Raw genomic sequence first — 57,671 nt, 5'->3', positions numbered from 1 at the left:
AGTCCCGCCGGCAGCGCGGAGGCGACCGAGGACATCGCCCGGGTGATCGGGGTGGCGGCGAGGCTGACCTCCCAGTGGAGGCCGACGTCGTCCGCTATATCCACCGTGAAGCGGTGGTCATCAAGCCACGCGACGTCGATCTGGTGGACCGAGGTGGACTCCAGGGCGCTGCCGAAGTAGCGCGGGCAGGACACAGCGGCGGGCACACTCGTGTACATGGTCCAGGACCCGGAGGGTCGGCGCACCCACACCGAGGTGTAGCCCGGCCCCACGGAAGTGACAGGAAACCTGCGCATGGCCAGCAGGTAGCCCGAGCTGAAGGCCTGGCCCATGAGGCCGTAACCGGAAAACCGCTCGTCTTCCCCGTCGGGCAGCCGGGATTCGTGTTCGGCGGAGGCGACGAGTGCCCTGATGGACTCCATGGCGCGCCCCTAACCCTGCCGGCGGTACGTGGCTTCGACCACCTGGTACGGGTCGTATCCCGGAACCAGGTTGTGCATGGTGATGCGTCCGCCGTTGCCGCTGCCGGGTTCGACGTGGATCTGCCAGCCCCAGTCGGGACCTTCCGGGGCGGGATACGTGCAGGCCAGCCGGACCACGCCGTCGTCGTCGATGGTCCCGGACAGGGTGAGCCACTGCGGCGCCGCATGGAAGGAGTCCACCCACACCGCCGTCGCGCCCGTTCCGGAAGCGTCGGAGTCCGACGGCGGCGCCTCGCCTGCCGCCGTCGCCTCGCCCGCCGCGTTGGCGTCACCCGCCGGGCCCGAGTCCGCCGGGCCCGAGTCCGCCGGGCCTGAGCCCAGGAGCAGCAGGCCGTTCTGCGGCTGGCCCTCGTGCGACCACGTGTACTCGATGGTCACGTAGTCCTTGGCAGTCACGGCGACCGTCGCGGCGGACACTGATTCCTGGTAGTCATCCGTGGGCATGAACCGGAAAAGGTTGTGGCCCTGCCAGCTTCCGGTGAAGGGCGCCAAAACTTCGACAATTTTCATACGGGCAGTCTGTCCCGGATCCGCCCGGACCGCTAGTGGCGCCGCGCCAGCGCGGCGCCCGCACCGCACGCCAAGGAACCCCAAAGCGACCGCCGAGGAACCGCCAACGAACCCCCTACCCCTCCGGCTCGACCTCAGACATATCGCCGACGCCGGGCGTGCCCTCGGCGAGCGCGTAGCGCTGCAGCACCGCGCCCTTCGGCGAGACGACCACCGGCTCGATGATGGTGAGGTTGGTCGGAACCACCCCGTCGGCGAAGACCTTCTTTCCCTTGCCGAGCAGGATCGGATACACCCAGAGCGTGAGCCGGTCGAAGAGCCGCTCGGCGAACAGGGTCTGCACGAAGTTGAGGCTGCCGATCACGTGGATGTTCTGGTGCCGGTCGCGCAGTTCGCTCACGCCCGCCGCCACATCCGGGCCGAGCAGTGTGGAGTCCGCCCACTCGAGGACCGGCGCCTGGCGCGAGGCAACGTACTTCGGGATGCTGTTGAACAGCCGCGCGATCTCACCGTTCTGGTGCGGCCAGTACGCGGCGAAAATATCGTAGGTCCGGCGCCCCAGCAGCAGCGCGTCCATCCCCGCCATCCCTGACTGGACCTGCCCGCCCACCACCTCGTCGATGAGGGGTGCCTGCCAGCCGCCAAATTCGAAGCCGCCTGCCGCGTCCTCCTCGGGGCCGCCGGGCGCCTGCGCCACGCCGTCGAGCGTCGTGAACAAGTCAATATGGATCAGTCCCATGCCGTGTTCCTCCTCTGCCGCCCGTCGTCGCCCCGGCGACGGGATCACTTCGAGGCTGGCACACGGGGCCCTGTGAGGCAACAGGTAAATGGACGCCCGCCGTCAGTAGTTCCGGCGGTGCTTGAGCCGTGGAATCGTGATGGCAAATACGACGGCGGCGGCGAACCCCAGGACGCCGGTGGCCCACACGCCGGCCCCCAGTGAGACGGCGGCGGTGACGCCGGAGAGGAGCACCGGACCGCCGGTGGCGCCGGCGTCGGCAATGAAGCGCCAGAGCCCCAGGAACTGGCCGCGGCCGCGGTCCGGGGAGAAGTCGGCGCCGAGGGTCATGATCAGGCCGGAGCTGATGCCGTTGCCGAACCCGATCAGCAGCGCCGCCAGGAGCAGGCCCACAAAGCTGCCCGTCAGCGGGATGAGCATCAGCGCGGTGCCCATGATCACCGTGGACGGGATGGCCACCCACTGCCTGCCTTTGCGGTCCATGAGCTTGCCGGCCGGGTAGAACACCAGCATGTCGATCGCCCCGGAGAGTCCGTAGATCAGCGAGGCGTGCGTGGCGTCCATGCCCAGGTTGTCGGCCCACAGCGGGATGACCACCTGCCGTGAGGCGCGCAGGGCGCTGAGCAGCAGGATGCCGGCGCCCACGGTGAGGAACACGCCCGCGTGGGACCTGGCGATGCCGCGCATGGTGGGCTCCGGGCCGCGGTGCGCGTCGCCCGAACCGCCCACAGCCGGCAGGTCCGGGATGGTGACGGACAGGACGGCGGCGGCTGCCATGGCCGCCACCCCCACCCAGTACGCGCCGCTGATGCCCGCAAACTGCATCACGCCGGCGCCCACGAACGGCCCGATGAAGATGCCGATCCTGCTCACGCCGCCCAGGGTGGACAGGGCGCGGGCGCGGAAGGCCACCGGCACCGCTTCGGTCAGGTATTTCTGCCTGGCCAGGCTGAAGACGCTAGCGGACATTCCGACGACGATCATCGCCACCGCGAGCAGCCACAGTCCGTGGGGAATCACCGAGGACAGCCCCGCCGCCGTCAGTGCCAGGGCACCCGCCGCGGCGGCGCCGACGATGGACCAGCGTTCGCCGAATTTGAGCGTGATCAGGGAGGCCGGCAGGTTGAAGAACCACGACCCCAGGCCGATCAGCGTGACAATCAGCGCGGCCACCGCCACGGACGCGCCAAGGTCGCGCGCGGAAAGCGCCACCACCGGCAGCACGGCTCCCTCACCGATGCAGAAGAGCAGCGCGGGTCCGAACGCGGGGACGGCAATGCTGCGGAGGCTGAAGGGTTTGGTGGCTTGTGCGGAGGTCATCCCTTTCATCCTATGCAGGCCCGGCCCGGACGGCCGCCGGCGTTGCCGTTCCAGCCTTTTTACAAGTTGCGACGGGCATCATCTGATCAGGATTGAGCAAGCCATGACCTGACGCTGAAAGGGAGGAAGGCTGACAGGCCTCAGGACAGCTTGATCTCCGGCATTGGGTGCCCATGCGGTGGTCCGCATGGGCATGCATTACTCACCATTGAGGAGAGGTCATGACAACTCGCAGGGAAGTTCTAAAGCTGGGCGGAACGCTAGGGGCATTCAGCCTCGTCGGGATGAAGGGGGCACCGCTCACCGTTCCCCCACCCACCACGCCGCCCATCACCACCAGCCAGCTGGCGCCTCAAAACACGCCGGTTCCGTACGCCGGCGTCTTCCGGCGGCCGCCCGTGCTGGAGCCGTTCGAAACAGGATTCGACGACGGCGACCCCGCCCGGCCGTATGCCAAGTACGCGCTGACCCAGAAGCTTGGCCAAACCCAGCTCGTCCCCGGCCTCACCACCACGCTCGCCGGCTACAACGGCATTTTCCCCGGCCCCACCATCCGTGCCATCCAGGGCACCCGGACGGAGGTGCGGATCCGCAATGACTTCCCCGCGCTGGGCCTGCTGCATCCCCTGGCCTTCCAGACCGTCACCCACCTGCACGGCTCGGCGTCGCTGCCGCAGTACGACGGCTACGCCAACGACGTCACTCCGCCTGGATACGTCAAGAACTACCACTATCCCAACTGGCAAACCGGCCGCACGCTCTGGTACCACGACCACAAGCACCACGTGACGGCCCAGAACGTGTACTCGGGTCTGGCCGGCTTCTACCCCCTCTCCGACAAGTTTGAACGTGACCAGCTGCCGCAGGGTGAGTTCGATGTGCCGCTGATGATCTCGGATGCGCTCTTCAACGCCGACGGCACCTTCGGCTACAACGACAACGACCACAAGGGCCTGTGGGGCGACATCATCATGGTCAACGGGGTGCCGTGGCCCACCATGAAAGTGAAGCCGCGCATCTACCGTTTCCGGGTCCTGGTGGCCTCGATTACCCGGTCCTACCGCCCCACGCTTTCCACGGGCGAGCCGGTCTATATCGTCGGCACGGACGGCGGCATGGTGCCCAAGGTCCAGGCTGTCCAGTCCTGGCGGCAGGGAACTGCCGAGCGCTACGAGATCCTCATCGACTTCCGGAAGTACAAGCCCGGGCAGACGATCCAGCTGAAGAACCTGAGCAACAAGAACAACGAGGATTTTGCCAATACGGACAAAATCATGCAGTTCGAAGTGGTCCGCAACTCCGGCTCGAGCAAGGGGACCATCTCCGCGATTCCCAAGACGCTCGACGACGGCGGGTCGCCGAATGCTGCGCGAGGAGGACTGTCCACTATGAGCCTGACACCGGACCTGGTGGTGGCCAAGCGGGAGCTGAGGGTGGAACGCGAAAACGGCGAATGGGTGGTCAGCGGCGTCACCTGGGCCGACGTGGAAGCGTCCGGATTTACCAAGCTGCTGGGCAACCCCCAGGCCTTTGATGTGGAGCAGTGGACCATCACCAACGCGTCCGGCGGCTGGTTCCATCCGGTGCACATCCATCTGATTGACGCAAAGATCATCGGCCGCAACACCAACGGCGGGCAGCCGTTCGCGTGGGAGACGGGGCCCAAGGATGTCTTCTACACCGGCGAGAACGAATCGGTCACCCTGCTCACCCAGTTCGACACCGGAGCCCACACAGGCGGGCGCTACATGGTGCACTGCCACAACCTGGTGCACGAGGACCACGACATGATGGTCCAGTTCTCCGTAGGTGACCTCCGGAACAACGATCCGATCACCTCGGACCCGGCCGTCCCGGACACCCTGCCGGCCAACTTCTTCGTCCCGAAATACCAGCCGGGCTTCCCGGCGGGCACCTGAGATGAAGGCGGCCGCTGTTGCCGTCTCGGTGGTGCTGGCTTCCTCGCTGCTGGCCGGCTGCACCGCCGGAGCTCCCGGCCCGCGCCCTTCAGACCCGTCCGGCGTCGTCCTGACGTCCGAGTCGGGCTCCGAGCTGGGGAACGGCCGGCCCCAGGTGAGCCACGACGGGCTCATGGTCCGCCGGCGCATTGCGGTGGCCGTCCACCCCGCCCCGGACGCGGACGTGGACAAGCTCCGCACGGCGCTCTTTTCCGCCGCCGACAGCCTTGGCCTGGCTGTGTCCCCGATATCACCGGATGTCCTGGGGGCCAGCGTGCTGCAGCATACGGTGCCTGAGCTCATTGTTGCCTTGCCGGCTGATGCCACCATCGCAGACGGCGGCGAGCTGGTTGACCTTGCCTTCGGCCACGACCAGGCGTTTCCGGGGCTGGAACATGTCCACGTGGCCCAGGTGCTGGCGCACGACCTCCGTTTCACCGTGAGCACGTCCACCCCCGGCACGGTGGCTGAGGCCATCACGCTGGAAGGAATCCTCGCCGATGCGCTGGGCAACTATGACACGCGGGTGGGCGACGGCGAGCTCGAATTCGCTTACACCGGACCGCTGCTGAGCGACAAGACGGTGGAGGCTGTCCGCCGCGGCATTGCCCGCGCCGCAGGGAATTCCGCCGACGACGTCAAAGTGGCTCCGCGGTCGGAAACGGGCACGGGCGTGGACATGGCCAAGGAACCGGCTGAGGCCGCCGCTGCCGAGGAACCGGTGCACGGCCACTAACCGCAAATCACGACGACGGGCCAGGCCGGCTGAGAGGGCATCTCAGCCGGCCTGGCCTTTCGTTGTGCCTGCCGGCGGGTTCCCCGCACTCGGGCGCTGCGCCGGCAGGGTCTGCGCCTGCAGGAGGCGCTGCCGGCAGAGCGGGTACCCGTAACTTCGAGCTGTGAGCAGCGCCTTGGCTCTCCCCTGCCCAGGAGCCCCACGCACAGCGAAGGGGGTGGCCGGTGGGCCACCCCCTTCACTTGCCAGCAACTGCTAGCTGCGCTGTGCCTTGGCTACCGCGCCACCACGTTGTTCGAACGGGCGGACTCCGGGCTGGTACCTGCCGCGTTGATGGCTACCACTATGAAGCGGTATTGGTTGTTGGTCAGCGTCATGTCCAGGGACCTGGCCGTCGCCGGCAGGACTGCGGAGTCTGTCCGTGAGACCACGGTGGCGTTGGCTGCGGCCGAGCTCATCCGCAGTGCCGTTACCTTGTAGCCCGTGATCGGGGAACCGCCGGTGGCGGCTGGCGGCGTCCAGTTGGCGATGGCCGTCACTGCTCCCCGGTTGGCCCCTTGCCTGGCGGTTCCGATCACCGGAGCGCCTGGCGCGGTTGGCGTGTTGACCGCATTCGACGGTGCAGAGCCTGCGCTGGCTCCGGAGGCGTTGACCGCCCGGACCACGAAGGTGTACTGGGTACCGTTGGTCAGCCCGGTGACCACCTGGCTGGTGGCCGCGTTGGTGAAGGTGATGGTCCTGACCACCGCGGTTCCCATGCGGACGTCGATCTGGGACCCGGTAATCGGTGACCCGCCGTCACTGGCCGGCGCCGTCCACGTCACGGTTGCCGAAGCGACCCCCACAGCGGCCGCCACATTGGTCGGTGCACCGGGAGGCGTAGCGGCCGGTGTGACCGCGTTGGATGCCGCGGACAGCGCCCCTGCGCCGAACTGGTTCACTGCGCGCACCTGGAAGGTGTACGAGGTGCCGTTGGTCAGTCCGGTGACCGTGGCGCTGGTGGCCGTGGCCGCAATGCCCGTGACCGTCCGGACTGCCGCGCCGCCGGTGGTTACGACGACCTCGAAGCCCGTTATCGGCGAGGACCCGGTGGCAGCCGGGGCCGTAAACGTCACTGTGGCGGAGGTGTTGCTTGCGGTCGCAGTGCCGATGGCCGGAGCGTTAGGCACCGCCAGGGTGACCACCTGGTCGGAGAACTGCAGCCGCTCGATGTTCCGCAGCGTGTCGATCCCGTCGCTGGCCCGCTGGCCGGCCACGTCGGCGCCAGTCTGGGTGACTGTCACCTTGGCCAGCTCGGTGGCCGTCGCCGGGGTGGCAACGATCGTGTAGTTGGACAGCGGCCCGGAGAACAGTGCCGTGTCGGTGCCGCCGGTACCCGTCAGGATCTCGCGCACTGCCACGATGTTGCCCGGGTTCACGGTTCCCGCGAACACTGCCTCCTGGAGGGTGGGACCGGTGAGGTTGCCGGCGCCGTCCCGCAGGTACTGCGTGGTCATTCCGGCCGCGCTGCCAATCTCGGAGGCCGGGTTGTTCGCGTCCGTGCGGACACTGAGGCGAACGCTGAAGTACCTGTCGCCGTCGATGATGTCATCGGCGCCACGTCCTTCGATCAGGTCGCTGCCGCCGCCGCCAAGGAGGATGTTGCCATCGCCCCAGACGTTGCTGCCGGGAACCAGCAGCGGGCAGCTCCTGGATGCCGATGCCGCGATGACCGTGTCAGCGGGAGTGCTGAGCGCGGGTACCAGCGGGTCGAGGCCGGCGATGCGGTCAAGGCCTGCCTGGTCCAGCACGTCGCATCCGATGAATCCGGCGCCGCCGACGGCGCTGGGAACCAGGTCGTCGCCGCGAAGGATGTCGTCGAGGTTCGCACCGGAGAGCGCCTCAAGTTCGTTGAACTTGTCGCGGACGCCCACCTGCAGGATGTCCAGCGGCGGGATCGGAAGATTCAGGTCAGCGTCCTGCGCCTGCGGATCCTGAAGGCCGATTTCCCAGTCGTACCCGGAGGCTCCGGCGACCTTCTCGATGCCGGGTCCTGCGAGGCCGACGTCGTCGCCGCCTTCCATGTCGTAGTCGTCGTCGCCGCCCTGGCCGATGAGGATGTCATGGCCCGGCTTCTGGGAATCGTCCAGGAAGAACAGGTTTCCGCTGTCCCCCTGGAGGAGGTCCGGCTGATCGCCGCCTTCCTGCCAGTCGTCGCCGCTGTCACCGAACACTGCGTCTTCTCCCTGGCCGGCGATGATGAAGTCGTCACCGGCACCGGCGAAGGTTTCGTTGATGTTGGCTCCGCCGTTCGAGAAGTCCTTGCCGTCGCCACCCATGAGGATGTCAAGGCCCGGACCGGCGTCGATCGCGTCGTTTCCGGGACCGCCCTTGGGTACGTCGTCGCCGGCGAGGTCGGTGATGATGTCATCACCTTCACCGCCGAGTGCGACGTCGGCGCCGTCACCGCCCTGGATGATGTCGTTGCCCAGGCCGCCCCAGAAGGTGTCGTTGTCGTTGCCTCCGTACATCCGGTCCACGCCGGCGGTGCCGTTGTAGACGCTCTGGCCGTTGATCCCGGAGGGGTCCACGGAGTTGATGGCCCGGTACTTGATGGTGCCGTCGGGCATCCGGATCAGGAGCGCTGTTTCGTTGCATTCCGACGCCGGGTCATCGGCCACCGTGTTGCCCGAGGCCGTGAAGCCGTCGGCGGTGCCCGCCAGGTTCTTGAGTTCGAACTTGCAGTCCGCCGTGGCGAATGCATCGGCCTTCAGGGTGTGCACGTTGGTGTTGCGCATCATCATTTCGGCGAATGAGTTGCCTTCCAGTTGCGCCCGCAGGTTCATGCCCGGGGTGCGCGCGAGGTAGTACAGGCGGTCGCCGTTTTGGAGGTCGGTGAGCTGGCTTTCAAACACGAAGTTGAACGTGCTGCCCAGCAGGCCGCCGAACAGGTTGGTCCGCTCCGCGAGTCCGCCAACCCAGAGGTCAACGGCGTCGAGTCCGGTGATGGACCTTGTGCCGTCGTTCGCCCAGGCACCGATGCTGTTCATGAACGCCGCGGCGTCACTCGGGCCGACTTCGCCGGCGAGGGTGTCGGGGCTGACGATCTTGCGGGCAGCGGTGCGGCGTGAATCGAGCGTGGCCGGTCCGTCGTCGGCCGTCCCCAGGGTTGCATCGGGGCCGGCATCCGTGAGGATCGTCGGGTGCTGCCCGTAGGCTGCCACGAAGTTGATCAGCGACTCCGGGTGCTTGAGGTTTTCGCCGAAATCGATCCAGTTGGTGTAGGGCTGCAGCTGGCCGTCGTTGGTGGCGGCGTGGAGCTCCCGGCGGAGGTTGTTCAGCGTCGGGATGCCTTCGGACCGGGCCCTGGTCATGTTGATCGTGGGCAGGTCCAGCGGGAGGCCCAGCAGGTTGTTGCGGAGGGTGTCGGTGACGAACTCGTCGAGCTCGTTGCCTACCTGGTCGGACATACCCATGATGATGCTGCCGGCTGCTTCCTCGGAGGTCAGCTGGCCGGCGGGGCCGCCGTTCGTGTAGGCCGGCGGGTTGAGGAACCCGTCGAGCAGCGAGATGTCGTTGTCGCTTCCGCGGATGTCATCGGCGGTGCCGAACACAGTGTCCGGGCCGGGCTGATCCTCGTTGCGGCGGGAGATGGTCTCCGTCAGCATCGAGTGGCCGAACCGGTACACGGCATGGGCGAATTCCGCCTTGATGGCCGGGTTGAGCTCGGTCTGGGTGAAGGCGAACGGCTGGAAGGGGTTGATCGCAGGCTGAACCTTGCGGGCAAACTCCTCGAAGACCAGGTGCTGGTACTCCATTTCCGTGATGAACCGTGCCGCCTGGAAGAGGCGCTCACCGTTCCAGCCTTCAGCACCCGCGGCCAGCTGCCACTCCTGCAGCGCAGCAGTGCCGCTCGCCGTCGTGTCGCCGGTCAGCACATTCTTAATGTCGCCCACCAGGCGGTCGTGCTCGGAGTGGAAGATCTGGTGGATGGCCGTGAGGCCGATGTTTTCGTTGACGCGGCCGTCGCCGGCGATGAAGTGTGCGTTGAGCATTTCGTCGTCGTACGTTCCCGCCGGCTGGTTGGCGAAGTCGGAGGAGGCAACGTTGTCGCCGTCCGGGACCGGGGCCACCGGGGGTGTGTCGGGGTTGCGGTCGGTGTCCACCGGCGTGGGATCCGCGTTGTGTGCAATATCTGTCAGGAACGGCGTGTCGAAGTGCAGTGCGTTGGCCGGAACCGGAACCGGGGAGGCGATGTTGCCTTCCACCAGGCCGGTGGCGGTCACGTACTGCGGCAGTCCGTTGGGGCCGGGAATGAACTTGCCGTAGGGGTCCGCGGCAATCATCGGGATGTTGGTCACGTCGGCGTCCACCAGCCGGAGGCCCAGCAGTGCTGCAGCCTGCGCCTTGGTGGTGGCCCAGGTGGCCATGCCGCCGGCGGTGGGACCCGCCGGGCCGCCCAGCAGCTTGCCCGTGGACACGGGCCTGCCGGCGTTGTTGTTCAGGTATTCGCGGAGGAATACCTGGTGTGAGGGGTGGGAGGTGTAGGTCTGGCTCTGGTCAACCCAGGGCGAGTCCGTGTTCACGGCGTCCTGGATGTCGTCGTCCGTGCCCAAGATGCCGTCCGCGCCCGGCTGGTTCTGGCCGCGGGTCAGCACCATGAAGCGCAGGTTCGGGTCCAGGTCGTCGCCGTTGCCCAGGATGTGGTCGGCACCCGCGATCAGCGGATCGTCGGCCTTCAGCGGCACGAACACCGTGCCTCCGCCCTTGACGGTCTGATCCACGCCGTGGTCGAAGAACTGTCCGAACAGCGTGAACATCGAGTTGTACGGTGGCGAAAGGCCCACGTCGGTGGTCACGTTCGGCATGAACAAGGTCTGGTGGGACGGAACGCAGCCTGCAGGGATGCCGGCAGCATCCGGGGTGGGATCCGTGGTGCACGGCACCACGCCCTCGGCGCCCTGGGTCCTGACCGGATTACCTGCCGCGGCCACGGCGGCGGGGTTGGTGGAGGTCTGGTCAACCACCAGGTTGCTGATCACACGGGGCTGGGAGTCGAAAACGACGCCGGACTTCTGCTCGTAGCTGGTCGGCGCCGGCGGTCCCCCGAGTGATCCGGACTCCGCGGGGCGGAATGATTTGGAGCCCAGCCGCGGGAAGATTTCGTCGGCTGCGCCGAAGGTTTCCTGGCCGGGCACGAGGTTGTTGCAGGAGCCGTCCACCGTGCGCAGCCCCTTGGAGACGAGGGGGCTGGCGATCTGGTTGGGGCCGGTGCCGATCATGGTGTCGCACGGGTGTTCCGGCGAGAGGGTTGCCGCGTGCGCTTCGGCGATCTTGATCTGCTGCAGGATGAACGCCAGGTCGGCGGGGCTCACCGTAAACCCTTGGCCGACGGGAGCCGTAACGGCGTGGGCGGCCACGGGAAGGCCCATGCCAACCGGCATGACGATTGCCGCTATGGCCGCGACCAGCCGGACCCGCGCCGGCCTGACTCGTACCGGGCGGGGGGCTGCGTGCCGCCCGCGTCTGGCGTAAAAACTGCTGTCTTCAGGGTTTGGGGGCGCGGACGCCTTAGCGTCGGACGGGCCCAGGGGCATCCAGTTGAAGGGTCTCATGACATGCCTGCCGTTAGAGGGATGGAATGAGGCCATGGTGAACCGGGCACCTAGGAAAAACCTTGTTGGGGCAGCCCCCGCCCTGCGGCAAAAGGAGTGTCAAACGGGTGCGCAGGAAGTGACGACGGGCAAATAAGTAACTTCGAGGGGCAAAAGACCAGTAGGGGCTACTCGTGTCCCCGGGGCGGTAAGTAGCGACGATGGACAAAAGCTTCCCGACTGAATCGCAGGTCTCTTTGATGTCTTCAGTGGATTTAGCCAAATCAGAACAAGCAACGCTGCCCGCACTGGCGGGGCCGGCAACATGCCGCCTCCAGGCCAACATCATCGGCCCGCTCCGGATCCGGCGCGGGGAAACAGTACTCGGATACGGGGAGCTCGGCGGCCCCAAGCCCCGGCAGATTCTCGAACTCCTGCTGCTGAACCTCGGCGCTCCCGTTTCCAAGGACCGCCTCATCGACATCCTCTGGGCCGGGCAGGCCCCGCCCGAGGCACTCCCCACCCTGGAGAGCTACGTGAGTGTGCTGCGGCGCCACCTGCAGCCCGGGATGGGCAAGGACGGCCCGCTGCGGACCGTGACCGGCGGCTACATGCTGGACCGGGCGCTGGTGGACCTGGACCTGGACCGCTTCGAATCCCTGGTACACGGCGCCGAATCCGCCACGCCCCAGCGCGCGATTGTGCTGCTCCAGGAGGCCCTGGGCTTGGCCTCGGCGCCCCTGATGGGCGATGAACTGGTGCCGTCCTGGGCGGAGGCGGAGCGGACACGCCACGCGGCGCGGGTTTTCCATGCCCGGGTGCTGGCGGCGGAGTCGGCCCTTGCCCTGGGAAAAACGCAGCTCGCCGCTACCTGGGCAAGGGAAGCAGTGGCTGATGATCCCCTCAGCGAGCAGGCCTGGACGGCCTTGGTCCTTGGGCTCGAGAAGAACGGCCAGCCCACGGAGGCGCTGCGTGCCTTCGATCAGTGCCGGCGGATCATGGACCGGGAAATGGGCTGCGCTCCGGGTCCTGTCTTGCGGTCCATCCACGCCAGGCTCCTGGAGGCCACGGCCGACGTCGCCCCGCCTGGCGCCGGTGGCGCCCCGGCCCCGCGAAGAATCCGCGTCATGACCATCAACCGCCACCGGACGTTCACCGAGCTCCTCGCCGGCGCACTGGACCGCGAACCGGACATGCTCAGCGTGGGTACCGCGGACTCGGCGCAAGCGGGTGTTGACCTGGTCCGCGAACTTGCTCCCGACGTCGTCATTCTTGACTACCGCCTGCGCGGCGAGGACGGCATTGCGGCAGCGCTGCAGATTCTGGCTGCCGCGCCCCACACCCGCATCGTCATGCTGGTCGGGGCGCCGACTCCGGAGGCGCAACGGCAGGCGGCAGCCGCGGGCATCTGCGCGTTCCTGCCCAAGGACGGCTCGCTTGCCACACTGCTGGAAGCCCTCAGGCAGACAAGCAATGTTCATGCACGCTGACTGGCGCCACGGCGCGCGTCCGCCGGATCAGTACGGCGCGCGGCCGCCGGAAGAGCACCATTCAGCCGAGCATTCCGAAGTTCGCGCCGCCGTGGTGAAGTTCCTCCTGATGGGCGTCCTCGCCCTGGTGCTGGTGGCACTCCCGGTGACGTTCTGGGTCCGCGCCGAGGCGGAAGACCATGCCCTGCACGAGGCGATCCTTGTCACGCAGCGGCTGGCGGACCACACCGCTGGCCCTTTCGTCACCGACAAGCTCCTGGCCGGTGACCCCGCCGCGGTTTCCGAGCTGGACCAGAAGGTGGGGCCGTGGCTGGATAAGGAGGGCGTGCTGCGGATCAAGATCTGGAGTCCGGACGGCAAGGTGGTGTATTCGGACCAAAGCGCCCTGATCGGCCAGGTTTTCGAACTCCGGGCTCCGGAGCGCCAACTGCTGGCAGGGGGTGACGCCACAGCCTCCCTGGGCCATCAGCAGGAATTCGAGAACCAGTTCGAATCGGCCCGCGGGGAACTGGTTGAGGTCTATGTCCGGTTCGAGGCCACCAACGGGACGCCGCTGATCTTCGAGGCCTATTACGACGACGAACCCCTGCGCGAGGAACAGCAAGAGGTCCTGTTCGGCATGTTTCCGCCGCTGGTGCTCTCCCTGTTCGCCCTCCAGCTGGCGCAGCTGCCCACCGCCATCCGGCTGGCCCGAAGGATCCAGGCGAACAGAACCACCGGCCACCGCCTGCTCAAGCATGCGGTGGAGGCCTCGGACCTGGAACGCCGGAGAATCGCCAGGGACCTCCATGACGACGTGATCCAGGACCTGTCCGGCCTGTCCTACGCCCTCGAATCCGAAGAGCTCCACGGCCAGGGCCACAATCCGCTGCTCACCGAGGCACGCTCCATCCTGCAGCGCAACGTCCGGAAACTGCGGGAAATAACAACCGAGCTGTACCCGCCCGACCTGGCTGAGTTCGGGTTGCCGGCAGCGCTGGCGAGGCTCGCCGGTCCGGTGCAGGACCGGGGCATCACGCTGCAGCTGGATCTCCCGACGGACATTGACCTGGACCGCGACCAGTCCGCCATGCTGTACCGGGTTGCCCGGGAATCCCTGGCCAACGTGGCCAAGCATTCGCACGCCACCAACGTCCGCGTCAGCTTGACGAACGACCCCGGCGGCGCCGAGATTTCCGTCGCCGACGACGGCATCGGCTTTGACCAGGCCCAGGGTTCGGCGGAAGGGCACAGCGGCCTGCGGATCCTGCGGGACACCTTCAATGCTGCGGGCGGGACACTGGAAGTCCGGACGGCACCGGGGGCCGGCACCACAGTCAAAGCCCGGCTTGAAAGTCCCGCTGCGGCCCTTCTTTAGCCGCGAATTTTCCCGCGAAATAATTGCTTTCGCACGGTGATTGTTTGGCCGCAATGTCTGTGGCATTCTTTGCATGTCGCTGCGCTTCCGGGGCCAGCGAAAACTGGGGGCTACCGGAGGTCTCATCGCTGCACCATTTTCCCCCGGCTCACATGTCTAAACGGGGAGAAATCAATTGCACCTATTCACCACAAGTCTGCGCTCGTTGCGGAATACCAGAACTGCAACAAAGGCCGCAGCCGCCCTCACCTGCACCGCACTGCTTTCGGCCACTTTCTTTGTGGGCGGCACGGCAGCCACCGCAGCGCCGGTGGCGCCGGGCACGGAAACGTCCAATGCCCAGGGCGAGCAGGTGGGAGCCCCTGCGGTCGCACCGGCACCCGCCCCTAAGGCGCTCGACGCCGGTCAGGCACCCGCCGCCGGCAGCGGCGCCGTCACCGAACGCGGTGCCATCACCGAGGGGGCAACGCCTGCCGGCGGGAGCATCGACAGGACAAACAGCCAGCAGATCACCGATGTCTTCAACGCCATCAATGCCTTCCGCGCCACCAAGGGCCTGAAGGCAGTGACGTTCAATGCCACGGTGTCGGAAATGGCCGAGGACTGGTCCGACACCATGGCCACCAGCGGCACGTTCGCGCACAACCCCGGCTTCCATTCGGATCCCCGGGTGGCGGGCCGTTGGACCATGGCGGCGGAAATCATCGCCGGCCGCCCTGATTACTCCGGAGCCGGCCTGGTGGATCAGTGGATCGCTTCAGCCCCGCACAATGCCATCATGAGCGACCCCGGCTTCACCACCATCGGCGTCGGCATCGCCCGCGTCCAGAATGAGGTGTACCTCCTGGGCACGGTCAACTTCTTCAACTTCGAGGTTGCCCCGGCCGGCAGCTACACCACGGCTGCGGACTTCCTGAACGGCGGATCCGAAATTTCCGGGCCGTTCGCGGATGTGCCCGCCGGAACCCAGTTCGCGGGCGAAATCAACTGGCTCGCCAGCAAGGGCATCAGCACGGGCTGGAACGTGAACGGCACCACCACGTACCGCCCGGTGACACCCGTCAACCGCGACGCGATGGCCGCGTTCATGTTCCGCCTGGCCCGCCTGGGAGGACAGCCCGACTACACCCCGCCGTACTACTCGTGGTTCGATGATGTTGCTCCCGGAACGCAGTTCTACAAGGAGATGAACTGGATGGCGGAGTACGGCATCTCCGGCGGCTGGGATGAAGGCAACGGCCAGTACACGTACCGTCCGCTGACCACCGTGAAGCGTGACGCCATGGCGGCGTTCCTCTACCGTCTGGCGGGCGAGCCCGCGTTCACTCCCCCGGCCACCTCACCATTCGCGGATGTGACCACCTCAACCCAGTTCTACAAGGAGATCACCTGGCTTGCCTCCGTGGGCATCTCCTCCGGCTGGGACGAAGGAAACGGAAGGTTCACCTACCGTCCGTTCAACTCCGTCAACCGCGATGCTATGGCGGCCTTCATGTACCGCCTGTACACCATGTAGGTCAGCCAGGCAGAACAAAGCAACGCAGAATGCAGAAGCCGGCCTCGGGGAGCAGTTCAGAAACCCGGGGCCGGCTTCTTTTGTTGTTCGCAGGGGCTACCTACCCGCACCCAGCAGGACTAGCTAGGTCGGCTGACTTTGCTACCCCTGGATGCCGATGCGAACCAGCGTTCGCCGGTCGATGAGGGTTCCGTCGCCTAGTTGGCCGCCGAGGTTGTTGCCCCACGCCCAGGCGTTGCTATCAGCGTCGATCGCGTAGCTGCTGCCATATCCGCCAGCGGCAACCTCGCGCATGTTCTGAAGGGCGGGCAGTTCGGCGGGCAGAAGCCTCGGCGGGTAGCTCGTTGGGTAGCCGGGGCCGGGTGAACTGCCCGTCCCAAACATTTGGCCATAGGTGTCATCGCCCCAGCCCCACACGGTTCCGTCACTTCGTTTCGCAAATACATTGCTGTAGCTTCCGGCTGAGAGTTGAACAGCGTTGGTGAGTCCGACTACCGGTACGGGCAGCATCCGCGCCGTGCGTGTCCCGTCACCAATCTGTCCCGCACCGTTGTCCCCCCAAGCGCGGACTGTTCCATCCTGTAGGAGCACGTATGCCGTTGCATACCCCGCAGAGACGGCGACGGCCCCTGCGATGTCACGGACGGGTGTGGGCACGAGACTACCTGCAGTGGTGCCATTCCCCAGTTGCCCGTTGCTGTTCGACCCCCAGGCCCAAACCGAACCATCCCGTTTTAGGGCATATGTGGTTTCGTACGCGCCCACCGCCATCGAGGTGACGTCGGCAATACTCTGAATCTTCGTTGGAGTTGAACGATTCAGCTGCGTGCCGTCGCCGAGCTCACCTTGCCGGTTGAACCCCCACGCCCACACGGTGCCGTCCGTTCCTAGGGCAAAGGCACTGACGGACCCTGCGTAAATGGCTGTGACGGCAGGTAAATCTCGCACGCGGACGGGCGCTAATCGCTGCACGAGCGTTCCATCGCCAACCTGGCCGTAGGTGTTGTCGCCCCAGGCCCAAACCGATCCGTCAGCCTGCAATGCGTAGCCGTTGGAGCCTGACGACGCGATGGCAGTCACCGACGAAAGTCCGGGGACCGCGACAGGAAGTGTGCGTGACACAGTTGTCCCGTCCCCAAGTTGTCCGCTATGGTTCCGACCCCAGGCGAGCACTGAACCGTCGTTCTTGAGCGCGTAAGCGTTCAAGTAGCCACCGGAGAATACCTTCACATTTGCGACGGCGCCCGGTGCCGGGTCCGGATCAGGGTTCGGGGCCGGAGGCAGCGGCGCGCCCGGGAACGCCTCGCTGTAGCCCCACCTCCAAGACTTGATGTTCCATGTGTAGGTTCCGCTTGCTATGACGGCATCGAGGATCTTCCTGTCGATAATCGGCACGGTCAGTTCAACAGCGACGACGACCTCGCCGCCGATGAACAGGGAGATGTCTACCTGGGGGCCGTCGCCGGTGAAGACGATCGCGGCGGAGACGCCGGCCTGCGCTCCGATGGTGATCGTGGGCCCGGCGAACCCGTAAATCAGAAGTCCGGCTTTCAACGTGGGGCCGAAGCCGGCGTCGATCTTGCCGGTGATGGCGGCGGATCCTCCCGGAGCAAATACTGGGTTGCTGAACTTCATTGTGGGTCCGCTGTCGACGTTTCGGAACCCGCCGTTGGAACTGTAGCGGAACCCGTAGTCCTGGGTTCGTTCCACACCTATGTCCACCACAAAGGAGGTTTCAGCCGAGAAGTTAGCTTGGAGGTAGACCGTGCCGCTGGGGAGGATCACCACGGGGATCGTCAGCACCACAAACGTGATGGGCGCCATCTTGAGTGTCGCAAGCTGATGTTTGACCCGGTTGGTGGTGGCTGCCTTGAGGTAGGCAGAAGCAGTGGCCTTCGCGCTCATTTCGCTGTGCACAATCGTCGAGAACTCGTCCACCTGGGTGCGCGGTATCCCCCAGCTCCATTGAAGGCTCGTCTTGAGAGTGAGTTTCAGGGTCAGGCCGACTCTTGCTTCTCCTCCGATTGAGTAGCCAGCTGAGGCGGCCACCTTCTCCTTCGCCTTCTGCACTGTTTCTTCGGCGGCTTTGCCCAGGAACTTGCACCCTTCGAGCGAGTCGCAGGCGAAAACACCTTTGAGGTCCACGTAGCTCTTGAATTCCACGCTTTCATCTATGGTCGCCTGAGGCTCGATCCCCGCCAGCCGCTCAGACACCAGACCTGCCGGGCCGTGCTGGGCGTCGCTCCATGCGGCCGACGCCGAATCGGAGTAGCTTCCCAGCGCCACGTCCGTTCCAGGGGCAGCGACCGCCGCAGGCACGCCCTCATCAACCACCGTCAGCCCTGGGCTGCTGTCGCCTCCCGGGCCGCTTTCGACGACGGCCAGCCCGTTTGTGCTGTCCAACGGTACTTCCTGGGTGAAATCAACCTGCAGGAACACGTCGGTGAGTGCGGCCTGGGTGGTGGTGACAACCGTTGAGCCGCCCACGTCATCCACCGCCGTTACGCTCCGCAGCAGCCCGTTGGGCGCAGCGGCCGAGGCTGGCTCCACGATGATCTGGCCAACGGTCACGTCAGGGGCGTTGGCGAAGGTTACAGAGGTAGGGGTGACCGCCTGCAGGGGGTGGACGTTGGTGTCGACCTGCACGGCATCCGGAGAGATTATCTGCGCTGAGGCCGCGGGCAGAACGGCGTCAATGACAACGCTGGCTGAACCGGATTGGGCGGCCCTGTCTGTTGCAGTAACTGTGAAGCTCCGTGTGCCCGACTGCGGGACGCTGGTTTCAAATGACCAACTGATCCCCGATGAGGTTTGTCGCACTTTTGCTGTTCCCACCGCGACGCTTCCCACACTCACAACCACCGAAGCGGCAGCTGATCGCGCGTCCACGGTTCCTTCGAGGGTGAGCTTCCCGGTTTCCCCGAGATCGATTCGTGAAGACGCAGCGGGTGACGAAATCCGAACGGCCGGTGGCGTTCCAGCTGCCTGAAGGCCGGACGAGATGAACGTTCCCAAGGGTAGGACTGATGCAGCAACAGTGCCGTTTGTTACGGCTGCACGCGGGGAACCGTTCTTTAGCGGGACGAATGCGAGTTGTGGCTGGACGCCTGTTGCTGCGTCGGCCAAAGCCCCGCCGGCCGCAGCGGTACCGTCGGGTGCGATGCTGAGTGTTCCGGGTTCGCCGTTGGGTTCTGCTGACACCAGCATCAGGCCGGCCGCGTCACCGGTTGCTCCCGGCAGGGAAACGGAGGTGCCGTTGGAAGTGGCAGCGAAGTCCTGGGGGCGCGCTCCCGCGACGGGCACGTAGCTTCCCGATACGTTCACGTTCGGCGCGTTCTGCGCGGCGTCCGTGACGTACCCGCGAACGTCCAGCCTGAGTGCTCCTGTTCCGTTTGCAAGCGAAGCGGTTACCGTGCCTGTGTCGGAGGGTGTCAGCACCGTGGTCACCGAGGTGGTGCCGCTCTTGAATGCGAGCGCTTGGTCTCCAAGTTTCAGCGTGTTGGCTGTTGCAAGGTCGACCGTGGCGGTGACGTACACTGCGCGCACGTCAGTGGCCGGCACACCTCCGGCACCGGTGACGCCTATGTCCAGCGGGGTCGGTGAGAGCCGGTCACCAGCCAGGCGGCGGTCCGTGTCCGCGCGCGTTGCCACGGCCGGGAGCGCAACCGTGGAGCCGGGCACGGCTGGGGCATCGTCAAAGGTGGCCAGGAGCTGGACGGAAACGTCCGTGGCTGCTGAAGCGTCAAGGGACATGCCGCCGTCGACGATTGGCACCAGCAGCACCGTCGATCCGGACCGGCCGGCAGCGACGTCCAACGCGGGGGCCCCGGCGACGCTGAGCGTGACGTCGGTCTTCGCGGTCGCGACCGAAAGACGAACCAATCCGGATTCGTGGCCAGAGGCCAGGGGGCCGAGCGTGAATGCCGCGGCGGTCCCTGCAGGCAGCGGTTGGGCGCGCAGCAGGAACCTGTACATGAACGCTGCCATAGCATCACGGTTCACGGCCTGTACTGGCCGGAAGGTGCCGTCGTCCCATCCGGTGGAGACTCCTGTCGAGGCAAGCCAGGAAATTTCGCCGCTGAACTGGGTTCCGTTCGGAACGTCCCTGAACATCTTGGCGGTCCCGCTTGCTTGCGTAGGGTTGCCGGCGAGCCGAAACATAAAGGCGGCCATGGCATCCCGGTTCACGGCCTGAAGCGGCCGGTAGGTCTTTGTACCATTCGGCTCCGCCCACCCGGTGGAGATCCCCTTTCCGGCCAACCACGTGATCTCCTTGAAGAACTGGTTGCTCGGAGCCACATCAGCGAACGGTGAGGTGGCTGGCGGAGTGAAGTTGGGCTTGCCCGCGAGCCTGTACATGAACGCCGCCATTGCGTCCCGGTTCACGGCCGAAACCGGCTTGAACGTTCCGTCGGGCCACCCGGTCGCCACACCAGACGCGGCGAGCCACCCGATTTCGCGCCCGAACTGGATACCTGCAGGAACGTCCCGGAAAGTCAGGCTGCCTTGGCGGTCCTGGGGATATTGCGCATCCGCGAACGGAGCCCCAGGGGCATCCAGGTCAACTGTTGTTCGGGGCATGAATCCCACGGCATTGGCCGACACGGAACCTGACACCATCAGTACTAGAACGAGCATCGCGGCGCGCAGCGCCACAAAGACCCGTTTGCGGTTTCCAGCAAACACGTTTCCCCCATTTTGCGCCACAGAGCAGCACCGTCCCCCGATGTGAGACCCTCCGGACCGGCATTTCCGCGGCGCAATCACGGCGCCGCGAATCGTACCGGTGGAGAGTCTTGGCTCAGGCTATAGCCCGTCGCTACCAATTGAGTAGCTTGATCCATAAGTCGTGGTATTTGTTGCGAACAAAGGGTTTGACGTGCACCCTAATTCTGCCCGGCTGACGACCATCGGCCCACCCGGCTTGAGCCTGTGCTACCTTCAGCACAAAGAGACAAATAGACCTCCTTTGCGCATAAAGGCGGGTGTCTGTTTTGGGGGAAACAGGTCGCCTGCTTTGGGCGTGCCCCATTTTCGCGCAATGGGAATGGAGATATTGTCGAATGGCTTTAACAAAACGCGCCACCAGAGCCAGATACGTTGTTGTGGCAGCCATCTTGGCTGGCTCGTCAAATCTCGTCGGTCCCACAGCCCCTGCGCAGGCGTCAGAAGTCTGCGTCCGCGTGCCCAACGGGGCGTACACATGTTGGGACCGCGGCGACGAAGGCGCCGGAGAATGTCCCGGAGGCGCGTGGGTGGGCCCGGACAACGTCACGCACTACGGTCCTCAACCGGGGCGGTTCCAGAACTGGCTGTTCGCCCCGTCGCCCTTGATCGCGGGCCGTACCGCCGTCGGGCGGACACTTACGGTCCAGCCCTGCAACTGGGTTCCGGACCCCGTGACGCTGCACACCCAGTGGAAGCGGAACGGTTCAGCGATTGCCGGAGCGACCGGAACGTCCTACACCCTGACCGAGCAGGACCAGGGCAAAGCCGTTACGGTGACCGTGACCGGATCGAAGGATGCCTTCGCCAGTTTGGCTCGGACTAGCGCACCTACAGCCGTGATAGCTCCCGCTGAGTCGTATATCGATCCGCCGGCACCCGAAATCGTCGTCGGAAACTCCGTCGTCAGCGTCGGCACGCGGCTGTACGCGACAAATACTTGGCGGTACACCGAGCTGTCGTATTCCCACCAGTGGAAGCGGGACGGCATGCCTGTCGAGGGCGCCACCGGTGAAGAATACGTCCTGACGACGGCGGACATCGGCCACAGGATGTCAGTGACCCGGAAGGGGTGGCGCCCGGAATGGGCCACGGTGACCAAGTCCAGTGCCGAATCCGACGTCGTCGTGGCAGGTCCCCCGCCGTCTTTCAGTCTGCCAGCGGACACCACAGCACCGGTGGTGGCTCCCTCCGTTGCCGCGGGCACATACCTTGAAGGCCAGACTCTTTCCCTCGCGGCAGACGAGACGGCTGCCATCTACTACACAACGGATGGTTCGACACCGACGCAAAGTAGCCGTCGTTACAGCGAGCCGTTCTCCCTGCGTCAGACGACCGACCTGCGTTTCATCGGCATCGACCTCGCAGGAAATATCTCGGCGGCCGTCCGGCAGGTTTACTCGATCACGCCCGCTCCTGTCCTGGACTCGGCCGCACCCTCCATGTACATACCCCTTCCGAGCGGTACGTACTTGACGGGGCAGCGCCTGGAAATTTCGACTGACGAAGTGGCAGCCGTCTACTACACCACAGATGGAAGCACACCTACAACCGCCTCCAATGAATACTCGGCGCCGCTGAAAATGGAAACAAGCGCGGGCTACCGGTTCATTGCCGTTGACACCAGCGGCAACTCGTCCTTTCCGGAAAGCCGTAGCTACTCGATCCAAACGCCGGTGTTTGACGACATCCGGCCGGGAACCCAGTTTTACGCCGAGATCAGCTGGCTCGCCAAGGAAGGCATCTCTACTGGCTGGGAGGAACGAGGCTCCCGCACGTACCGGCCCCTGCAGCCCGTCAACCGGGATGCGATGGCAGCCTTCATGTACCGGCTTGCCGGGTACCCCCCATTCATCCCTCCGGCCGCATCTCCGTTCAACGACATCGCACAGGGGAACCAGTTCTACAAGGAAATAACCTGGTTGGCCTCAACGGGAATTTCCACAGGGTGGGACGAAGGCAACGGACATCGGAGCTACCGGCCCCTGCAGCCCGTCAACCGGGATGCGATGGCGGCTTTCATGTACAGATTCGCCGGCAGCCCTGACTTTGGCGCGGCACCCCTGTCCCAGTTCACGGATATCTCCGGTTCCTCGTTCTACAAGGAGATCAGCTGGCTCGCGGATAAGGGCATATCCACGGGATATATGGAACCGAACTGGACGCGGACTTACGGTCCGTTGCGGCCAGTCAACCGCGACGCCATGGCTGCTTTCATGTACCGCCTCCACAGCGCCTTCGGCACTAAGTAGCCTCCGTGAATGACGAACCAGCGGCGTCCGGCCAACCGGGTCCTCCGGATGACCGGGCGCCGCTCTCACCCCGCCAGCGGGTGCTGCTGTACTTCAACACCACCCGCCGCAAGTTCTGGGCCTGCGCCGTCTTCGTCGCACTATGGTTGCTGCTGCTGGCAACGCTCGAGGACGTGCCGCACATGGAGCAGGTTCCGAACTTGTTCATCGGTGCGGCGGTCCTCTGGATCCTGTTTACGCACGGATCCGGGCTCGCCAAACCGCCGCCGATGCCAGCTGAGATCATGCCCGGCGCTGCAGTTCTTCGTCGAGGCGGCCGACGGCGGTTCACGGGTTTCGGCTTACAGTGTGGACCGGATGCTCACGGGGCTTTACGACGTCATGAAACTGTCGGACGAAATGTCCGCCACCGCCGTCGAACTTGCCCGCGATGCCACCGGCGGATCATTTGAAGGTAAACCACCGTGACAGACGGCGGTAACCAGCATGTCCTGTGGGCGGTCGTTAACGGTCGATGCGGCAGGCGAGTTCATAGCCGTCGATCTCGTGAGTGACGGCGTAGTCGGTGGATGGGTGCAATCGCTCAGCAATTTTTTTCAGGTTGCCCCATTCCTTGGGAATGCCTCCGGCAATCCGGTCCACGAGGATGCAGTCCGGGGTGGGGTTCGTGTTGCCGATCCAGTACACGTCGTGGTCATCAACAAGATAGTTCATCAGCCCGATGTCTGTCTCAACGCTCGCCTCCGCCGGCACGGGGGCGAGCACGGCCGCGGCGGCATCAGCCCGGGCGGGCCTTGTCCAGGCGTTCGGGTCAGTGATGGTGCGCAGCGGAAGACTCGCTTGAAGCACGACTGCTGCAGTGATCGCGATGGCGACACCATGGGAGGTATATGTGCGCAGCCAAGCCCAGCGGCTATCGGGTCCGCGATCGATCGCGTCGAGGAGGGCGACGAATGCGATCGGCATGAGGACCGCACTGTAGTGCCAGGTGGGCCCCCAGTAGCCGTCATTGGTGGCCAGGAACCGCCATGCCAACGTCGGAACCAGCACGAGCGCAATTGGGGACCTTGCTATCAACCCTCCGGTGAACACGATGAGCAACAGCACAGTCTCGCCCTTGGACGGATTGAAGAGCGAAGCGGGGTCGGACAGGATGGCCATCGGGTTCGCATTGCCTGCATAGGCCCATGCCCCCTTCGGGTTCAGCAGAGGCAGGATGACCAGGGTGGCCAGCGCGAACCAGCCGAACCCCCACGCGGCCAGCCAGAAACCGATCGGTTTGCGGACACGGTAGGCGATGAGAAGGCCGATTGCGACCACGGTAAGCCCGAGGTCTTCTTTCACGAACACCAGGGGTGCTGCCCAGATCGCGGCCGCGCACCACCGGCTCTCAAGAACAGCGACGAGACTGCCGGTGAGGAGAGGAACGGCGAGGGCAATTTCGTGAAACTGAGCTTCCGCGGCGTACTGCAATCCCCAGCTAAGCCCGAATGCGATCCCAAGGAGGATGCCCGCCGCTAGGCCGAGGCGTCGTTGCGCTGCGCGGGCGAGGATGCCTGCGGCAGCTGCGAAGCACAGCGCCTGGATCACGAGGAGGGTAAAGGCGTGGGGGAAGGCAGCGTAGACCGGAGCGAGGATGGCCAGCAACGGGTGGAAGTGGTCACCCAGGAGGTTGAACCCGTCACCCTTCACCGTCACAATCGGCACCTGTAGCGTGGCGTACCGGTCGAGGAGTTGGGCGAAAATGCTCAGATCCCACGACTTCACCGTGAACTGCGACCACTGCCACGCTGCGAACACGACGTACGCCGCGGCGACGATAACTGCCACGGCGCCCGGTGCTATCCACAGAGCGTGAGCGCGGCGGGCTGGCTCTAGGCGAGTGGCAGGCTGCACAGCGGCCACAGGCCAGAGAAGATGTTCATCACGGAAACGACTCTAACCCGAGTTCACTGCATATCGGCGGCCCGATCCTGGGTTGGCCTGACACGCCGCGCGGTGCATGGAACGGTTGGAGGAAGCATTTGTTCGACATGTTAATCCGGCCCGAATAGACTTCGCTCACTTGCACTTTTCCGGGTGCCGTTTGGATTCATTCTCTGGGGGAACAATTGAAAATGCTCGGGCGGCCCAAAACATTGGGGCCGGTAATCCTCGCGGTGATTCTGCCGCTGCTGTTTATGGCACCGGCGCCGGTGGCCAGCGCGGCAGTGGAAGCCACCATCAGCGGCACGCTATCCGTTCCCCGGGGTGCGGATGTGAAGAATGCGTACGTGGCAATTTCGGGGGCCAATTATTCCCGGCAGATCGGCGTTTCAGCGGACGGTTCATACCGTTTCGGCGAACTCGCCGCCGGGTCCTACACGGTGCGTTTTGACTACCAGTCGTGGCCCAGCCCGGACAGCGCCCGTCCCGCCCCGCAGTGGTACAAGAACGGTGCCACGTTCAGCCAGGCCACCAGCATCACGGTTGCAGCCGGCCAGAGCGTCGGCGGTGTTTCGGCAACGCTCGACGACGGCGCTTTCATCAGCGGCCGGCTCACCGTAACGTCGGGCGTGGACGCCTCCAAGGTCAGGATTGTTGCCAGCGAGACAGGCCATACCAGCTACCTGCATTCCGCCACGGTGTATGCGCGGGCCGACGGCAGCTACACGCTGAGGGGCCTCCCGCCCGGCCGGTACCAGCTGTCCTTTTCCTCGCAGGACCGGGCCGGCGGCGGCATTGTCAGCACCTACTACGGCGGGTCCACCGAGGCCGCCGCCAAGGTGCTGGAGGTCCCCCACCTCGGCGGCATCAACAACGTGGACCAGTCACTCACCGCCGCCGGGGCCATCAGCGGCACTGTCACGGTCCCGGACGGCATCTCGCCGGCAGGGGTCTTCGTCACGGCCAATCCGCAGGACGGGTCCAGCGGGGTTCCCAGCGCCCGGACGGACGCCGGCGGAAACTTCGACATCGGGCATGTGACGCCGGGGACGTACAAGCTCCTCTTTGAAGCGGACGGCCTGGAGCCGCAGTGGTACGGCCAGACTGACTGGTCCGTGGAGTCGCCCGTGCTGACGGTGGAGGCCGGGCAGGTCCTTTCGGGGCTGACGGAAAACATCCTCCTCACTGCCCCCGCCTCGCCGCTGTTGTTCGCCGACGTTCCCCCGGGCACCCAGTTCGAGGCGGAGATCAACTGGCTCGCGGGCCAGGGCATCAGCACCGGCTGGATTGAACCGAACGGTTCCAAGACGTACCGTCCGCTGGGGCCGGTGAACCGCGACGCCATGGCCGCCTTTATGCACCGGCTGGCCGGCAAACCCGATTTCTGGCCGCCGCCCGTCTCGCCGTTCGCGGACCTCGCTCCGAGCGACATGTTCTTCAAGGAGATCATCTGGCTCACGGCCCGGAACGTTTCCACGGGCTGGGTTGACGGCAACGGCACCAGGACGTTCGGTCCGAGCAGGCCGGTCAACCGTGATGCGATGGCCGCCTTTATGTACCGCCTCGCCGGCAGGCCCGCATTTGATCCGCCGGCTGCCTCGCCGTTCACGGATGTGGCCAAGGACAATGTGTACTATCACGAGATCACCTGGCTCGCCGCCCAGGACATCTCCACCGGCTGGAAGGAAGCGGACGGGACCAGGACCTTCCGCCCATACCAGGCAGTGAACCGGGACGCCATGGCGGCGTTCATGTACCGCTTCGCATCCAAGTTCACCCCGGTGTAGCCCAGGATCGAATCCTCCCCGGGGACCCCTCTCGTGCCGGCCCTTTGCGGACTACGATCAGAAGTATCGCGGAGCACATCTTCGCAGTTCCCGGCTTTAGGACGACTCAAGGACGAGACATGACATCGAAGTCCGCCAACACGCGTGAACCGGTTGACCAGCCAGCTGACCTCGGCGGCGGACTGGCCGGCCGGCTTAGTGAGCTTGCCCGCGAGCTGCAACAGGAGCAGGACACCGAAGCGATCCTGGCCATCATCGTCCACGCCGCCCGGGAACTGATCCCGCACGTCACCGAGGCCTCCGTCAGCCTGGTGATCGGCCGCCGCGAGATCCAGTCCCGGGCCGCGTCGGGTGAACTTCCCCTCAGGGTGGACGCGCTGCAAAGCGAAAGTGGCCAGGGTCCCTGCCTCGACGCCGCGTATGACCAGCGGGTGGTCCGGGTGCCCGACCTGAGCAAGGACATGCGGTGGCCGGACTTTGCCCAAGCGGCCTATGACATCGGCGCCCGCAGCATGCTCTCCATCCAGCTCTTCGTGGAGGGGGACAAACTGGGTGCCCTGAACCTCTACGGCGATGAGGTGAACGTCTTCGACGAGGAATCGGAACAGATCGCCCTCCTCGTGGCCGCCCATGCCGCCATCGCGTTCTCCGATGCCAAGGAAATCGAGCAGCTGACCCAGGCACTGGACACCAGGGACCTGATAGGCCAGGCAAAAGGGATCCTGATGGAAAGGTTCAAGATCACTCCCCAGCAGGCCTTCCTGGTCCTGACCAAGGCGAGCTCCGAATCGAACATCAAGCTCAGGGACGTCGCAGACCACCTCACCAGCAGCGGGGAAATCCTCACCCGCCGGAGGTGAGCGAAGGAGGCACGATATGAACATCGCCGTTGCCGGGGGAACCGGAACTGTGGGCCGCCATGTGGTCAGCATTGCCAGGGCCCGGGGGCACCAGGTGGTGAGCCTGAGCCGCGCCAACGGCGTGGACCTGGTCACCGGCCGCGGCCTGGACGAGGCACTCCGCGGCGTGGAGACGGTCATCGACGTGTCCGGCCCCCGGGCGGTGTCCACCAAGAAGGCCGTGGACTACTTCACCAACAGCACGCAGAATCTGCTGGCTGCCGAGAAGAAGGCCGGCGCGCGGCACCATGTTGCCCTCTCGATTGTGGGCATCGACAGGGCGACGTCGGGGCTGTACGCGGGAAAGCTGGTGCAGGAGGACACCGTCCGGCACGGGGATGTGCCGTGGACCCTGTTGCGGTCCACGCAGTTCCACGAGTTTGTGCCGTTGACCGTCAGCGTGGCTTCACTGGGCCCGCTGGTGCTCGTTCCGCAGATGCGGACCCAGCCCGTGGCGGCGCGTGAAGTGGCCGAGGCACTGGTGGATGCCGCGGAAGCCGGGCCACAGGGCCGGGTGGCGGACCTGGGCGGTCCGCGCCATGAGGAACTCGCCGCCCTGGTCCGCGCCTACCTGAAGAGGACCGGCAGGCGGAAGCGGGCGGTGAAGATCTTTGTCCCCGGCTCCATGGGCAAAGCCATGCGCAACGGCGACCTGATCCCGAAGCCGGGCGCCGCCGTCGGACGCCAGACGTTCCGGGAGTGGCTGGACACCCAACCGTCCGCCCCCGAGTAGCAGACGCGGCCCACGCCGTGAAACCTACACGTACCCGTCCACAATCGCGGCAGCGATCTCCTTGTACGCGCGCCGGGTTTCCGGCTTCAGCACGTCCAGGGTGACCAGGTCGCCGTCGGCCACTCCGCGGTCGTGCGGTACGGCGATCAACTGCCGGCAGATGCCGGCGAGGTGTTCCTCGATGGCGTCCTTGTCCACGCGGGAGGAGACCTCGTCCTTGTCCGTGATCACCACGATCGCGTTGCGGGCCAGGTCCTCGTAGCCGTGGCTGGCGAGCCACTGCAGGGTGCTGCGGGCACGCTTGGCGCCGCTCACCGCGTAACCGGCGGCGATCACCAGGTTGTCCGCGGACTGCAGGATCCCGCTCATGGCGTTGTGCGTCACTCCGGTGCCGCAGTCGGTCAGTGCCACGGAGTAGTAGCCGGAAATGAGCTTGCGGATCCGGAGGTATTCCGCGGCCGTGAGCGAGTCGGACACTTCCGGGTCCTGCTCCCCCGCGATCAGGTGCAGGCGGCCGGCGTGGTGCATGTAGCGGGCCAGCGCGGTGAGGGAGTCCACGGAGTCGATGTTCTTGAGCAGGTCCGTGATGGTGCGCGGGCTGGACTGCTGGTAGATGCCTTCGCCCAGTGCGCGCTCCACGAGGTCGCCCGAGTCCGGGTTGGCGTCGATGGCGCAGGGCGCGTCGCCGCGGAATTCGGCGAGGGTCAGGCCCACGCCCACGGTGGTGGAGGTCTTGCCGATGCCGCCCTTGAGGCTGAGCACCGCCGTGTTGTAGCTGCCCTGCAGCTGGCGCGAGATGCGCCGGCCCAGTTCGTCCTCTTCACGCTGGCGGGGGCCAGGGCCCAGGTTGATGGCCCCGCCGGTCAGGGCGAACAGGGCGCCGCGGAAGCCGCCTTTGGGGCGCGGTTTCTGTTCGCGGACAAAGGAGCCGGGTGAGGTGATGAAGTCGGAGACGGGTGCGTCCGCCGCCGCCAGTTTGGCAGCCTGGCGGGTAGTGTCCGACGGCGGTGTGCTGGGTTCCGCGGGCACGGCACCCCTGCGTGAGGTGGCGGGCGGAGTGGCCGGCTGTGCCGCGGTCGGCTGTGCAGCGGGCCGGGCGGGAGTCGCCGGAACCGGGGACGGCACTGGGTCCTGGACCCCGGACTGAACCGCGGCCGGGGCACCAACTTCGGAGCCGGCCTCGGCTTCCGCCTGGGCTTCGGTTTCTGCCTGCGCGTCCGCGACGGCTGCCGCTTCGGCCCAGGAACTCCGCCGGGTGGGTGCGGTGCGGCTGTTGTTCGGTGTGGCAGCGGCGGGCATGGTTCCTGTCCGGGCATCCGGAGAGGCACCAGCCGGGCGACGGAGGTCGCGGCGGCGGCGCGTCTGGGGCTGCCCTGCATTTTTTGCAGTGGCGCGTGCGTTCTTATCGGCCGATTCGGGCATGTTCGTCCCCCCAGGACATTCGGCAAAGCGTGCAACGGCTCTTTACGTCTTCGGTCAAGGAGCAATTCTAGGCGCAATAGGCCAAAAGTCCCCCATATGCAGCCACCGCAGGCTGGCGCCTCTAACGCACAGAGTCGTCGAGCAGCCGCCGGAACTGGGCTTCGGTGTTGAGGGTGAGCTTCTCGCCGTCGAGGAAGAAGGTGGGCGTGCCGGTGACGCCCAAGGCCTTCCCGTCGGCCACATCTTGGCGGATCCGCTCCTTGGTTACGTCGGCAGCTACGGCGGAGTCGTATTGGTCCATGTCAAGTCCGAGTTGCTGGGCGTAGGTGCGGAACAGGGCGGCCTGGGAGTCCTGTTTTTCGCCCCATTGCGGCTGGGTCTCGAAGAGTTTGGAACCCATTTGTTCGTACTTGCCCTGCTGGGCGGCGGCTTCCACTGCTAGGGCTGCATTGACGGAGTTCAGGTGCCCGGGCAGGGGAAAGTAGCGGTGGATAAACGTGATCCGGTCCCCGTATTCCTTCTTCAGTTCCTCCACGAGCGGCTCAGCGGCGCGGCAGGATTCACATTCGAAGTCCAGGAACTCCACCAGCTGTGCCTTTTCTGAAGCCGGGTTCGTGACTCGGTGGCTGTCTTCCCTGACAAGCTGCGCGTCGGCGGCGGCCAAAGGGGCGGCGGGTGCGGGTTTATTGGCGGTGAGCACGGCATACCAGATCACGCCGGCGCCGAGAAGAACCGCGAGGAGGGCCCAGATTGCGATGCGGACCTTTCTCGCGACATCCACCGCGCTCATCGTTCGGCCGGCTTCGTGCCCAGGGTCACGTCCACCGGCGCGGGCTTGGCGTCCGGTCCGCACCCGGCGCAGCAGTCATCGACTACTTCTGCACCGCCGTCGCCGGTGTGCGGGATGGCGCAGCAGGCTTCACCCCGCCAGGCGTTGATGCCTTCCCGAACGGCAATACCGGCGATGACCAAGGCGGCCCCGGCATCGGCCCACCACCAGCCCAGCGTGCTGTTCAGGACCAGGCCGACTAGGAGGACGGCGGAAAGGTAGGTGCAGAGCAGCGTCTGTTTGGAATCGGCCACGGCTGTCCTGGAGCCGAGTTCCCGCCCGGCACGGCGCTGCGCCCAGGACAGGGCGGGCATGACCGCCAGGCTCAGGGCCGCGATCACAATCCCGGGAGTGGAATGTTGAGCTTCTCCCCCTCCGGTGAGGGAGCGGACGGCGTCCACCGTGACGAACGCGGCGAGGGCGAAAAAGGAGATGGCGATGATCCGCAGGGTCAGGTGCTCCCGCCGTTCCGGGTCCTTGGCGGAAAACTGCCAGGACAACGCCAAGGCGGACGTCACCTCAATGACCGAGTCCAGTCCGAAGCCGATCAGAGCTGAGGAGTCCGCGACACCGCCGGCCCACAGCGCCACCACTGCTTCGATGAGGTTGTAGGTGATGGTGGCGGCCGCGAAGAGCCGGATCCTCATGCTCAACACGGCACGGCGCTCCAGGCTGGGTGCGTGCGCCGGCGCCGTCATGCGAAGCACTCCCCGTCCGGGGCGCAGCAGGCCGGATCCACGGAGAGGACGACGCCGAGCAGGTCCTTGATGGCGTGGCCCAGCCGGGCGTCGGCCAGTTCGTACCGGCTCCGCCGGCCGTCCGGGAGGGCGACCACCAGGCCGCAGCCGCGCAGGCACGTGAGGTGGTTTGACATGCTCTGCCGGGAGACCCCGAGGGAGTCCGCCAGGTCGGAGGGATAGGACGGTGCGTCGGAGAGAGCCAGGAGGATCCGGGCGCGGGTAGGGTCGGAGACCGCATAGCCGAACCGGGCCAGCACGGGTGCCGGGGTGAGCGTTTCCATGTCACCAAAGTACAGCCCCCGATGTATTCATGCAATTGTTTACTACCACAGTTGCCCGGACGGGGTGCGCGCTTAAGATTGAGGCATGGCCATCTCTCCCGAGCACGAACGTGTCCTGGAACTTCAGGACCTCATCATCGGCACTGATAATGTCGCCGAGTTCCTGGGGCGCCTGTCCGTTATGGCCGCCTCAGCGCTGAGCCGTGAAACGTCCCGCAAGGTCGAATGCGGTGTCACCCTGAAGCGGCGGCGCCGGACCTTCACCGTGGCCGGGAGCAGTCCCAAGGCGGTCCTCCTGGATGAGATCGAGCAGCGCATCGGGGACGGCCCGTGCATCGAGGCGCTCCGGATAAAAGCACCGGTGCTGCTCGCCAACATGGACACGGACCCGCGCTGGCCCACGTACCAGGAGGCGCTCCGGGCGGAGGGGTGCCGGGCCACCCTGGGCGTTCCGCTGGAACTCGGCGACGATGCCGCAGCGGCGCTGAACTTCTTCGCGTTCGAATCAGGTGTCTTCACCCCTGCCGTCATCCAGGAGGCCACAGACTTTGCGGACCTCGCCGGAGGCGCCGTCCGGCTGGCGGTCCGCCTGGGCACCGCGCAGTCGTTGGTGGACGATCTCGCCGCCGCCCTGGAGAGCCGCACGTCCATCGATCTGGCGTGCGGTGTGATCATGGGCCAGAACCGTTGCAGCCAGGCTGAGGCGATGGCCATCCTCACCAAGGTGTCCAGCCACCGCAACCAGAAACTTCGCGTGGTGGCCGAGGAGATGCTCGCCAATCTAACCGGCGGCGACGTCAAGACGCACTTCGATCCCTAACGGATAACGCACCGCAGCATTAACGTACGGCATTAACGCACGACGTCGGCCCGGCAGCTGATTGCCGGCCGCCCGGCACGAGCGGGGCCGGCGCGGGCGGGGCCCGCCCGTGCTGAGAGAGTCAGCGAGCCAGCGCGGCTCCGCCGGTCAACCTTTCGGCGAGGCCGGAGAGCAGGATGCTGATTCCTTCATCCAGCTCCGCCTCGCCGTCGTACTCCGCCAGTACGGGGGCCAGTTCGCGCAGGTGGGGAAAGTCCCTGGCCGGGAGCCGGTGAAGGCCCAGCCTCAGCAGTGCCACGTTTTCTTCCGGGTCCACGATGAATTCCTGAAGTTCGTTCAGGATGTGGCCGTAGAGGAAGCCGTAGTAGGCGCGGTAAACGTGGAGGGCATCATTGGGCTCAAAGCCGGCCTCGACCAGCAAACCCAGGATCTGCTCGAGGGGCCGGAGCGTCCCCAGCGGACGGAGCCCCAGCGGCGTGGACAGCGGACGCGTCACCAGCAGCGGCACCACGTTGGGATGCCGCAGGGCCAGGAGCCGGAGGTCGTGGGCGATCCTGCGCAGCTGCGCCTGCCAGTCGGGGTCCGTCGGGAAGATGGCCAGCTCGTTGAGGACCAGTTCCGTGATCCCGTCCAGCAGGTCCGCGCGGTTGGCCGCGTAGCGGTAGAGGCCCATGGGGTCCCGGTCCAGGGCCTGACCCAGCCGGCGCATGCTCAGCGCCTCAAGCCCTTCGGAGTCCACCAATTGGAGCGCGGTTTGAAGGACCACCTCGCGGTTCAGCCGTCTTCTGGAATCTGCGTCCTGCGGGGCTGGCATGGCGGGGGTCCTTACGTCGGGGATGGCCGTTGGAGCGGGCGCATCCGGCTGTTCACTCTTGCTTAACCCGTAGTCTACGCCTAGAGTCTACGGTGTAGAGGCATCCGGCCGGATCATTTTGAAAACGTCCGGATGTTCCTCATCACTGCCGCTATTTCAGGGCGTGGACCGCCTCAGGCCTTGTGCAGGTATCTGAGGTTCAGCTGCTGTAGCCGAATGGCGGCACTTGACGCACAGTACGGAAAGAGCCAATCATGGGCGTTTCAAAAATCGACCGTTTTCTCAGCGAAGCCACCACACCGGACCAGGAGGGCGACGCATCGCTCAGGAAAGACCAGCTCTACGGGCTCTACACCAGCTGGTGCATGCTCAATCAGTTCGCCCCGGCAACCGCCGGGGAATTCTGGTCTGAGATGAAGAGCCGCAGGATCAGGTCTTCGGACAGCCGCCTGCGTATGACCGGAGCCGCTGCCGCGGATTACATCCTGGCCACCCGACCGGTTCTGGTCTAACGGGCCCAAGCACAGTAGACGCACGACGACGAGAGGCCGGTTCGCGGTCAGCCTTGGGGGCTGACCCGGGAACCGGCCTTTTTCGCGTCTTCCGGGGCATTGCTCACCGGGCCAGGGCCTTCATGCCCTGCTTTGAAAGCGACGAACGCTGCCCGCAGTTGGAGCAGGTGATGCGGTACGCGCGGGACATGGTGAAAATCGGGATGAAGAAGACGGTGAACTTCGATGCCCGCTCCTCGAGGTGCTGCTCCACGTATTGGCCGCAGTAACGGCACAGTGAATGCCGCCCGGGCAGGGCCCGCAGGACGGTCTTGAGGCCGAAAAGCAGAAGCATGGCTTCCTTTCTGGGTTTTCTCGACCCGGGGGTGGCGAAACACCCGAATTGCCAGGGTGTTTACTGTCCAATAGTAATCATGCTTAGTATTGGGTAGAGGTTTTAGACGCAGACCCACCACCGTGCCCCCAGCCGCGGTCTCCCGGAAGGCAGGCAACACGCACATGGCTTTGGCTCAGAACAGACCGGCAGGATGGTCCACCCACCGCCTTTTGTCGACGGCGGCCCGCCTGGACGAGCGAAGGATCAACCGTCGGCTCGTTGGCCTGGGCCTCACCAAGTCGTCTTTCGACGCGCTGGACTGCGTGGAGGAGCTGGGCCCTGCCACCCAGAACTGCCTGGCCGATGAGCTTGGCATCACGGCCCAGAGCCTGGGCAAGATCCTGGACCGGCTGAAGGACCTGGGGCTCCTGACCAAGGAGCGCGCCGCGGGCGACGGCAGGATCAGGAGCGTCCGGCTGACCAACCGGGGCCGGTCCGTGCTGCGGACTGCCGAGGAGCTGGTGCGCGGACTCCCCCGGCCCGAGCTTGAGGCGGAGCTGGACCTGCGCCGGCATCTGGAACAGCACATCGCGCACCTCACCGAGGCCCAGCACGCGCCGTCCCGCGCCGAAGCCTAACCTGACGCGCAAGAAGTCTGATGCGACAACTGAGCCTGACGTGGAAAGAGCCGGCCGTGAGTGCGTGAACTGCACCCGCGGCCGGCTCTTTCGAAACGCTAGCTAGTTCCGAACTTGGCGTTGTACCGGAACATGAACGCTGCCATCGCGTCCCGGTTCACTGCCTGGACCGGAGCGTAGCTCCTGGACCCGTCCCCGTCCGTCCAGCCGGTGGTGATGCCGGTGGATGCCAACCAGGTGATCTCCTTGTAGAACTGGTTGTTCGTGGCCACGTCCGTGAACGGGGACACCGCAGGAGGCGTGAAGGCCGGCTTGCCTGCCAGGCGGTACATGAACGCAGCCATGGCGTCCCGGTTCACTGCCTGGACGGGGCCGTACGTCCTCGTTCCGTCGGGTTCGGTCCAGCCGGTGGTGATGCCGGTGGATGCCAACCAGGTGATCTCCTTGTAGAACTGGTTGCCCGTTGACACGTCCTTGAACGGGGTCACCGCCGGCGGTGTGAAGGCCGGCTTGCCGCGGAAGCGGTACATGAAGGCGGCCATGGCATCCCTGTTCACGGGCAGCACTGGACCGAAGGTCTTGGTGCCGTCCCCGGCAGTCCAGCCGGTACTGATACCGCTGGACGCCAGCCAGGTGATCTCCTTGTAGAACTGGTTGCCCGTTGACACGTCCGCAAAGGACGGGGCGGGAGCAACCGGGGCGTCCGGCGTGGTCGCCGAGGCCAGGCTGGTTCCCGCGCCCTTGCCGTCACCGTAGATCCGCACCTGGATGGTGCTCTTGGCGGCAAGCCCGGTCAGCGCGACGTCGGACTTCTGTCCGGCTGCCACCGTCACCTTCGGGCGGGTCAGGTCCCCGTTGACGATCACGTGGTAGTCAACGGAAACGGTCGACGCCGCGTTGTTCAGTGAGACTGCTGCCTCCGCCGGCTTGGCCGGATCCAGCGTGATAGTTGCCTTCGGATCAGTCACCGGCGTCACGGGGGCGTCCGGTGTGGTTGCCGAGGCCAGGCTGGTTCCCGTGCCCTTGCCGTCACCGTAGATACGCACCTGGACGGTGCTCTTGGCGGCAAGCCCGGTCAGCGCGACGTCGGACTTCTGTCCGGCTGCCACCGTCACCTTCGGGCGCGTCAGGTCCCCGTTGACGATCACGTGATAGTCAACCGAAACGGTCGACGCCGTGTTGTTCAGTGAGACTGCTGCCTCCGCCGGCTTGGCCGGATCCAGCGTGATAGTTGCCTTCGGATCGGTCACCGGCGCCGGCGTGGCCGGCGCATAGGTCAATTCACCCGCCGGCTTGTCAGTTCCAACCGTCGCACTCACCTGAAGTGCTGCGGTTTCCGTGGTGACGCTGCCGGAGTACAGCTTGCCCAAATCGGCCCTGGTAACGGGCGGAGTGACAACCAGCAGGTACTTGCCGGTGGTCAGGCCGGTCACGGTGAACTTGCCCTGGGCATCGGTGAACGCCAGTCGGGTGACCAGCGAACCGTCCGCCGTGTAAGCCTGGACCATCGCGTTAGGCAGGGTTGCCTTCAGCTTGTCCGTAACGGTGCCGCTGATGCTGCCTCCCTTGACCAGGCTTCCGTCCTTACCTGTGATGGTCTGCCCTGCGGTGACTGCGACGGTGCTTGCCGCACCCACACCGGCGGACTCGGCCTTGTTCTGGAAGAACTGGGCCTCGGCCAGGGAGAAGCCACTGGACCGGTTGAAGGCCACCTTGTAGCTTCCTGCCGCCAGGCCGGTGACGCTATAGGCACCGCTACTGTCGGCGTAGCCTTCCTTGACCGGGGCGCCGGTGCCGTCAAGGACGGTCACCGGGTTCTGCTCCCCGGCAGAAAGACCGGCCACCTTGCCGCTGATTGTGGCGCCCTTGACCAGCGTGGCGTTGATGCCGGTCAGATCCTGGGCCGCGGTCAGCGTCAGCGCGTTGGCGGTACTCGCCGTCGCTGCGTTGTTGTACCACTGGTCCACGGCACCGCTGCTGTTGCCTGCGAACCTCACTTTGTAGGATCCCGCAGGGAGCCCGATGAGGCGGTAGCTGCCATCGGCGGCCACCCAGGAATTTGCCATGTAGATGGATTTACCGTCTGCACTGTCGGCGTTGACGCTGACGTTGTTCAGGTTGATCCCTGCAGGCGTAGTGATCTTGCCGCTGATCGTGGCGCCCTTGGCCAGCGAAGCGGTGATGCCGGTGACGTCCTGGCCTGCCGTGACGGCCACGGGATTGGCCGAGTCCGGCGTTGCCGCGTTGTTGTACCACTGGGTCAGGGCACCGCTGCTGTTGCCGGTGAACTGGAGTTTGTAGGATCCGGCGGCGAGGCCCACCAGCTTGAATGAGCCGTCGGCCCCTACCCAGGTGTTCGCCACGGGAGTGAGGACTGACCCGGAGGTGTAGGCCACCACGCCTGTACTCGAGGCGCTGATGCCGGCGGGCGTCGTGATTTTTCCGCTGATTGTGGCACCCTTCGCCAGGGTGGCGTTGATATCTGCGACGTCCTGGCCTGCTGTTACAGCAACGGCTTTGGCTGTTGCGAAAGTCGCCGCGTTGTCGTACCACTGGCCAAGCGCTCCGCTGTTATAGCCGGAGAACTGAATCTTGTAGGACCCTGCCGGCAACCCGAGGAGGCGGTAGGTTCCGTCCGCGGCCACAGGGGATGATGCCACGTATTCGTTCTCAGAGGCAGCGTTGTTGGCCGTGACACTAAGCTGGGCGGCATCAACTCCGGCCGGCAGGGTGATCTTTCCGCGGATGGATGCACCCTTCACCAGCGTGGCGTTGATATTGCCCACATCCTGACCCGTGGTGACAGACACGGCCGACGCGGTCTCCATCGAGGCGGCGTTGTTGTACCACTGGGACAAGGCGCCGCTGGTGCCCCCGGAGAACTGCAGTTTGTAAGACCCTGCAGGCAACGCGGTCAGTTTGTACTTGCCGTCGGCTCCGACCTGGGAGTTCCCGATGTAGCTTGCAATATTGTCGCCTGTGTAGGCCGTGACGAAGACTCCGGTCAGTGTCACTCCGGCCGGGGCGCTGACGGTTCCGCTGATGGTGGCACCCTTCGCCAGGGTGGCGTTGATGCCGGTTACGTCCTGTTCAGCTGCCACGTCAACGGCGTTCGCGGCTGCGAAGGTCGTTGCGTTGTTGTACCACTGGGACAAAGCGCCGGTGCTTCCGCCGGAGAACTGGACTTTGTAGGACCCTGCCTTCAGGCCGGCCACTTTGTAGCTGCCGTCGGACGCAACCTGCGCACCTGTGCCCCCCATTTGGGAATCCGCGTTGTAGACACCGACGTAGGTGCGGCTGGCATCCATCCCTGCGGGCACGGTGATCTTGCCGCTGATGGACGCGCCCTTCACCAGGGTGGCGTCAATGCCGGTGAGGTCCTGGCCCGCCGTTACGGTCACAGGGGTGGCGGCACCAAGCGAGTCGGCATTGTTGTACCACTGAGGCAGCGCACCGCTGTTGTAGCCGCCGAACTCCACTTTGTAGGACCCGGCGGGCAGGCCGACAACCCTGTATGTTCCATCGGCAGCCACACCCGAGTATGAGCCGAAGAAGCTGCTCTGGGGATCTGCCGATGTCACGCTGATCTGCACGGACGCCAGATCTACGCCGGCGGAGGCGGTCACCTTACCGCTGATGGTTGCACCCTTGACCAGGGTGGCGTTGATCCCCGTCAGGTCCTGCCCGGCTGTGACATTGATGGCGTTCGCGGTACTAAAGGATGCCGCATTGTTGTACCACTGCGCGAGCGCCCCGCTCTGGTAGCCGTCGAATTTCAGCTTGTAGGAACCTGCGGCCAACCCCGCCAGCAGGTAAGTTCCGTCCTCGGCCACCTGGACGCTGCCAGAGTCGTTGTACTGTTCATCCGCCGTGTACGCGGATACGCGCATGTTAGCCATGTTCGTCCCGGCAGGCGCGGTCACTTTCCCGCTAATGCTGGAGCCCTTGACCAGGGTTGCATTGACACCGGTGAGGTCCTGGCCCTTTGCCAGGACCAGGGTTTCCGCTGCGGCGAACGTCCCGGCGTTGTTGTACCACTGGCTAATCGCCCCGCTGTTGTAGCCGGAGAACTTGAGCTTGTAGGAACCCGCGGCCAGTCCGGCGAGCCGGTACGTGCCGTCTGCGGCCACTGACCTGTACCAGGTCGGGCCGTACTCTGTATCGGCAGCGGTCGCCGAGACCTGCATGTTGGTCATGTCCACGCCGGCAGGCACGGTGATCTTTCCGCTAACGCTGGCGCCCTTGACTAGCGTGACGTTAATGCCGGTCAGGTTCTGACCGTCTGCCACGGTCACTGCCGTGGCGGTTTCCTGGGTCGCAGCGTTGTTGTACCACTGCGTTTCGGCCCCGCTGTTGTCTCCGGAAAATGCGAGTTTGTAAGATCCCGCTGCCAGACCCTCCAACCGGTAGCTGCCGTCGGAGGCTACGTAGGCCCAACCCCACCCAGAGGATTGCGGATCCGTCGGTTGCGCGTTGACATACATGGACGTCAGGTCCACCCCGGCAGGCGCGGTCACGGTGCCGCTGATGGTGGCCGTGTTGGTGTCCACGGCAAGTGCCGGGACGTTGCCGATGAGCAATGTTGCAGCCAGAACGGCTGCAATAGTGGCGGTAATCCGCCTGAAAATGTGCGTGCGCGAGCGCATTAAGATGATTCCCCCAATAAATCATGCGACGAACACTGCCCCCGCAAGTGAACCCTGTTAGTCACAGGTGATCGCACTATATAGCCACGTAATCAATTTTCCATTCGATTTATCCTCAAGAAGGTAACAAATGTGATTGACCTAGAACATTTCCTTTCCACGCGTCGAAAAGGCAATCCTGAAGGCGCAATAATGATGAGCGTTGCCCGTCTTTGACTTGGAGATTAGTGAAGAATAGTGTCGGCGCGCGGACGTTCACATGGGCGCCGGCGCTTTCCATATGTGTCATTGTGGGTTCCTTGCTCGCATTCCTGCCCGGCGGCCTGTTCCGATTTGCCTGGGCCAAGGTGGTGGTTGTGCTCATTGCCTTGGGTGCAGGGCTGCTGGCCGGACGGTCCAACCGGGAGGCTGCGGGCGGACGACTGCCGCGGTCCACCCTAGTTCTCCTAGGCGCGGGCTCGGTTGTTCTGTTGATAGCCGCGTTGCTCTCCCCCAGCCCCGCCGCGGCACTCCTTGGCCGCTGGCCGCGCTACGAAGGCGCGGTGGTCCTCGCGGCCTACGCCGCCACGCTGGTCCTCGGCGCGAAAGTCCTGGGCGGCGCGGACAGCACCTCTAGGTGGCAGGTCCTTCACCGTGCCCTGGCTGTGGTGTCACTTCCCCTGGCCGTGATCTGCGTCCTGGAGTCAGCGGGTTTGCGGCCCTTGGGCGGCGCGGCTGATCTGAGACCGGGCGCAACGCTGGGAAACGCGTCCGATCAGGGCCTGGTGGGCGTGATGATCGCAGGCGCCCTGGCCCTTCCGTCGCTGCAGCCGGGCAAGTCATCCTGGCTGTTGCGGACAGGATGCGCCGCGGGAATACTGATCGCGGTCCTCTCCGGATCGCGCGCGGCGCTGCTTGGTCTGGTTGCAGTGGCCATCGTCTGCGCCCTTGGCGTCTTCCCCGCCAGCCGCACCAGCAAGCAGAGCACCACGAAGAGCCCATTCTGGAAGGGAACGGCCGCCGTGGGAGGCTCGCTCGCAGGGCTGGCGCTCCTCGTGTTCCTGATTCCCGGTGCACGGGACCGTCTCTTCTACGGCGACACAGTGACCGGCCGGTGGCTTCTGTGGCAACAAACGCTGGAAATGGCGTGGGAAAAACCATGGTTCGGCGTGGGCCCAAGCGGCTTCGTCGATGCTTTTCCGGGCTTTCAGACCCAGCAATGGGCGGTGCAGACCGGCGGTGACTTTCCACCGGATTCGCCGCACTCCTGGTTGCTCCAGGCACTTCTCGCCGGAGGACTTCCGCTGCTGCTCCTAGCCCTGTTCCTCGCTGTGTCCACCCTCCGGACGGCCGTCGTCCGGATCCGCTCCGCCGACGGGACCCTCCGGAACACCCTCATCGGTGCGCTGGCCGCCGTCGTGGGTTACGGCGTCGGGCTCCTGACAGGATTCACGTCTCCCGGCACCACGCCGCTGGCTGCCTTCCTCTGCGGAGGCCTCCTGGCGTCAACGCTCGTCGCACCAGCGCCCCGGCCCGAGACGCGCAAGCCGGAAAAATCGAAACTCCGCAGATGGCCCCAGACTCCCGCCGCACGAACAACAGCCACAGCGTCTGGAGCCCTCGCCCTCGTCGGGGGCATGATATTTGCCGTACCGGCTGCTGCCGCAGAGTGGCCGATGGCGGCCGGCGTGAGCGCCGCCGGGAACGGGAACATTGCCGAGGCACAGCGCCAGTTCCAGGCGGCACAGGCGCTGCGGCCATGGGACAGCGACACCGCCCTGCTGGCCGCGCAGGCTTTTGCCGGGCCGGCCGCCGAGGGCGACCCCGAAGCTGCCGCGCGCGCCGTGGAGTGGGCCAAAGTCTCGCTGGCAAGAACACCGGACTCCGTGGAAGCCGGGCTGGCGCTGGCCATCGGCCATCTCAACAGCGGGGACATTCCGGAGGCCAAGCTGCAACTGGACGGCCTCATCAGCCGCGCTCCCTATACCTCCGGGCTGTACGTCCAGCGCGGCATCGCGTGGTTCGGGCTGGGCCAGCCGGAGCAGAGCATTGCGGATCTGCGGACGGCCGCCGGGCAGTCACCGTCGTCGCCCGTTCCGTGGCAGGTGCTGGCCCGGGTGTACCAACGCGTTGGCCAGGACGGCAATGCCGCCCAGGCGCAGCAGGAAGCTGACCGGCTCGCAGCTCCCTAAAAACCTGTTAAAGAAGTGACAGAAGGTACAGAAATAAAGTTGAGTTAATCTTGAGCCTTCCTTAGCTGCTACTTGATTCTGCTCCCCCAGACTTTTTCTATCGGAGCCGGACAGGCCTCGAAGGTCTGCGGATACGCCGCACAAGTTCAAGGGGAACTTCAAATGAGCCAAGTAGCTGGACGCAAGAAGCGCATCATCATCACCACCGCTGCCCTGGTGGCCATCGGCGGCGGCGCGGCCTTCGCCTACTGGACCGCGGTGGGCACCGGAACCGGCCAGGCCTCCACCGGCGAGACCGTAGCTTTCAAGGTCCTCAGCACCCCCGCCACCGGCGGCGCCCTGACGCCCGGCGGACCCACCCAGACCGCCAACTTCACGGTCAAGAACGAAAACACCGGTACACAGAACCTGGCCAACGTCACCGCCAAGGTCGCCAACTCGGACGGTTCCGCCTGGGTTGCCGTGCCGGGTTGCTCCGCGGCCGACTTTGCCGTCGGCACCCCGGACATCATCAAGGGCCAGATCGCGGCCGGAACAACGGTCACCGGCACGGTCACCATCCAGATGGTCAACAGGGATGCCAACCAGAACGCATGCCAGAACGTCACGGTGCCGCTGTACTTCGAAGCAAGCTGAAGAGGTAGTGCCTTTACGCTCCTCCTAAATACCGCCACGTTCATCCCCCAATGGTGAACGTGGCCCCACCCCCTGAGCCAATGTCGAGAAGGTGCGAATGTCCGGCAGGCGCAACACCAGCTCCCCCGAAAGCCCCCGCGGCTTTCGGCGGGGGCTGGTGCTGTTTCAGCGCCTGCTGGGCCGCGGCGCAGCGGCCGGAATCGCCATGGTTCTGGTTGCCCTGATGGGCGCCACGGCAGCTTCCGCTTACTGGACGGCAGCCGGAACGGGAAGTACGACGGCGGCCGTCGCCACCCTGGCGCCGCCCACCAATGTGACGGTCCCGGCGAACAGCACCTCAAGCGTTCCGGTCGCATGGACCGCATCGGCCGGACCCACCGCACCTGCCGGCTATTACGTCACCCGCATTACCGGTGCGACGTCGATGCCCGCCTGCGGGAGCAGCCCGGCCGTCCTTGTCACCGGCACCAGTTGCACGGATTCCTCTGCTCCCGAAGGAACCCACTCATACGTGGTCACGGCGATCCACCGTTCCTGGACCGCCGCGAGCTCGGCCAGCGGAAATGTCCTGGTGTGGAGCATGCAGAGCGCATCGTTCACGGTTCAGCCGGCGAATGTTGCGGCCGGGCAAACCCTGCCCTCCGTCAAGGTGGCCGTCCGCACCGTTGACCTTCTGCCCGTGATGTCGGCCCGCGTCACCCTAGCCATCGGCAACAACCCCGGCGGCGGCACATTGTCCGGCACAGTCACCGCGGACACAGATATGACGGGCGTGGCAACGTTCAGCGGCCTGTCCATCAACAAGGCCGGCTCCGGCTACACGCTTACGGCGTCGAGCCCCGGAGTTGCCGGTGCCGTCAGCGCCCCGTTCACCATCACGGCAGCGGCCGCCACCCGGCTGGTTGTCGCGGGCCCTGCCTCGGGCACCGCGTCGGCAACGGCAACGGTGGGCCCCTTCACCGTGCAGCGCCAGGACTCGTTCGGGAACCCCGTAACCGCCGGCAGCACCGAGATCACCCTCGCGTCGAACTCCGCAGGCACCAAGGTCTTCGCCGCAACCGCCGGCGGAGCACCCCTCACGAAGGTGACCATCCCGGCAGGGTCCGCGTCGGCGTCGTTCTTCTATGGCGACACGAAGGCCGGATCACCCGTCCTGACCGCAGCGGCAACAGGCCTGGGACAGGCCACGGCGCAGGTCAGTGTGACGGCGGCAGCTGCCGCCAAGCTGGTCTTCGGACAGCAGCCCACCAACACGGCGAAGGGGCAGAGGATTACGCCGGTGACGGTGCTGGTGGTGGACCAGTTCGACAACCCGCAGACCACAAGCACAGCCTCCGTGACCATGGACAAGACGGTGAAGCAGGGAAACCTGGGCGGGACCGTGGTGCAGAACGCGGTGGCCGGCGTGGCCACGTTCAGCGACCTGACCATCAACCCGGCCGGCGTACACACGCTGATCGCCACCAGCCCGGGCCTCGGGTCCGTGACCAGTGCGGAGTTCACCTCCGGCGGTTAGCACCGGAAGAGCGCCGCTGCCGCCACACCCGGGGCCCCAGAGGTGGGTGTTCGTGAGTGATACGTATGGGGCTATTGATACAAGTAGTGCCACGCGGGGAAGACGGGTAGCCAGCACTCGTGCAGCACCCCCGCGTCTGCTTCTACTGTGGATTCATCGCATCCGACCGAAGCGGGGCTGCCAACAGGCCCAGGTGGTACCGGTTCCGGCCAGGCGATAACCAAGGGCCCGCCCTTTGGGCGGTGAAGGGGCTGAGCACCCTGCCCGCCCAATGGCGGGCCCTTTACTGTCCTTGCGCTGTCCAGCCCAAGGTTAGACGCGGAACAGCGCTGCTGCCACTACGCCCGCGGTGATCACCAGGAGGATGCCGAGCAGCACGTAACCGCGCCATTTGGGGCCGGAGCGGTGGGGATTGATGTCTACGTAGGGCACTACTGGCGGACCTTTACGGGAACGGGCTTCGCTGCGGCGCCGCGCTTGAGGCGGAGCAGCAGGTATAAAGCGGTGAACGGAATGAACAGGGTTCCCATCAAGGCGCACAGCGCAAAGGCATAGTCAGTCAGGGCCACGGAATTACCTCCAGAATGCGTCGTTGCACTCGAGGCTGGCACGCTAGGTGAATACTCTTCGCGTCAACGGCCGGCAACGAACGGTGGGATCCCCCATGTCGGATCGCTCATCACCCTACGTGTGCCGCGCCCAATTTGTCCAACGCAGTATAGGCGCGCCACAAAACCTGTCAACCTAATGCCGGTTTTAGGCCGTGTGATTCCGGACTCAGCGCCCCAGCGCCATCCAAACCACGACGGCGGTGGCGGCGGCCAGCGCTGCCAGCCCCACGTTGGCCAGCACGCGGAAACGCCGCTTCCGCACTTCTCGCCGCCAGTCCCTGGACGTCAGACCACTCGTATATTTCCCCATGACGGCGATAGTACCGGCACAATGTTTCGGGAAGAACAAGTCACGAAGTTTAAGACGCCGGACTTAGTGGGAGAATCCGTTGGCGTCCCGCAGCGGCGGCGGGAAAGTGTTCCGGGTTTCCGGGGGCATGTTCTGCTGGTCCAGCCAGGATCGGACGGGGTACGGATCATCAGCGACGATGTTCCTCGCCACGAAGCGGCGGAACGCTTCCTTGATGGCTCTAATCATGCACTTACGCTACGGGGCAGGTAACTCCTCTAGACAGAGTGGTCTGTACTCGTCTTTTCGGGGTTTCACCACTCGCTAAAGGGTGAAACCGGTACTTGTTTTTCTGCGGATGCGGCAAAAGTGTTAGCGGGCATTTCATTCATTCAATAACTGCGAAAAACCCCGGCTTTTAAACATTTGCACCACACCTAGCGCCGCTTCCCGGCCGAGGAGCATACTTTTAACGCCGCCCCAATCGATGGATATTTTCCACCCGGACGGCCCAACACCGGCAGTGCCCATCGGGTCAGCCCGGCATCCTGGCGAAGGGGGGCATCCCGCCCCCGTGCTTCGCGTCCCTTGCCGAACAATGAAATCTCGGGTCTCAGAGGGTTGGAAGAAAAATGAGGAATCGCACCAGAACAGGACTGATGTCCATGGTGGCCGCGGCCGTGCTGGCCGTGGGGTTAGCACCCGCTACAGCCGTCGCGCATGACGGGTCCGGCCGCGGCGGCGACTCGGACAAGAGCGACGACTGGAAGAAGAATTCGCAGCAGCGCAAGCTGGTCAACACGCTGCGGGATGTCACTGACGATTACCGCTGGCTGCAGAACGCGATTGACGACGACTACGAGCTGGCCAGCCCATGCGTCGAAAAGGCAGATGGCAGCGGGGCCATGGGGTTCCACTACCTGAAGAAGGACCTGCTGGACGACAAGACCCAGGCGCGCAAGCCCGAGGTGCTCGTATACATGCCCAATGACCGTGGACGCATGAAGCTGGTGGCGGTGGAGTTCATGTCCACGGCAGCGGAGGCCCCGGAAATCGCCGGACTGGAGTTCGAGAAAGGACCGTTCCCGGGCACCTGGGCCCTGCACGCGTGGGTGTGGAAGGACAACCCGGACGGCATGTTCGCCGCATACAACCCCGACCACAAGTGCCCGAAGAAGTAGCAAACTCCTAACAATCACTCGCGAAGGGTGGCGGCGCCGCGGTCCTGCCGGGGCGGCGCCACCCTTCACAACGGTTGCGGGAGTCTTAGCCCTTCGCGCTGATCAGTGCCTTCTGCAGGAGGGGAACCAGCTTGGAGTTCCTGCCCCAGACGGGGTCGAAGATCTGGAGCTCCCAGCACTCGGCCAGTGATTTGGCCAGGGTCTCGTTGGTCCAGTCCGTGTAGGTCTCGTGGGCGTAAGAGGGCCCGCCGGAGCTGCCCAGCCAGGTGAACTCCCTGGCCCCGTCCAGGGTCACGCAGATCTGACCGTTGCCGGATTCGCCCGGCGGGAACACCAGCACCACCAGGTCCGTTTCCACCAGCACCGCCGAGATGACGGCTGCCGACTGTTCGGTGCACCGGCCGGTCACAAAAGCTCGTTGCCCGTGGCCGCTGGACATCTCCGCCCCCGGCTGTGAGTCGTCCGTGAGGAAGCCGAGCCGGTTGATCGCAGCCAAGGCCTCGCTCATGGGGCCGTTCTCGCCGGCGTACTGCGGCGCGGCATAACCGGGCACGTAGCTGAGGGAACCCTCAAGCCAGCGGGCGGTCAGTTCGCAAGCGCCTTCTAGCGTGGTGCAGTTGCGCCACGCGTCCTCGTCGGGGACACCTTCAAACATGCAACTATCTCCTTCAAGTTCCCCAGTAGTCACTAGCCGAATGTATCACTGCTCACACTCGTTGCGCTCTGTCACTTGTGTAACACGTTGGTGTATTCGGGAGTCGGCAAGGAAACGCAGGAGCCCCGCCACGGGTGTGACAGGGCTCCTGCTGTTATGACGCCGGTCCGCCTAGTGGAGGAGGCTGTTCAGGCGGAAGAGGAATGCCGCCATCGCGTCGCGGCTGATGGGCTGCAGCGGCCGGTAGGACCGCGCTCCCCCGGCCTCGGTCCAGCCGGTGGAGATTCCGTTCTCGGCCAGCCAGGACATCTCCTTGTAGAACTGCTGCCCGGTGGTCACATCGGCAAACGGTGACACTGCCGGCGGGGTGTATTGCGGCGATCCTGCCATCCGGTACAGGAACGCCGCCATCGCGTCGCGGCTGATGGGCTGCAGCGGTCTGTAGCTCCGGCTCCCGTTCGCTTCCGTCCACCCTGTGGAGATCCGCTGTTCGGCCAGCCACGCCATCTCCTTGTAGAACTGCTGGCCGGTCTGGACGTCGGCAAAGGGCGACACTGACGGCGGGGTGTACTCGGGTGACCCGGCCATCCGGTACAGGAAGGCCGCCATGGCGTCGCGGCTGATCGGCTGCAGAGCCCGGTAACTCCGGCTTCCGTCCGCTTCCGTCCAACCCGTGGAGATCTTCCGTTCAGCCAGCCAGGCCATTTCCTTGTAGAACTGCTGGCCCGTGGAAACATCCGCGAACGGCGAGGCGGCTGGCGGCTCATAGGCTGCCTCGGTGGTCTTGAACGTGGCCGTCCATTCTTTTGCTGCTCCCTCAGCAAGGACGTAGTCCACCTTGGCATGCGCGGTGACCGTGACCGTTCCGCTGCCCGCATGGGTCCCGGCTTCCACCACCTGGTCACCCACCAGATAGTCCACGCCGTCTGTCGCCGGAACCGTGTAGGTGTCCTCTGCGGTGCCGTCCCTGTCGGAGAACACGACGGCGGCAGGAGTCACCGTGTAGGGCGTCGCCTTGAACGTGGCGCTCCACTCGGCAGCCGCGCCTTCGGCCAGGACGTAGTCCGGTTTCGCGCGGGCGGTGACGGTGACCGTCCCGGCACCGGGGTAGTCCCCCGCGCCAGTGAGGATGCCGTCCACGAGGTACTCGACTCCCTCGGTGGTGGGGACCGTGTACTTATCTTCGGCAGTGCCGTCCTTGTCGGTGAAGACGACGACGGCGGGCGTCACCTGGTGCGGACCGGTTGCGAACGTCCCGGTCCACTCAGCGGCAGCTCCGTCGGCCAGGACATAGTCAGCCTTCGCGCGGGCCTTCACAATTACGGTCCCGGCACCGGCGTGGGTGCCGGCTTCGACGACGGTATCCCCCACGAGGTATTCGACGCCTTCTGTCGACGGAACCGTGTATGTGTCCTCCGCGGTGCCGTTGTTGTCCGTGAAGGTCACCGCTGCGGGGGTCACATTGTAGGGGGTTGCCTTGAAAGTGGCGGTCCACTCCGCTGTGGCGCCGTCGGCGAGGACGTAGTCCGTCTTCGCCCAGGCCTTTACGGTGACTGCGCCCATCCCCGGGTAGGTTCCTACGTCCATCGGCTTATCCCCGACCAGGTACTCGACGCCCTCCGTCGAGGGGACCGTGTACGTGTCCTCCGCGGTGCCGCCTTTATCCGTGAACGTCACCGCTGCGGGAGTCACCTTGTATGGGGTTGCCTTGAACGTGGCCGACCATTCCGCAGAAACACCGTCAGCCAAGACATAATCCGTCTTCGCCCGGGCCGTGACTGTGACCGTCCCGGATCCCGAGTGCGTTCCTGCTTCGACCACGGTGTCGCCCAGGAGGTATTCAACGCCCTCCGTCGCAGGAACCGTGTAGGTGTCCTCGGCGGTGCCGTCCCGGTCACTAAACTGAACGGCGACAGGAGTGACTTTCGGGATCACGGTCGAGGTCAGGGGCGGCAAAAAGGGGCTGCCCCCTTCCACACGAATACTGTTGTCCGCTGAGTCGCCGACCATAACAAGCGTGACCACATAGTCGCCGGCGGGCCAGGTCAACGAATCAATCACAGCAGTCTCCGAAGTACCCGAGTACAAACCGGGACCAGACGAATGCACTTCCGTCATGTTGGCCGCCTTGTATTTTCCCCCCGGCCCGTAAACCCAGAAACTCACGTACGCCAGTGGCCCCTGGTCCTTCACCGTCCAATTGAACCTGATGCGGTCACCCGGACCAACGGCTTCCGAAGAAACCACTGAAACAGAAAGCAACTCAGGAGCCGACACATCAGCGTTGGTCCCTGTGACGGTCGAGGTCAGGGGCGGCAAAAAGGGGCTGCCCCCTTCCACACGAATACTGTTGTCCGCTGAGTCGCCGACCATAACAAGCGTGACCACATAGTCGCCGGCGGGCCAGGTCAACGAATCAATCACAGCAGTTTCCGAAGTACCCGAGTACAAACCGGGACCAGACGAATGCACTTCCGTCATGTTGGCCGCCTTGTATTTTCCCCCCGGCCCGTAAACCCAGAAACTCACGTACGCCAGTGGCCCCTGGTCCTTCACCGTCCAATTGAACTTGATGCGGTCACCCGGACCAACGGCTTCCGAAGAAACCACTGAAACAGAAAGCAACTCAGGAGCCGACACATCAGCGTTGGTCCCTGTGACGGTCGAGGTCAGGGGCGGCAAAAAGGGGCTGCCCCCTTCCACACGAATACTGTTGTCCGCTGAGTCGCCGACCATAACAAGCGTGACCACATAGTCGCCGGCGGGCCAGGTCAACGAATCAATCACAGCAGTTTCCGAAGTACCCGAGTACAAACCGGGACCAGACGAATGCACTTCCGTCATGTTGGCCGCCTTGTATTTTCCCCCCGGCCCGTAAACCCAGAAACTCACGTACGCCAGTGGCCCCTGGTCCTTCACCGTCCAATTGAACTTGATGCGGTCACCCGGACCAACGGCTTCCGAAGAAACCACTGAAACAGAAAGCAACTCAGGAGCCGACACATCAGCTGATGCAGCAGCGGGACCCATGGCGAGCATTGGGAGGAATGACAACGCACAGGTAAGTAAAGAAAACAGCCGTTTCATGGTCCCCCAGCTTTAAAGAATAAGTCGTCGATAATGATATGGCTTACGAAGAGCCATCGATGACTACGCTGGGGTTTTAGGATTTCCCCTTACTAGTGCGCCTGCGTCCCCCGCAACCGTTTGATGAACCAGCGGGACTCCTGGCGCGTAGGGCGGCACTGGGATAAACCGTCTGGCGCCGCTGGGAGCGTCGCGAACGGACTGGAAGGCCTGGCGGACGGCCGTGGACATGGTGATGGACATGGTCTTCACGGACCGGTCGCTGCACGTGCCGCAGTCCGAAGATGCGCCGCACGACGTCGGCCCATTCCTCCGGGAAAGGGTCCTCGAAGAACGAGGGTCAGCCTGCTCCACGATGTCACCGGCGAAGAGCGTCCTGGAGGTTCACACAGCAGATCGCCGTCGGTGTGGCCGCAGCCCATGTAGAAGAGTGAAACGGTCTGGTCGCCACCCCTAAGACCCATCACCAAATTTGGGGCCCCAAGAGCCGAGGTCCTCAGGAGTCTCGCATTCTGCCACTGCCCATCATGCATCAGTATGATCATGGCCGAAGGAAATGTACTGAAGGCCCAGGTGCGCCTGCGTAGCGAGTTCCTACCTCTAGCCTCACGGGACACTCGCCCGCATTAACCCGCGGCCCCGAAAGACGATTCGTTCCCGGACTGCGGCACCGCCCAACGTTCAGGAAATAGGGACGGGCACTGTTAGAACTCGCGACTTTCACCGCGCGCCGTCCGAACAGCCCTCGGGCACACGGCAAGTCACGCCGTCACCCGGGCCTTGGACGCCAGGAACGAATGCCACATTGCGTATCCCAGTCGCGAGCGACCCCAGCGCACGGATGTCAAGAAAGGAACTGAAACCCTAGTGGTGCGCCTGGGTCTCCTGCAGTCGCTTGATGAACCAGCGGGACTGCTCCGGACCATACGGCAACACGGGGATCGCCTTGGTGGCGTCGCTCGGGCTGTCCCGGATGGACTGGATGGCCTGGCGGACGGCGGTGGACATGGTGTTGGCCATGGTTTTTACGAACTGATCGCTGCAGGGTTCGCCGTGGCCAGGGATCAGGAACTCGTAGCGGTGCCGCAGCGCCGAGATGTGGCGCAGGGCGTCGGCCCATTCCTCTGGGAAGGCGTCCTCGAAGGACGGGTGCGAGCCCTGCTCCACAAGATCGCCAGCGTACAGCGTGGTGGAGGTGCCCACCAGCAGGTCGCCGTCGGTGTGCCCCCGGCCCAGGTAGAAGAGGGTCACCGTCTGGTCGCCCAAGTCCACTAGCACGGGCCGGTCTTTCACGATGGCGTTCGGAACCACGAGTTCGGCGTCGGCACCTTCGCCGGCTGCCATTTCGGGTTCCAAGACGGCGACCATGCGGCGCTGCCGGTCCCCGTTCTCCTCAATCTCACGTGCACAGTTCTCATGGGCATAGAACTCGGTGACGCCCTCGTCCGCGAAGATGGCGTTGCCGAAGAAGTGGTCATAGTGTGCGTGGGTATTCACCACTACCAGCGGCAGCTGGGTCTTTTCGCGGACGGCGGCCAGGATTTCCCGCCCCTGCCCGGGTCCGCCGCCGGTGTCGATCACCATGGCGCGTTCGGCGCCAACTATAAGTCCGGTGTTGAGCTTCGAGCCTTCGGTGGTCAGCACATGGTTGCCCTGGCCGACCTCCATCCATCGCGACATTCTGTTCTCCGTATTCATGCGTTCCGGCGATCGTAGGCCTCGATTCTAGTCTGAAAATGGGGTGAGATGCCTTTGTTCGGAGGGCGTGTGGAGGATGTCCGGAGGCGATGGGAAGCCACCGGTGGGTCATAAATGTTGGACGCTGAGCGGTCGGAGTAGGGTGACGGTGTAACCGAGGGTTTCGAGCTGGGCGGACGTTGTTGTGTTTGCGGGTGTCGGGGTTGGCGTGGCGGTTGAAGTGCTCAGCGACGCGGTCATGGAATTGTGCGTCGAGGTCTTGCAGGAGGTGCGCTCGTTTCATGCCTCGACGCCGGGTGAGCCGTTGGTAGTGTTCGCCCACGAAGGTGTCTGTTCTTCCGGACTGCCTGCATAAAAGGTAGTGAGCGCCCTAGCCGACGACCAGCTCATGTACCGTCACCTTGGCCAATGGGCGCCACACCCACAAGCCAATCGACCTACTTATTCATGGTCTTGTGCGGCAGAATGTCGGGCATCTAGGCTGTCGGGGTAGCCCATCTAGGCTGTCGGGGTAGCCGATTGCACGGACCTTCGCTGCGTTTCCCCTCGGGGAAGTCTCGTCGAAGGCTGCCTAGCTGCCGAAGTTCCCACTAGCCATTTGCGGCATTTGCTGACGTTCAGCCTCGGTGAAGCTGGGTCCTCCGGGTTTCCCGTCGCCCGGGCTATAGACCTGCAGGTCAAGCCCAACGACGATGGGACGCGGGCCGGGAGTAGCCGCTCTCGCGCGTTTATGCGCAGCCACTTCTGCTGCCCATGGAGATATCGCTTGCAGAGACTGTCGGGGTGACGCCGATGACCGCAGGCACTGCCGACGGTACCTGTTGGCTGACGCCCGCAGCCGGCTGGCCCATCTGGGTGCACTGCCACGAGATCTCAAGATGCGAGCACCTCATGAAGGGTTTTGGAGGAATTCCTATGGTCCGGGATTGGCGGTCAAACTCGGTAGCTGTAGCCAAAACCTAGGGAGACCGTCTGGTACAAAGCCAGTTCCCGGATCCGCCGGGGGGGAAAATCAAGCGGCAAGTCGGCAGCCCAGCCGCTCGGCAGTGCGTTGGCAGCGGAAATGTGGCTGGAACTTTAGAGCACACCTTTTGTTTCGCTGCGGTAACCCTAGGGAAATCTGCGTCTGCTTATGATCAGGCTATGGCTACGAAACAGCATAAGGCTCACTGCGATCTCTGCGGCGTCACGACTAACCACGTTACCTCCTATGGATCCTCGAACGGCGGCAGCGTCTGCTCGGTAATAAGCGTGAGATGCGCGGAACACCCTGAAGTACAGGGCTGAGCTGCATTTCACGCCCCGCGCGGGAGATACTTCGACCTGCATAGACGGGGGCCACTGCGCGCCGGGCATCGCCGACCGTCGGTTGCGGTCTTCATCTAAACGAAGCGGATCACCGACATGATCCGGGACGCCACGGCAGCATGCCCGGCGTCATTCGGATGGAAGTTATCTACTGGGGTGCCGTCGGGCATCGTCCCCGTGACCCAACGGTTCTTCTCGCTCTTAAAAATCGAGGACAGGTCGCGGAACCTGCCCTTGTCATCCGCGGTACACTTGGCGATCATCTCGGCATCGAAAGCTTCCGAATCCTCGGGTGAACCCCACGGGCCAAGGCAAACTATCGACGCGTTCGGACTGGCAGCACGCACGGCAGCCAACAGCGCCACGTAATCTGCCCTGAACGCCGCAAGGTCAGGAGTCACCGCGTCGTTGGTTCCAAGCTCGATGATGACCAAGTCAAAGGGTTTTGCTGGAATCTGCGGCGTAATATCGGCAACGCGCAGGCCGCCACTGCCAGCACCCCTGGCAATCGTGGTAACGCTAGTCGGTGCACCCCGGTTAAGAGCCGCCTCGGTTAGCGCCGTAAAGCTTTTCTCCGCTGATGTGGCAGCCGCCCCCCGGGCAAGGGAGTCTCCCAGTATGAGAGCTTCGACGGTGCGCCCGTGCGCAATAACAGGGACAGTGTCGCGCTCAAGTTTTGCCAGCTGAGCGGCAGCCTTCTCGTCACGCAATTTTTGGCTGAATGCGTCGGCGCTTGCCTGAACATCAGGCGTTGTTGGGTCGGGGTCTTCGGGTCCCAGGAAGACGAAACCTACGACCGTCAACGTCGCCATCGCCAAAGCAGTCAGCCCTAAGTACGGAAGCCACTGCTTAACCTTCCGTGGAGCTTTCCGTGTCCGAGCCACTTTTGTCCCCTGTCTGTAGTGCAAGTCCACGGTAATTCTACGTCCCTGCGTAGCACCAAAAGATCGGCAATCACGCTGTGGCACGCGCGACACCCTGACTTTGGACCTCAGCGCGATGCAGCTTTCTGGCCAGGAAATACTGCAGGATGCGTGATCAGTGGGTCGGTCTGCAATCTGTAGTGGCTGGCCAAGCCCGGCGGGTTGGCCGGTCCAATAGCGCCGCACAAGACTGACGGTGCACTGGACTGGGTACGCAGGGTCTTGAAAACAACTCCTCCATATTTGTTAGCACTGACCGCGACTGTGATCAGATCATTCTCGGGGCGGCTACAAATGCTGGTCCTCGCTGCGGCCAAAGTCCACTCAAGGATGAGATTAGTTGGGGCGACCATTGTGGACGCGCCCGAGCCTGAAGTCGCCTTCGTCGTATCCGCAGTCACAACTTCATAGTGCTTCACTAGGATGATGGCTGGGCCTCCGCCTTCTACTGCGTAGAACTGGCCGTCAGCACTCCACGATGCCGGCTTCGGATCGGTGCGGACTCGTCTAATGCCCTGAACGCGGCGGTTGTGCCAAGAGCACGGGAGGCCAAGTTAGCTTCTTCCGCCGCTCAGGTATTAGACCAAGTTCGGCGTCTCAGTTGCATTCGTGGCTTGCCAGCAAGGGCACGAACTAAGTCACTGATCGCCACCACAGGCAGCAGGATGGGCGTTACACAGACGAGCAGGACGCGAAGCTCCAAATCAATCATCTTCTCGCGCTTGGACCTCGTGAACTTGGCATAGCTTGGATTCGACATATTTTGACAATAATGATCAACTTGGCCGCCCGCCTGAGTAGTCGCTACTCGTTTCGTCCAGGTAAAGGCCGCGAGTTCAGCCTATGACCCATTTCCGAAGACGCGTTTTGGCTAGCACCAAGGCCAGTGTCCAGGGTACGGCGACTGCCACCACTGCGTCCCACCACCTGCCTGTTGCCGGGGTGTCCAAAGCCCACAAGATCAACGCATGCGTAAGAACCACGACGAATCCCACCGACGCCAAACTGATCGTCACCTGATGCGCTGCGGGTCCCATCCGCTTATAAGCGACCTTGACGACAAGGATCAATCCAAGGCTGATGCCTGCGGCGCTCATCACGCTCACCCCCAAAGTCCCGAAATCACCGTTCTTCATGTTCAAGGGCTCAATTAGGCCCGTCACGGATAGGCCTAAGCCGACGAAGATGAGTACGATACCAAGCCAGAAACCGTGTGGGATTAGTGCAACAAGACGCCGCAGCTCGCCGCCAATTAGGACGAATATTAGACAAGGAAACGCAAGTGCGATCGACAGCGGCGTCTTGGCCATGACAGAGCCAGCAAAGTACGTGGCAACGAGGCCACCGAACGATGCAAGCCACGGGATCCAGGCAGGGAAACGCTCAAGATACCGGTAAAGAATTGCCGTAAAAAACAGCACGGTGACGAACCAAAAAGCAGAAAACGGGCGAACAGCGAAGTATCCGCCATACAGTGCGTTCCTGAGCTCCTCCGCCGGAAAGCCCCCCGTCTTCAGGTAAACCAAACCAGAAAACGTCACGCCCACGATAATGAGCCACACCATATACGGCACTAGCAGTGACTTGGCCCGCCGAAGGACTTCGTCTTTAGCACTCCTGCCCGGCTTCCAAAGGAAGCCAGTGAGAACAAAAAATACCGGTACGTGCCACGCAAATACAGCGTCGGTGAATGAACCAGCTGTCCAAACGTGCCCGACCACGACTGCGACGATCCCGATAATTCGAATAGCATCCAGAGCTGCGGAACGTGTCTGAGTGGACTCGTCGGCCAGTGAAGTTGTGGTTGTCGTCCCCCAGATCATATTGATGACTATCTCATGGACGTGACTTCACGTCGCAGTTTCGCGTGTATCGGACAGATAGACCGAGTCGCTGAAGGGGACGAACCGACATTTATTCCCCGACGATTTCCATGACGTAGCTGTGTGACCATTACAGATCGGCCAGCATAGCGCCCGGGGTCTCGAGTGCGTCGGCGACGAAGCGAAGGAACCCACCAGCCGTGGCACCGTCGCAAACGCGGTGGTCAAACGTGAGCGTCAGTTCGGTGACCTTACGGACGGCCAGCTCGCCGTTCACCACCCAGGGCTTGTCTATGATTCGCCCTACGCCCAGGATTCCTACCTCGGGGTGGTTGATGATCGCGGCAGAGCCGTCCACTCCGAAGACCCCGTAGTTGTTCAGTGTGAAGGTGCCGCTGCCCAGCTCGGCAGGTGTCGCCTTGCCTTCGCGCACGACTCCCGTAAGCCTGCGGATTTCGGCATCCAGCTCGCGGGCGCTCATCTTGTCCGCGTTTCGCACGGACGGGACCACCAGCCCTCGGTCCGTCTGAGCTGCGAAGCCCAGGTTGACGCCGTCGAACGTTACGATCTCTTGGCTCTCGCCGCCCGCGGCGTCCTCGGTAGTGACGATTCGGGTGTTCAGCTCCGGGTACTTCTTCAGTCCAGCCGTCACAAACCGCGCAATGAAAGCCAGCAGGCCGGGTGTGTTGTGCGGGTCCGCCTTCTTCAACGCGGCCCTCATTTCCACGAGAGCTGTGGCGTCCACATCCACCCATACCGTCGCCTCCGGAATTTCGGAGCGGCTCCGCGTCATGTTCGCGGCAACAGCCTTGCGAACGCCCCGAATCGGAGTTCGAGCGGTGATGCCGAGGCCTGTGCGGGAGTCGGTCTCGCTACGACGTGTTTCGACGGGCTCAACCTCCGGACGACGAGTTTCGACAGGCTCAACCGACGACGGCCGGGCCACGCCAAGCTCCACCGCCGGGGCGGGAGCGATCGCCGCTTCAACGTCCTTGCGCATGATCAGTCCGCTGGTTCCCGAGCCCTGCAGCCCACTCAGGTCAACGCCATGGTCACGGGCCATCCTGCGGACCAGCGGCGAAATCACGGCTCCGAGCTTCCCTGGAACGCGCGTGCGCAGGAGCGTGAGATCGGCAGCGGACTTCTCCGCACTTGTGATTTCGACGGGCTCAATCACCGATGTTGCTGACGCCGATGACTTGGGTGCCCGCGTACGACGGGCAACGCCGTGCCCTCCTGGTGTTCCGTATCCGATGAGGACGTTGCCGGACCCGGCTTTTTCCTCTTCCCGGTAGGTTTCGGCCGCAGGGGTCTCGACAGGCTCAACCACCGGGGTTTCGGCAGGCTCAACCAACGACTTAGCACCAATAGGCGTGACCGAGATCAGCGGCCTGCCGACGTCAAGCGTCTGGCCCGGTTCCCCGTGAAGCACGGCGACAGTGCCGGCGTACGGGGACGGAACTTCCACCATGGACTTCGCGGTCTCGACCTCGGCGATGGGCTGGTCCACTCGGATTTCGTCGCCCACGGCAACGAGCCAGTTCACGAGCTCGGCTTCAGTGAGGCCTTCGCCCAGGTCCGGCAGCAGGAATACTTTCGTTTCGCTCATTTGATCAGTCTTCCCACTGGAGGTCGTCAACGGCGTCGAGGATGCGGTCCACGCCGGGCAGGTAATAGTGCTCGAGCTTCGGCGCCGGGTATGGGACATCGAAGCCGGTGACACGGCGGATCGGCGCGGCCAGGTAGTGGAAGCAGCGTTCCTGTACCCGGGCCACAATCTCCGACGAAACCGACGCAAAGCCATGGGCCTCGGCGATCACCACGGCACGGCCGGTCTTGCGGACGGAGGCGCAGATGGTCTCGTCGTCGAACGGCACGATGGAACGGACATCGATCACTTCCAGCGAGCGTCCTTCCTCAGCCGCTGCAGCGGCTGCGGCAAGCGCGGTCGGCACGGACGGACCATAGGCGATCAGCGTGGCATCTGTGCCAGGGCGGGCAACGGCGGCGCGGCCTTCCGAGGACGTCCCCCGTTCGGCGTTGGCCGCGTGCTCGGTGCGGAGTGCTTCCAGGTCCACCAGGTCTTTGGACCAGTAGAGCTTCTTGGGCTCCATGAACATCACGGGGTCGTCGGAGTCGATGGCTTCGCGGAGCATGCGGTAGCCGTCGGCCACGGTGGCCGGGGTGAAGACCTTCAGGCCGGCGGTGTGGGCGTAGTAGGACTCGGAGGAGTCGCAGTGGTGCTCCACTCCCCCGATGCCGCCGGCGTACGGGACGCGGATGACGATGGGCAGCTTGACCGCGCCCTTGGTCCGGTTGTGCATCTTGGCAACGTGGCTGACGATCTGCTCGAAGGCCGGGTAGGCAAAGGCATCGAACTGCATTTCGATGACGGGGCGCATGCCGTTCATTGCCATCCCCACTGCCATTCCGACAATGCCGGACTCGGCCAGCGGGGTGTCGAAGCAGCGGGACTCGCCAAAGGTCTTGGTGAGGCCATCGGTGATGCGGAAGACGCCGCCGAGCATTCCGACGTCCTCGCCGAAGACCAAAACGGAGGAGTCGGCATGCATGGCGTCGGCCATGGCGGTGTTCAGCGCCTTGGCCATCGTGATGGCCTGCGGTCCGGTTGCATCAGCAGAGGCTGCTGCCTTGGCGGCGGCGCGGGCGGTTGCCGCGCTGACGTTGCCGTTGACCTCGGAGGATGTGGTGACGGTGGGGCTCATTTTGCGGCCTCGTCCCGGGAAATTTC

Annotated in this window: 40 protein-coding genes and 2 pseudogenes (2 of these 42 cut by a window edge); 17 read left to right on the top strand and 25 right to left on the bottom strand. The window is 64.6% G+C overall.

From position 1 onward, the window contains the following. The 4 genes from AC6JAC_RS05945 to AC6JAC_RS05930 form a co-directional block, all read right to left on the bottom strand. A protein-coding gene (locus tag AC6JAC_RS05945) for a hypothetical protein (protein ID WP_497963894.1) crosses the window boundary here: on the bottom strand, positions 1-422 show its 5' portion. It extends 313 nt beyond the left edge of the window; the window shows 422 of its 735 coding nt (coding positions 1-422); the start codon lies at positions 420-422; the stop codon falls past the left edge of the window. A 9-nt stretch (positions 423-431) separates the two neighbouring features. After that, positions 432-992: a DUF1579 family protein gene (locus AC6JAC_RS05940; RefSeq protein WP_497963892.1), complete on the bottom strand. Its 561-nt coding sequence runs from the start codon at positions 990-992 to the stop codon at positions 432-434. A 115-nt stretch (positions 993-1,107) separates the two neighbouring features. Then, entirely contained in the window at positions 1,108-1,731 is a 624-nt protein-coding gene (locus AC6JAC_RS05935; protein ID WP_497963890.1) for a dihydrofolate reductase family protein, read from the bottom strand. Positions 1,732-1,833: 102 nt separating this feature from the next. After that, positions 1,834-3,051 (bottom strand): MFS transporter, encoded by a 1,218-nt coding sequence (locus AC6JAC_RS05930; protein ID WP_028271551.1) that lies wholly within the window; start codon positions 3,049-3,051, stop codon positions 1,834-1,836. Between the two features lie 221 nt (positions 3,052-3,272). Between AC6JAC_RS05930 and AC6JAC_RS05925 the strand changes: the two genes are divergently transcribed. Both AC6JAC_RS05925 and AC6JAC_RS05920 read left to right on the top strand, forming a co-directional pair. Then, a complete protein-coding gene (locus AC6JAC_RS05925; protein ID WP_497963888.1) occupies positions 3,273-4,970 on the top strand; it encodes a multicopper oxidase family protein in 1,698 nt (565 codons plus the stop codon). A gap of 1 nt (position 4,971) precedes the next feature. Next, positions 4,972-5,745, top strand: coding sequence for a hypothetical protein (locus tag AC6JAC_RS05920; protein WP_497963886.1), 774 nt, complete (start codon positions 4,972-4,974; stop codon positions 5,743-5,745). 275 nt (positions 5,746-6,020) lie between these two features. On the opposite strand, the gene AC6JAC_RS05915 is transcribed toward AC6JAC_RS05920, so the two are convergent. Beyond that, the gene (locus tag AC6JAC_RS05915; protein WP_497963884.1) at positions 6,021-11,168 is read right to left on the bottom strand and encodes a peroxidase family protein; all 5,148 of its coding nucleotides are present in this window, start codon (positions 11,166-11,168) and stop codon (positions 6,021-6,023) included. Between the two features lie 419 nt (positions 11,169-11,587). Here AC6JAC_RS05915 and AC6JAC_RS05910 point away from each other — a divergent pair, with 419 nt between their 5' ends. The 4 genes and pseudogenes from AC6JAC_RS05910 to AC6JAC_RS05895 all read left to right on the top strand — a co-directional run. Continuing rightward, positions 11,588-12,808, top strand: coding sequence for a BTAD domain-containing putative transcriptional regulator (locus AC6JAC_RS05910; RefSeq protein WP_497963882.1), 1,221 nt, complete (start codon positions 11,588-11,590; stop codon positions 12,806-12,808). Further along, positions 12,798-14,165, top strand: a complete 1,368-nt coding sequence (locus tag AC6JAC_RS05905; RefSeq protein ID WP_497963880.1) for a sensor histidine kinase — start codon at positions 12,798-12,800, stop codon at positions 14,163-14,165. The genes AC6JAC_RS05910 and AC6JAC_RS05905 overlap by 11 nt, the downstream gene beginning before the upstream one ends. A gap of 280 nt (positions 14,166-14,445) precedes the next feature. Continuing rightward, positions 14,446-14,997: pseudogene (locus tag AC6JAC_RS05900) on the top strand (CAP domain-containing protein); the annotation flags it as partial. A 111-nt stretch (positions 14,998-15,108) separates the two neighbouring features. Continuing rightward, positions 15,109-15,681 (top strand): annotated as a pseudogene (locus AC6JAC_RS05895) (S-layer homology domain-containing protein); the annotation flags it as partial. A 141-nt stretch (positions 15,682-15,822) separates the two neighbouring features. On the opposite strand, the gene AC6JAC_RS05890 reads toward AC6JAC_RS05895, so the two are convergent. Continuing rightward, positions 15,823-20,367 (bottom strand): S-layer homology domain-containing protein, encoded by a 4,545-nt coding sequence (locus tag AC6JAC_RS05890; protein WP_497963878.1) that lies wholly within the window; start codon positions 20,365-20,367, stop codon positions 15,823-15,825. Positions 20,368-20,936: 569 nt separating this feature from the next. Between AC6JAC_RS05890 and AC6JAC_RS05885 the strand changes: the two genes are divergently transcribed. Continuing rightward, positions 20,937-22,658: a chitobiase/beta-hexosaminidase C-terminal domain-containing protein gene (locus AC6JAC_RS05885; protein WP_497963876.1), complete on the top strand. Its 1,722-nt coding sequence runs from the start codon at positions 20,937-20,939 to the stop codon at positions 22,656-22,658. Between the two features lie 504 nt (positions 22,659-23,162). Here the strand turns inward: AC6JAC_RS05885 and AC6JAC_RS05880 are convergent. Continuing rightward, positions 23,163-24,488: a DUF2079 domain-containing protein gene (locus AC6JAC_RS05880; RefSeq protein ID WP_497963874.1), complete on the bottom strand. Its 1,326-nt coding sequence runs from the start codon at positions 24,486-24,488 to the stop codon at positions 23,163-23,165. 287 nt (positions 24,489-24,775) lie between these two features. On the opposite strand from AC6JAC_RS05880, the gene AC6JAC_RS05875 reads away from it, so the two are divergent. The 3 genes from AC6JAC_RS05875 (at position 24,776) to AC6JAC_RS05865 (ending at position 28,003) form a co-directional block, all read left to right on the top strand. Next, positions 24,776-26,371, top strand: a complete 1,596-nt coding sequence (locus AC6JAC_RS05875; RefSeq protein ID WP_497963872.1) for a carboxypeptidase regulatory-like domain-containing protein — start codon at positions 24,776-24,778, stop codon at positions 26,369-26,371. Between the two features lie 119 nt (positions 26,372-26,490). Beyond that, complete coding sequence (locus AC6JAC_RS05870) at positions 26,491-27,231, top strand: GAF and ANTAR domain-containing protein (RefSeq protein ID WP_028271550.1); 741 nt, start codon at positions 26,491-26,493, stop codon at positions 27,229-27,231. Between the two features lie 16 nt (positions 27,232-27,247). Then, positions 27,248-28,003 (top strand): SDR family oxidoreductase, encoded by a 756-nt coding sequence (locus AC6JAC_RS05865; protein ID WP_497963870.1) that lies wholly within the window; start codon positions 27,248-27,250, stop codon positions 28,001-28,003. Positions 28,004-28,027: 24 nt separating this feature from the next. On the opposite strand, the gene AC6JAC_RS05860 is transcribed toward AC6JAC_RS05865, so the two are convergent. The 4 genes from AC6JAC_RS05860 to AC6JAC_RS05845 form a co-directional block, all read right to left on the bottom strand. Beyond that, positions 28,028-29,425 (bottom strand): MinD/ParA family ATP-binding protein, encoded by a 1,398-nt coding sequence (locus AC6JAC_RS05860; protein ID WP_497963868.1) that lies wholly within the window; start codon positions 29,423-29,425, stop codon positions 28,028-28,030. 121 nt (positions 29,426-29,546) lie between these two features. Further along, on the bottom strand, positions 29,547-30,215 hold the full coding sequence (locus AC6JAC_RS05855; protein ID WP_497963866.1) for a DsbA family protein: 669 nt from the start codon (positions 30,213-30,215) through the stop codon (positions 29,547-29,549). Then, positions 30,212-30,952, bottom strand: a complete 741-nt coding sequence (locus AC6JAC_RS05850) for a cation diffusion facilitator family transporter (protein ID WP_497963864.1) — start codon at positions 30,950-30,952, stop codon at positions 30,212-30,214. The genes AC6JAC_RS05855 and AC6JAC_RS05850 overlap by 4 nt, the downstream gene beginning before the upstream one ends. Beyond that, positions 30,949-31,275: an ArsR/SmtB family transcription factor gene (locus tag AC6JAC_RS05845; RefSeq protein ID WP_497963862.1), complete on the bottom strand. Its 327-nt coding sequence runs from the start codon at positions 31,273-31,275 to the stop codon at positions 30,949-30,951. Before AC6JAC_RS05845 ends, AC6JAC_RS05850 begins: the two co-directional genes overlap by 4 nt. A gap of 85 nt (positions 31,276-31,360) precedes the next feature. On the opposite strand from AC6JAC_RS05845, the gene AC6JAC_RS05840 reads away from it, so the two are divergent. Further along, a complete protein-coding gene (locus tag AC6JAC_RS05840; RefSeq protein ID WP_497963860.1) occupies positions 31,361-32,095 on the top strand; it encodes a GAF and ANTAR domain-containing protein in 735 nt (244 codons plus the stop codon). A gap of 121 nt (positions 32,096-32,216) precedes the next feature. Here the strand turns inward: AC6JAC_RS05840 and AC6JAC_RS05835 are convergent, their stop codons facing one another. Further along, positions 32,217-32,909, bottom strand: coding sequence for a TetR/AcrR family transcriptional regulator C-terminal domain-containing protein (locus tag AC6JAC_RS05835; protein WP_497963858.1), 693 nt, complete (start codon positions 32,907-32,909; stop codon positions 32,217-32,219). Positions 32,910-33,163: 254 nt separating this feature from the next. Here AC6JAC_RS05835 and AC6JAC_RS05830 point away from each other — a divergent pair, with 254 nt between their 5' ends. Next, entirely contained in the window at positions 33,164-33,421 is a 258-nt protein-coding gene (locus tag AC6JAC_RS05830) for a hypothetical protein (RefSeq protein ID WP_028271545.1), read from the top strand. Between the two features lie 103 nt (positions 33,422-33,524). Here the strand turns inward: AC6JAC_RS05830 and AC6JAC_RS05825 are convergent, their stop codons facing one another. Further along, positions 33,525-33,755: a zinc-ribbon domain-containing protein gene (locus AC6JAC_RS05825; protein WP_028271543.1), complete on the bottom strand. Its 231-nt coding sequence runs from the start codon at positions 33,753-33,755 to the stop codon at positions 33,525-33,527. Positions 33,756-33,919: 164 nt separating this feature from the next. Here AC6JAC_RS05825 and AC6JAC_RS05820 point away from each other — a divergent pair, with 164 nt between their 5' ends. After that, positions 33,920-34,375, top strand: a complete 456-nt coding sequence (locus AC6JAC_RS05820) for a MarR family winged helix-turn-helix transcriptional regulator (RefSeq protein WP_497963855.1) — start codon at positions 33,920-33,922, stop codon at positions 34,373-34,375. Between the two features lie 98 nt (positions 34,376-34,473). Here AC6JAC_RS05820 and AC6JAC_RS05815 read toward each other — a convergent pair whose 3' ends face one another. Further along, positions 34,474-39,021, bottom strand: coding sequence for a carboxypeptidase regulatory-like domain-containing protein (locus AC6JAC_RS05815; RefSeq protein WP_497963853.1), 4,548 nt, complete (start codon positions 39,019-39,021; stop codon positions 34,474-34,476). Positions 39,022-39,311: 290 nt separating this feature from the next. Between AC6JAC_RS05815 and AC6JAC_RS05810 the strand changes: the two genes are divergently transcribed. The 3 genes from AC6JAC_RS05810 to AC6JAC_RS05800 all read left to right on the top strand — a co-directional run bounded on the left by AC6JAC_RS05810 (position 39,312) and on the right by AC6JAC_RS05800 (position 43,344). Then, positions 39,312-41,192: an O-antigen ligase family protein gene (locus tag AC6JAC_RS05810; RefSeq protein ID WP_497963851.1), complete on the top strand. Its 1,881-nt coding sequence runs from the start codon at positions 39,312-39,314 to the stop codon at positions 41,190-41,192. Between the two features lie 162 nt (positions 41,193-41,354). Further along, positions 41,355-41,828 (top strand): hypothetical protein, encoded by a 474-nt coding sequence (locus AC6JAC_RS05805; protein WP_497963849.1) that lies wholly within the window; start codon positions 41,355-41,357, stop codon positions 41,826-41,828. Between the two features lie 97 nt (positions 41,829-41,925). Continuing rightward, positions 41,926-43,344, top strand: coding sequence for a hypothetical protein (locus AC6JAC_RS05800; protein WP_497963847.1), 1,419 nt, complete (start codon positions 41,926-41,928; stop codon positions 43,342-43,344). Positions 43,345-43,775: 431 nt separating this feature from the next. On the opposite strand, the gene AC6JAC_RS05795 is transcribed toward AC6JAC_RS05800, so the two are convergent. The 3 genes from AC6JAC_RS05795 to AC6JAC_RS05785 all read right to left on the bottom strand — a co-directional run bounded on the left by AC6JAC_RS05795 (position 43,776) and on the right by AC6JAC_RS05785 (position 44,493). Continuing rightward, complete coding sequence (locus AC6JAC_RS05795; protein ID WP_156037136.1) at positions 43,776-43,913, bottom strand: hypothetical protein; 138 nt, start codon at positions 43,911-43,913, stop codon at positions 43,776-43,778. Between the two features lie 208 nt (positions 43,914-44,121). Further along, entirely contained in the window at positions 44,122-44,265 is a 144-nt protein-coding gene (locus tag AC6JAC_RS05790) for a hypothetical protein (protein WP_156037135.1), read from the bottom strand. Between the two features lie 63 nt (positions 44,266-44,328). Next, the gene (locus AC6JAC_RS05785; protein ID WP_497963845.1) at positions 44,329-44,493 is read right to left on the bottom strand and encodes a hypothetical protein; all 165 of its coding nucleotides are present in this window, start codon (positions 44,491-44,493) and stop codon (positions 44,329-44,331) included. A 383-nt stretch (positions 44,494-44,876) separates the two neighbouring features. Here AC6JAC_RS05785 and AC6JAC_RS05780 point away from each other — a divergent pair, with 383 nt between their 5' ends. Then, entirely contained in the window at positions 44,877-45,425 is a 549-nt protein-coding gene (locus AC6JAC_RS05780) for a hypothetical protein (RefSeq protein WP_497963843.1), read from the top strand. A gap of 85 nt (positions 45,426-45,510) precedes the next feature. Here AC6JAC_RS05780 and AC6JAC_RS05775 read toward each other — a convergent pair whose 3' ends face one another. The 8 genes from AC6JAC_RS05775 to pdhA form a co-directional block, all read right to left on the bottom strand. Beyond that, entirely contained in the window at positions 45,511-46,080 is a 570-nt protein-coding gene (locus AC6JAC_RS05775; RefSeq protein ID WP_028271538.1) for a DUF6919 domain-containing protein, read from the bottom strand. A gap of 171 nt (positions 46,081-46,251) precedes the next feature. Beyond that, entirely contained in the window at positions 46,252-48,141 is a 1,890-nt protein-coding gene (locus tag AC6JAC_RS05770) for an S-layer homology domain-containing protein (RefSeq protein WP_497963841.1), read from the bottom strand. A 1,890-nt stretch (positions 48,142-50,031) separates the two neighbouring features. Next, positions 50,032-50,847: an MBL fold metallo-hydrolase gene (locus AC6JAC_RS05765; RefSeq protein WP_497963839.1), complete on the bottom strand. Its 816-nt coding sequence runs from the start codon at positions 50,845-50,847 to the stop codon at positions 50,032-50,034. 1,400 nt (positions 50,848-52,247) lie between these two features. Further along, a complete protein-coding gene (locus AC6JAC_RS05760) occupies positions 52,248-52,985 on the bottom strand; it encodes an SGNH/GDSL hydrolase family protein (protein ID WP_497963837.1) in 738 nt (245 codons plus the stop codon). Between the two features lie 947 nt (positions 52,986-53,932). Further along, positions 53,933-54,919, bottom strand: a complete 987-nt coding sequence (locus tag AC6JAC_RS05755; RefSeq protein ID WP_497963835.1) for an acyltransferase family protein — start codon at positions 54,917-54,919, stop codon at positions 53,933-53,935. Between the two features lie 130 nt (positions 54,920-55,049). Continuing rightward, positions 55,050-56,528 (bottom strand): dihydrolipoamide acetyltransferase family protein, encoded by a 1,479-nt coding sequence (locus AC6JAC_RS05750; RefSeq protein ID WP_497963833.1) that lies wholly within the window; start codon positions 56,526-56,528, stop codon positions 55,050-55,052. A 4-nt stretch (positions 56,529-56,532) separates the two neighbouring features. Then, positions 56,533-57,645, bottom strand: a complete 1,113-nt coding sequence (locus tag AC6JAC_RS05745) for an alpha-ketoacid dehydrogenase subunit beta (RefSeq protein ID WP_497963831.1) — start codon at positions 57,643-57,645, stop codon at positions 56,533-56,535. Beyond that, positions 57,642-57,671, bottom strand: partial view of a pyruvate dehydrogenase (acetyl-transferring) E1 component subunit alpha gene (gene pdhA, locus AC6JAC_RS05740; RefSeq protein ID WP_497963829.1) — the end only. 1,194 nt of this gene lie beyond the right edge of the window; only the last 30 of its 1,224 coding nucleotides appear in the window; the start codon falls outside the window, past its right edge; the stop codon is at positions 57,642-57,644. Before pdhA ends, AC6JAC_RS05745 begins: the two co-directional genes overlap by 4 nt.

Source organism: Arthrobacter sp. KUASC02 (assembly GCF_059739395.1).
This window is presented reverse-complemented; position numbering and strand designations above follow the sequence as displayed.

Coding starts and splice junctions, on each gene's coding strand:
- AC6JAC_RS05940 (WP_497963892.1), bottom strand. CDS start 992: ATGAAAATTGTCGAAGTTTTGGCGCCCTTCACCGGAAGCTGGCAGGGC.
- AC6JAC_RS05935 (WP_497963890.1), bottom strand. CDS start 1,731: ATGGGACTGATCCATATTGACTTGTTCACGACGCTCGACGGCGTGGCG.
- AC6JAC_RS05930 (WP_028271551.1), bottom strand. CDS start 3,051: ATGACCTCCGCACAAGCCACCAAACCCTTCAGCCTCCGCAGCATTGCC.
- AC6JAC_RS05925 (WP_497963888.1), top strand. CDS start 3,273: ATGACAACTCGCAGGGAAGTTCTAAAGCTGGGCGGAACGCTAGGGGCA.
- AC6JAC_RS05920 (WP_497963886.1), top strand. CDS start 4,972: ATGAAGGCGGCCGCTGTTGCCGTCTCGGTGGTGCTGGCTTCCTCGCTG.
- AC6JAC_RS05915 (WP_497963884.1), bottom strand. CDS start 11,168: ATGCCGGTTGGCATGGGCCTTCCCGTGGCCGCCCACGCCGTTACGGCT.
- AC6JAC_RS05905 (WP_497963880.1), top strand. CDS start 12,798: ATGCACGCTGACTGGCGCCACGGCGCGCGTCCGCCGGATCAGTACGGC.
- AC6JAC_RS05875 (WP_497963872.1), top strand. CDS start 24,776: ATGCTCGGGCGGCCCAAAACATTGGGGCCGGTAATCCTCGCGGTGATT.
- AC6JAC_RS05870 (WP_028271550.1), top strand. CDS start 26,491: ATGACATCGAAGTCCGCCAACACGCGTGAACCGGTTGACCAGCCAGCT.
- AC6JAC_RS05865 (WP_497963870.1), top strand. CDS start 27,248: ATGAACATCGCCGTTGCCGGGGGAACCGGAACTGTGGGCCGCCATGTG.
- AC6JAC_RS05860 (WP_497963868.1), bottom strand. CDS start 29,425: ATGCCCGAATCGGCCGATAAGAACGCACGCGCCACTGCAAAAAATGCA.
- AC6JAC_RS05855 (WP_497963866.1), bottom strand. CDS start 30,215: ATGAGCGCGGTGGATGTCGCGAGAAAGGTCCGCATCGCAATCTGGGCC.
- AC6JAC_RS05850 (WP_497963864.1), bottom strand. CDS start 30,952: ATGACGGCGCCGGCGCACGCACCCAGCCTGGAGCGCCGTGCCGTGTTG.
- AC6JAC_RS05845 (WP_497963862.1), bottom strand. CDS start 31,275: ATGGAAACGCTCACCCCGGCACCCGTGCTGGCCCGGTTCGGCTATGCG.
- AC6JAC_RS05840 (WP_497963860.1), top strand. CDS start 31,361: ATGGCCATCTCTCCCGAGCACGAACGTGTCCTGGAACTTCAGGACCTC.
- AC6JAC_RS05835 (WP_497963858.1), bottom strand. CDS start 32,909: ATGCCAGCCCCGCAGGACGCAGATTCCAGAAGACGGCTGAACCGCGAG.
- AC6JAC_RS05830 (WP_028271545.1), top strand. CDS start 33,164: ATGGGCGTTTCAAAAATCGACCGTTTTCTCAGCGAAGCCACCACACCG.
- AC6JAC_RS05825 (WP_028271543.1), bottom strand. CDS start 33,755: ATGCTTCTGCTTTTCGGCCTCAAGACCGTCCTGCGGGCCCTGCCCGGG.
- AC6JAC_RS05820 (WP_497963855.1), top strand. CDS start 33,920: ATGGCTTTGGCTCAGAACAGACCGGCAGGATGGTCCACCCACCGCCTT.
- AC6JAC_RS05815 (WP_497963853.1), bottom strand. CDS start 39,021: ATGCGCTCGCGCACGCACATTTTCAGGCGGATTACCGCCACTATTGCA.
- AC6JAC_RS05805 (WP_497963849.1), top strand. CDS start 41,355: ATGAGCCAAGTAGCTGGACGCAAGAAGCGCATCATCATCACCACCGCT.
- AC6JAC_RS05800 (WP_497963847.1), top strand. CDS start 41,926: ATGTCCGGCAGGCGCAACACCAGCTCCCCCGAAAGCCCCCGCGGCTTT.
- AC6JAC_RS05790 (WP_156037135.1), bottom strand. CDS start 44,265: ATGGGGAAATATACGAGTGGTCTGACGTCCAGGGACTGGCGGCGAGAA.
- AC6JAC_RS05785 (WP_497963845.1), bottom strand. CDS start 44,493: ATGATTAGAGCCATCAAGGAAGCGTTCCGCCGCTTCGTGGCGAGGAAC.
- AC6JAC_RS05780 (WP_497963843.1), top strand. CDS start 44,877: ATGAGGAATCGCACCAGAACAGGACTGATGTCCATGGTGGCCGCGGCC.
- AC6JAC_RS05775 (WP_028271538.1), bottom strand. CDS start 46,080: ATGTTTGAAGGTGTCCCCGACGAGGACGCGTGGCGCAACTGCACCACG.
- AC6JAC_RS05765 (WP_497963839.1), bottom strand. CDS start 50,847: ATGTCGCGATGGATGGAGGTCGGCCAGGGCAACCATGTGCTGACCACC.
- AC6JAC_RS05760 (WP_497963837.1), bottom strand. CDS start 52,985: ATGGCGACGTTGACGGTCGTAGGTTTCGTCTTCCTGGGACCCGAAGAC.
- AC6JAC_RS05755 (WP_497963835.1), bottom strand. CDS start 54,919: ATGATCTGGGGGACGACAACCACAACTTCACTGGCCGACGAGTCCACT.
- AC6JAC_RS05750 (WP_497963833.1), bottom strand. CDS start 56,528: ATGAGCGAAACGAAAGTATTCCTGCTGCCGGACCTGGGCGAAGGCCTC.
- AC6JAC_RS05745 (WP_497963831.1), bottom strand. CDS start 57,645: ATGAGCCCCACCGTCACCACATCCTCCGAGGTCAACGGCAACGTCAGC.